The following is a 57,671-nucleotide window of genomic DNA, read 5'->3' on the forward strand; positions in this document are numbered from 1 at the left end:
CTTTAAAATATGGTTCTACGATTGTTGATATTAATACAGAAGATAATAATTTTACGGAATTGATTAAAAATAAAAAGAATAAATTGATCATCAGAGAAAAGTCAACGGAAGTTTTAAAGGTAATTAAAGAGATTATTGAAAATTTAAGTAAATAATATGTTTGCATTTTCATTAGATACAGACGAAAACGAAACTCAAATCATCACCTATATTGATGAGGTTAAAAATCTTGAAAATAACAGAACAAGTCTAGGTTATCGTGAATTACGGTTAATTAATGTTTACGATGTTGAAAATTTGAAAGATAAATCATCAGAGAAGTAGATAACTTTTAAAATCAAATTTTTAAAGAATTCAATATTAATATCATTTTAAAATAAATAAAAACCCGATGAAATTTTTCACCGGGTTTTCTATATTTTTAATGCATATCATCATAAATCCTTACAAGATCCACTACGTTTTTCACCTGCAGTTTTTCAAAAATCTTCTTTTTATAAGTACTTATGGTAGACATTTTTAAGTTCAGACTGTTTGAAATTTCAATATTTCCGTTTCCTTCTGCCAATAATTTAAAAATCTGAAATTCTCTTTTGGAAAGTCTCTCTACAGAATGACTGTCAGTAGAATGGGTTACTAACTTTTTCATCATATTCATTGTGTAATAATATCCTTCTTCAAAAATAGAAGTTACACTTGTAAGAATTTCAGCCTCCGAAGCACCTTTGTTAAGATATCCAGCTGCTCCTTCTTCAATATATTGTATCCCTACGTTTTCGTCATAGGTTGAAAAAATCAAAATTTTAAGTAGTTTCTGCTTCTTTTTAAGCTCTTTTACCATTGCTTTAAAGATACTTTCCGGTATATCGATATCGATAATTAAAAGGTCATATAACTTTTTAGAAACTTTTTCCTTTGTTTCAAGATATGTTTCAGCAAAATCTATTTTACAAGGATACTGAAGTTTTGTTTCAAGCACAAGAGCCGCACCCGTTCTCACAACATAATGACCATCAGCAATAAGTATATTTTTCATAGTTTAGTTTTATTAGATAAATTTTCCATAAAATGACGTCCCCACTTACTATTTACGGAAAAAATCTTTCTTTGGATTTCTACATTTACAAAAATCAATACAACTTACAGACCAATACTACATTTCATGTAATATTTTTTGCTTATTTAAAGGGATTTTTCGGCATTTTGCCATACAATTTTTCTAACCCTGAAATTTCAGGACCAAAAATTTTTAATACTTTTCAGACGAATCAAACAAAAAATATTAAAACATTAAAGTGCGAGAATAAAAAGTATGTTACAAGCACACATCCCCATATAGCTTTGTAAATAATTTTTTACAAAAATAATACATATAATATTCACAAACTAGTAGAATTATTACTATAAAAAATTTCATAATTTTCATAGCTTTTTCTTAAAAAGCCATAAAAAAGACAGACCTAAAAGATCTGCCTTAAAAAATATATTTTTAATTTTCTACTCTACATTTATTACTTTTTCGATTTCCGGAGCATGTTGTTTAATGGTATTTTCAACACCTAATTTTAAGGTTGAAAAGTTCAGTGAACAGCCGGAACAGTTTCCTAAAAGTTTTACATAAACCAAGTTATCCTTCACATCGATAAGCTCAATATCACCGCCATCTTTATTCAAAAACGGACGAATGCTTTCCAGAGCCTCCATTACTCTTGTTACTGTATCTTCGTGTGCTATATTTGTTTCCATATTTTTTTCTTCAGTTCAATTCGGTTTTTTCAAAATTGAAAATAATTATTTTGCTTTCGGCGAGCATCCAGCCATTGTTGTGATCTTCACAGCTTCAGTCGGAGGAAGAAATTTGTTTCTTTCTACCAGGCTTTCTACCATTTTACGGGCAGTTTCCGTATAGATTTGTTCAATTTTAGAACCTTCCTGCAAAGCTGCAGGTCTTCCGACATCTCCCGCTTCTCTAATACTTTGAATCAAAGGAATTTCTCCTAAAACAGGAATTCCAAGATCATCTGCTAAATATTGTGCTCCCTGTTGTCCAAAGATATAATATTTATTGTCCGGTAATTCTTCCGGCGTAAAATACGCCATATTTTCGATTAAACCAAGCACAGGAATATTAATACTTTCCATTTGGAACATTGCGATACCTTTTCTCACGTCTGCCAAAGCCACGTGTTGAGGAGTACTTACGATTACCGCTCCCGTCACAGGAACTTCCTGAATGATTGATAAATGTATATCTCCGGTTCCCGGTGGCAAATCTATTAATAAAAAGTCTAATTCTCCCCAAGCTGCATCTCTGATCATTTGGTTCAAAGCTTTTGAAGCCATTGGACCTCTCCAGACAACTGCCTGATTAGAACCTGAAAAATATCCTATTGAAAGCATTTTTACGCCATAATTTTCAACAGGTTTCATTAAACTTTTGCCGTTCACTTCCACAGAAATTGGCTTTTCACCTTCCGTATCAAACATTGTAGGAACTGAAGGACCGTAAATATCGGCATCCAACAATCCAACTTTGAAACCCATTTTAGCTAAAGTTACCGCCATATTCGCAGCAACAGTAGATTTACCAACTCCTCCTTTTCCGGAAGCAATTGCTATAATATTTTGAATTCCGGGAATCTGTTTTCCTTTGATCTGACTTTGCTGAATTTCGCTTGGCTCAGGAGAAACGATCTTTAATTTAAGATTGATCTCTTCACCGAATTCGCTTGCAAAAGCCTGCTTCATTGCTGCCTCCAGTTTTTTCTTTTCATGCATTGCAGGTGAATGTGCAGTCATATCAATATATACATCGTTGCCCATAACCTGAAAATTGCTTACCAAGTCATCAACTTCTATCTCTTTAAGGAAATTTTGTACCTTTTCTTTCGTCAACATATACTAAATAAATTGTTCACAAATTTACGCAATTTTTAGCTATTTAGAATAAGTAAAGACACTGATAGATATTTTCTTTTGCAAAACTGAATTTTATTGTAAATTAACACACTTAGACTATATTTTATCTGAAGAACGGCACTTTTATTTTCCATGTCGAGCTTGATTTTAAAAGCCATGAAGTGGAAAAGAAAAACAAAGAAGTTGTTTCAAAGATCAAAGTGGAATATGTTAAAAATACACTCGATTCAATCGTGTCTTTGTTAATCTTCAAAATAGCAATCATTCCGATGCACAAAACGCTTAATATAATTCCGAAGCCGCAAATTCTGTAGTAAATATCTCTTCTTTTTTTCTTTAATATTTCTTCAGGAGTTTCCGGTATCTCACTAGTTTTCGGGAAAAATGCAAAACAATAGACGGCAAAAAGAGCAAAAAGCAATCCTGCACTGGCGTAATGTACGTAAGAAAACCATCCTTTGTAATTTTCCAGACAGAAATAGATACTTCCGCTATATCCGTCAAATTTTGTCGGAAATACAGCCACTAAAACCGCTAAAATTCCACAAAGATTTGAAACAAGGTTTTCATATTTATTTTTGCCTCTGTATGTTCCGAATAATCCTCCCATAACACAAAGTGTTCCTACAAAAATAATATGTCCGAAACTGTAATAATAGTGACTGATGCTTAATTTAAACGGAGATTCATCCTTCAGTAAAAACGTTGTGAGAAAAAGCATTAATGAAAGACAAAGTCCTAACAAACCGATGAACATTCTAAGCTGCTGATAAGAGATCAGGGCTTCATCCGGACCTCCATTTTGATTATTTGAATTTGTACTCATGACGTTATAGTTTTATGGTTATTTTATCGATGATTCTTACATTATTATCAGGATCGGGTTTAAAATTATCTCGTATAAATCTTTTTGGATCTTTTGAACTCATTTCTCTTTGTACACTGGATGCTTTTTTGTTTTTCAGTAAATCCATCCATTTATAGGCTTTTTTAATGACAACTACATAAATGACAATTTCCTTATCAGTCACTTTAAATTTCAAAAAATTCTTCTTTCCTGTGTTTATTTTTCCTGACGAAACTTCCGTAACATACAATTTGAAAAAATGATATCCGAAAAGTATGTACCAACCAAAAAGAACAGACTGTAAAATCCCTGATGCGATCCACTGGAAAAGGAAATATTTATTTTCTAAAGGAATTTTCAGAAAATCTTTTATATTCTCTGTTTTTAAAAATGGAAGATTAGAATCGGCTAGAAAACCTATTTTACTTGCATCATAATGTGGAAACTCATCAAGTATAAATAACTGAATAGCAAAAGACAATGCAAACAAACCAAAACGTAAAATCCCGGTGATCCATCTTTCTTTATTCGAACATTCGTGATTGGTAACTTTACTGATAATCAGACTTAATATTGCGGGAAGTAAAAATAAAACCAAGTATGTGAGAATAGAATCTGTACAGCAAAAAATGTATGTTATTACAAAAGAAAGCATCAACATCAAAGCGGTAAATTCATAATTAACAGCAGAAAAAAGAAGATTCCACCAAGTTTTTTTTGACGATTTTTCTTTTGAAGGATAAATTTCTCCCAAGTTGTAATCCAAAGATGTTGTAGTAGCATTTTGCAATACAGGAATCTTAATATTTTCTCTTAAAAAATCTGTAATGTGTCCAAAAGCTCCACCTCCGCCTGAAGTTATAAAATGTTTAATTTGTTGATCATAACCTTCAGTATTTTTATCCAGTTTATAATTCGAATAATGATGAATATCTCCCGTCACCACAACATCAAAAATAAGCTCTGATTTCACATTAAAAACTTCCATTTTTTTCACCGCTTCCTGCATCGTCCGAATAATATACTCCAGACTGTCCATTCTCTGCCTTCTCTGATAACGGTCGCTGATTTCATAATTGTACCAATAAGGTTCTGCAATCAAAAGTATAACATGATTTTTTCTGTTTTTCGCTGAAATTTTCTTTACATATTCTGTAAAAAAAGTCATCTGAGGAATATCAATATCTCCCAAAAGCTGATTATCAATACCAAAAAGATGTACATTTTTTTGTAAAGCATACGCAAAATAACTTCTGTTCTGCACCGTTTTGTAATTACCGATCTTACTTTGCTGACACATTAACCTGAAAAAAGCACTTAATCCGTCGTACCAATCGTGATTTCCTGGCGTAGCAACAAGTATCGGTCCCGATCCTCCTCTATCCGGAGCGACAAATCTCAATGGTCCTTTGAAACGATCCCTATAATGTTCTTCCGAACCGAGAGGATACACCAAATCTCCTCCCACAACCAAAGCTGAACCTTTTTTCAGGGTGATTTCGTGCTCATCTTGTTTATCCCTATCTTTTTCATTTTTAAAAGTATATGTATATTTATCTCTCGTTAAATGATAAAAAACAGTTGTTGTAGAATCAAAACCGTCTCCTGTATCTGCGATAAAATCAAACCAGAATTCCTCTTTATTTTTATTAAAATCATTGTCGATCAGTTCACTTCCCAAATCCTTTCCCATCGCAGTCTGAACTTCCCTTTTATCAATAATCGAAAGAATATCCGCAGAAAGAGAAACCATTCTGAATGTATTGATAAGCCCCGTAAAATCGAACCATTTTACAGGTTTTTGAGGCTTAAAATAATATAAGAACTTGTCGCTATATTGTTGTCTGAAAATTGTCACTTTTTTTGCAGGCAAAAAATCTTTAAAGTAAAATATAAAACAAGCCAACGCAGCAAGCAATAAAATATAGAAAAGTATTTCCATGATAATAATATGGTATTGATGGTGATGGTTTTTAGAAATAAATCAATCAAACTTCAGACAGAAAAATATCTGTAGTGCTCACAATTCCTGATAATCAAGAAAGATTTTTAACAAAAAATATTTTTCATGGATTGGATAGGAAAACAGACTTCCAAGTTATCCTTTTTGGTGGAATATTCATGGTACAATTTTTTATTAGTTTATATCAAATTTAATCATTTTTTGCATTGATTTTCATAGCACTTTTGGGTGATTCCCAATAAATCTTTCATGCAAATTCGTTTATCATAATATTTAATGAAATTTTGTTAGATTTGTCACCATCTATATCAAGTAAAAATTACATCAAACAAACTAATGAACTCTAAAAAATTCATCTTACTTTTTTTTCTGACTTCCTTTTGTTTACAAGCCCAAAATTATTCGCAATATGTAAATCCTTTCATAGGAACGGGTGGTCATGGGCATACGTTTCCGGGAGCAATTGTTCCGTTCGGAATGGTTCAGCTTTCTCCTGATACGAGAGTAGACGGAAGTTGGGACGGTTGCAGCGGTTATCATTATTCTGACTCTGTGATCTACGGTTTTTCACATACCCACTTAAACGGAACGGGAGTTTCGGATTACGGTGACATTATGCTGATGCCGACAATGGGGAAACCAAGTTTGAATAATAAAGATTATTCATCAAAATTTTCACACAAAAATGAAAAAGCAACGGCAGGATTTTATTCCGTTAAATTAGACAAAAACAACATCGACGTTCGTTTAACAACGACAAAAAGGGTTGGTTATCATGAATATACTTTCAATAATGCAGGAAATGCAAACATTATCTTAGATCTAAATCACAGAGATAAATTAATGGAAGGTGAAGTAAAAATCATCGACGATAAAACTATTGAGGTTTTCCGTAGAAGTGAAGCTTGGGCAACCAATCAATACATTTACGCAAGAATTGAGTTTTCAAAACCAATGAAAATTTCAAAAAAACAGGTTAATGGAAAAGATGAAAATAATCTTTTCACAGGAACAAAATTGGCTTTGGCATTTTCAACAACAGTTAAAAAAGGAGAAAAGATCAATGTAAAAGTGGCGGTTTCTACGACGGGTTATGAAGGTGCAGGAAAAAATATGTTAGCTGAAGGAAAGTCAATTGATTTTGCATCTATTCAAAAACAAGCAGTTGCAGACTGGGACAAAGAATTATCAAAAATTGAAGTTAAATCTTCCGATAAAGATAAGCTGACGGTTTTCTATACGGCAATGTATCACGTTTTCACGCAACCGAATATCAACATGGACGTTGACGGAAAATACAGAGGCCGTGACAACAAATTTTATATGGCAAACGGATTCGATTACTACTCTGTTTTCTCACTTTGGGATACTTTCAGAGGAGCGCATCCTTTGATGTCTTTAATTGACAGAAAAAGAACGGCAGACTTCGTTAACACTTTCATTAAACAATACGAACAAGGCGGAAAACTTCCGGTTTGGGAGCTGGCTTCCAATGAAACGGAATGTATGATCGGTTATCATGCAGTTTCTGTAATTGCAGATGCGATGGCAAAAGGAATCACAGGTTTTGATTACGAAAAAGCATTCCAGGCTTCGAAAAATTCTGCGATGCTTGATATTTTTGGTTTAAATGCTTACAAACAAAATAATTTCATCAGCATTGATGATGAGCATGAAAGTGTTTCTAAAACCGTAGAATATGCTTATGACGATTGGTGTATTGCTCAGATGGCTAAAATTTTAGGCAAAAAAGAAGATTATCAGTATTTCATGAAACGTTCTCAGAATTGGAAAAACCTTTACAATCCCAAGAATGGATTTATGCAGCCAAGAAAGAACGGAAACTGGTACGAACCGTTTGAGCCAAGAGAGGTTAACAACAACTATACAGAAGGAAATTCATGGCATTATTCTTATTCTGTTCAGCAAGATATTCCTGGGTTGATCGCTGCTCACGGAGGAAAAGAAAAATTTGAGCAATTTATTGATGCTATTTTCTCAGCTCCTGACAAAACTACAGGAAGAGAGCAGGTTGATATCACAGGTTTGATCGGTCAATATGCACAAGGAAACGAGCCGAGTCATCACATTGCTTATCTTTATAATTATGTAGGGAAACCTGAAAAAACGGATGCAAAAATCAAATTTATCCTTGATAATTATTACAAAAATGCTCCGGATGGTTTGATCGGAAACGAAGACTGCGGACAAATGAGCGCTTGGTATATTTTAAGTTCAATGGGAATTTATGCTGTAACTCCAGGATTACCGGAATGGCAGACGACAAAACCTTATTTTGATGAGGTTAAAATCCATCTGGAAGACGGAACAACAAGAACAATCACAAAAAATACAGGCAGAGAAGAGCTTAAAAAACTTGGCTTTGAAAATGCAAAATCATTCAAAGATTTTAAATATGATGAATTAACGGCAACTCCTGTTATTTCTGCAGCAAGAATTTTTGATTTAAATACAAAAGTCGAAATCACTGCATTGAATCCTGATGACAAAATTTATTTCATGACTCTGGATGAAGGTGATGCGAATGTGAGAAAAATGTTTACAGCTTATAAAGGTCCGTTCACCATTACAAGAACAACCCAAGTTGCAGCATATGCAGAAAGAAATGGCGAAAAAAGTTCGATTGTAAGAGCAAATTTCAACAGAAGACCGAATAATTGGGACATTACAGTAAATTCAACACCTACTCCACAATATACAGCAAGCGGAAAACTGTCTTTGATTGATGGAATAAACGGCGATGCCAACTGGAGAAAAGGAGAATGGTTGGGTTATCAGGGACAGACTTTTGAAGCAATTATCGACATGAAGTCACCTCAACAGATCACGCAGTTGTCTTCAACATATCTTCAGGACAGCAGAGCATGGATTTTAATACCTAAAAAAGTCGAATATTATGTTTCGAACAATGGCAAAGATTTCATCTTACTAAAAACTGTTGACAATACACTTGATCCAAAAGATGAAACAGCTCAGGTAAAAGAATTTTCAGCTGAAGTTTTACCTACACAGGCTCGTTATGTGAAAGTAAAAGCTTATCATTTCGGGAAACTTCCGGAGTGGCATCAAGGTGCGGGTGGAGACGCTTATATCTTTATTGATGAGATTTCTGTGAAATAAAACAATCAATATAATAAAATCAAATACCCTCCGAAAATTTCGAAGGGTATTTTTTTAATCAATTTTAATATAAAACTTTATTTTTGCACTAAGATTTCCTGAATACTTTACGCTTAGGCTGAAACTATTATATTTAATCAAGATAATGCTTCTTAAACCAAGTATTCAGAACATTCATACTGATATTCAGCATGTGATAATTTTCTTTAATGGCAGCATTTTTCTGCAGACCATGAATTCCGTATCCGTAACCGACATTGAGAACTACATTATTTAAAGGAATTCCCAATCCCACTGTTGCTTCCAGTTTATCGATTTCAGCTTTGTTTATTTTATAATATCCTGTGTCATAATTTAAACCGAAACGATAAGTAAATGCCTCTGAAAGTTTCTCAAAACGTTTTTTTTCAGGAAGAATTTCAAAACCTAAACCATATGTATTTTGTCTGTAATATTGTTCCGAAGTTTCTGTATTTTTTACCTTATCCCAATTGCTTTGGGTAAAATCGAATGTCATTCTGTATCTTTCTTTTGCTAAAATGCTGAATCCTGCCCCCATCTCAAAAGGAAGTGAAGAATCTTTTGACGAAAGTTTTGAGGTAAGCGTGTTTGTATAATCCTGATTTTCGGTATAGGAAACTTCTCTTTTGGATACAAGTTTACTTCCAAAATTCACAATTCCGCCCAAAGTCAGCTGGAAATTATCTGTAAAATCTTTTTTGTACTGCGTTCCCAGATTATAGCTAAATCCTGTATATCTTACACTTCGACTAATCTCTACTTCAGAAGTTGTGGTAATCGTCTCTTTACGGACAATCGTACCAAAATTATTCTTTACTTTTCCTCCGAAACTCCAATTATCATTAATTTTATACGCCAAACTGATTCCCCAGTTCGAAAGTCCGCCACTTCCTTCGTAGGTAATGGGATATTCGCTAGTAGTTCCTTCGATTGGTATGGTAGATGAAATTTTATAATCCGAAGAAGTTGTTGGCTGCATACTGATCCCGACAAAAGCTTTTTTTGAAATTCTCAAAGCTGCACTGAAGTTCGTAAAATTGGAATTCAGCCTTTTATCCGTTCCCTGATTGCTGGAAATTGTATTATATTTTAAAATTCCGCTTACATTGAAAACGACATTTCGTGTAGTAAGACCTGTCATTGACGCAGCATTTTTAGAATTAATATAATCCGGCGCATCCAAAGCGATTCCTGTATTTCCCAATGCAATATTTCTGGCGTCGTCTACATCATTAAAACCTCCTATTCCAAAATACGAATAAGGCGACGAATTCTGAGCATACAATCCGGATGCAAAAGCACATGAGAATAATAAGCCTATTGCTGTTTTATTTTTTCTGTTCATAAAATTTTTCTGCATTAATATCCTAACATATAAATCTTCAGTTTCGCCGGATTTGTTTTATTTTTCTGATCTCCGAATACCGTTTTCCCGCACAGAACATCCGCGTATGAAGAAGGATAAATCAACGTATTGTAATTTGAGTTTACCGTTTCTGTCAATATGGTGTTTACATAACTTTTCATGGAAAAATTATAAGTATGCTCATTCTGAAACTCGCTGCTGTTCGATAAAGTTGTAGTAATTTCCGTGGTTCCGTCGGAAGTATAATTGCTGACCAAATGGTTTAATTTATCACCAACGTAATAATAAAGCGGACTTGGATTATAAAAATTATTGGAATAATATCCCGCAACCGGACTTGCCGAAAGTGTGGCGTCAATAATTTTATAATTTTCATATAAATTTTTCAGTGATTTTAAATAAGGAATTTCCACTTTGGTATACACTCCGATTCCCGCCATGAGATAAGTTTTGTTTCCTAAATTGGCAGAAGGAATTGGATTTTTAGGTGTAAGGTTTGCCAGTTCGGATCCTGTAAAATCATTCTGAATTTTATTGTACTGATAACTTGTACTCGGACTAAGATCCAATGTATATTTTACCAGTTCGGTTCCGTTTTGTGAAGTGGTGTGATAATACATTCTCACTACATTTGAAACTTTTTCTTTTGTACTTTTATTAACCTGAACCTGATAAGAAGAATTGATCCCAAAACGCAGCATTGCATTATTATCAGAAGAAGGAACAAGCGCCAAACCTTTATAAAAATTAAGGAAATATTCCTGATTGGTAACCGAACTGTTCTTTAATGTATTAAAAAGTGTCTGTCCGTAAGACTGATCCAGTTTGATTTTCACATAACTGCTGTCTGTATTTGGTCTCGGATAAAATTCCGCACTTCCGATGGAATTAGATGAATAATTAAAATTACTCTTATTATAAAGATATCCGTTATTTAGTTTAATTCTGTCCGTTAAAGGATGAACATTAAGTTTATATGTTTTAAGTGTATCTCCGTAATAAAAATCTGTATTTGTAAGATACATAACGACTGAATCAAAAACTGCGCTTGTCGGAGATGTTAATGTATAACTTGAAGGATTAAGTTCAAAAAGAGAAGATGAGGTTACTTTCCCAAAAGTCTGGTCTTTTATATTTCCGATCATCATGACGCTTTTTCCGGAAGTTATTGTAGAATCCATCATAATTGTCGACATCTTCATGGTCAATGTATCAATCATCACGATTTTCGACTGAGCATCAATCCAGGAACTTCCCACATCATAAGTATTGGTTTCATCTTCACATGAAAATAAAAACATCATTGAAATACATAATAAAAAGTATTTATACATCTTTTTTTCGCAAACATATAATGAAGATGTAATAAAGTAAAATTTATTCTCCCTTTCATCATTAGTTGTAGACAACGACGAGATTCGCTTAGATATTTATTGATTTTTAAAGACATACGTCATCCGTCATAAAAATCATGGTATTTGACTATAAAAAAGGCTCATTCGTCTAATAAATTTTCAGAATACTTCGGAATGGAATTCATTTGCACAAAAAAGAATGAATAATGAATGGTAAACTTTCAATCTTAGCTCTTACTCTTGTAGGAACATTTTTAGTAACAAGCTGTAGAAATGATGATGACGATGATGAACTTATAGGAAACTGGGTAAGAGTTTCGGATCTGGACGGTAAACCTCGTTCCAATGCTTCTGCATTTGTCGTAAACGGAAAAGGATACATCACCGGAGGGTATGACGGAGAATATTATTACAATGATCTTTGGAGCTATGATCCTAATGTAAATGCATGGACTCAGAAAGCGGATTTTCCGGGATCAAAAAGAAGTTCTGCCGTAGGTTTTGCCACCAATTCTAATGGATATGTAGGAACAGGATATGATGGATTAAACAAATTAAAAGATTTTTACAAATATGATCCTTCATCAAACTCTTGGAGCCAGATCGCCGATCTTCCAGGAACTGAAAGATATGCAGCTTTAGCTTTCGGAATAGAAAATTACGGCTATGTAGGAACAGGATACGATGGAAGCGAACTTAAAGATTTTTATAAATACAATGAATCAACCTCAACATGGAGTTCCATTAACAGTTTAGGAGGTTCAAAAAGAAGAGACGGAGCGGCTTTCGTAATTAATAATATCGCTTATGTCGGATTTGGAAGTAACAACGGAAGTTTGGTTTCAGATTTCTGGGCATTTGATCCATCTTCTGAAACTTGGACAAGAAAAGTTGATACAAGCAACGATGATGATTCACAAAACAGAACTTCAACCGCAGCTTTTGCAGCCAATGGTTTGGGATATGTAGCAACAGGTTCTTCAGGCGGAGTGGGAACTACAACGTGGGAATATGATCCTTCTACCAACGACTGGACGCAGAGAACGGCATTTGAAGGTTCTGCCAGAGAAAGTGCATGTGCATTTTCAATAGGAAATTATGGTTATGTACTTACCGGAAACAGCGGTTCGTCTTATTTTGATGACATCTGGGTTTTCCATCCAAACGAAAGTGAAAATGATGATGATTAATAAATTTTGGATATCATTGTTCTGCACAGGAATTTTGCTGATAAGTTGTGGAAAAAAACATGGCAATCTGGAAATTAAAATCACAAGACAAAATTCCGGATATGGTTATCAGATCTTAAAAAAACAGAAGATCATGATCAATCAGCCTTTTATTCCTGCAATACAGGGAGAGAAAAGTTTTAAAAACGAAACAGACGCACAAAAGACAGCAGATCTTGTTGTGAATAAAATAGAAAAATATTCATTCCCAAAAATTTCTATACATGAACTGGATTCTATGAAGATAGAATATTAGATGCTTTAATTACAATGAAAATTCCTTCAATATTTTATTGAGGGAATTTGTGCACAAAACAATCAGATACAATTTTATGACAGCATTTTTCCGACAAATACAAACCACTTACATTTACCATTGGATCATCTGGATCATTCTTATTTTCTTTAAACTGATCATGGATTATTCCGTTTTCGGGAATTTTCTTCTTCCGATGAACATTAAATTATTTTTAATTTCCATCATATTATTTTATATCAGTTATTACATATTTCTGCCTTTTATCATTCGGCAGAGTCCGAAGAGAATTCTTGTCATTACGATTTCATTTGTTGTTATTTATGTGGCTTTAATGATTGTTTTTATGCCGCCATTACCTCAACATCCGCCATTTTCGCCGAAAGATTTTCCAAAAAACGAAAGAATGAAACCTTTTCATAATGGAATAAGTTTTTATGACATATGTTTTCGGATCGGGCTTTTCTCAATGATTTTCAGCACGTTGCTTTTCTTTGTCGATAAATGGATGGAAAACGGAAAAAAAATCAAAGCCTTAGAATTTGAAAGACAGTCGAGTGAACTGAAAATCTTGCGCGAACAGATTAATCCGCATTTCTTTTTTAATGCACTGAACAGTATTTATTCATTATCAATTATTCAGTCAAAAGATACACCAAGAGTTATTTTAATTTTGTCTGATATCATGCGTTATGTTCTTAACAATAAAAGTCTGCATAAAAATAATCTGAATGACGAAATTACCAACATCAAGAAATACATTGAGATCCAGTCGATTCGTTTTAATAAATTCAGTAATCTGAATTATGAATTTCAAGGCAATTTTGAATCTTACGAAATTGAGCCTTTATTACTTTTAACTTTTGTTGAAAATGCTTTTAAATATGCAGATTTAAGAAAAGGTTCGTTAGATATTAAAGTAAATTTAAACAATGGATTGCTGGATTTTGACATCCGAAATTTCTACGAAAATAAAAACTACGAAAAATCCGATGACAGCAAACTGGGAATAGAAAATACCAAAATGAAGCTGAATCTTTTGTATCCCGATAAATATCAACTAGATATAAATGACAATGGCTCTGAATATAAAGTTAATTTAAAACTTCAACTGAATTAAAGATGAATTGCATAATTGTAGACGATGAAGAACTGGCTCATCACGTTATTGAGGAATACATTTCAAGAATTCCGTTCCTAAATCTGGTGAAAAACTGTTATGACATTCAGGAAACGATCCAGACTTTGCAAAGTGAGAATATCGACCTTATTTTTCTTGATATCAATCTGCCCAATATTACCGGAATAGAGTTTTTAAAAAGCTTCAATAAGCTTCCCGACGTTATCATCACCACAGCTTATGATGACTGTGCAGTACAGGGTTTTGAGATGGATGTCACAGATTATTTATTGAAACCATTTTCGTTTGAACGTTTTTTAAAAGCGATCTATAAAAGTTATAATCTGCACAATAATTCTAAAATTTTACACGAAAAAACTACACAGAATTTCTTTAAAGAATCTTTCATTTTTGTACGTTCCAATAATGAAGATGTAAAATTGAATTTAAGCGAAATTACCCGAATCAATGCCTTAAAAGATTACATTATTATTTACACGGAAACTAGAAAATTAATCGTTCATCAAACCATGAAATCCATTATGGAAAAAATTGAATCTGAGAATTTTATCCGGGTTCATAATTCGCATATTATTTCGCTTCAACATCTCCAAAGTATCGGAAAAAATACGCTCACGATTGGAAATGAAAGAATTCCGATCAGTGAAAAATACAAAGCCTATTTAGGTAAAGTGGTAGAAAAATATAAATAATTAATTCATTTTTTCGAAAACACCTCTTTCCGACCAGTTTAGTTCTTCCGGCAGTTCCATATCAGAAAATTCGATGTGGATGACTCTTCTTTTCTTTCCGTTGGTTGTTCTGTTGGAACCATGAAGAATTAAAGGTTTCATGATCATTATTCCACCTTTTTCTACATTGCAGATTGATTCAGTTTCTACAGTCCAGTCGATGGTTTCCGGTCTGTAAATTCCTTTTGAATGGGATTTCAGAACGACTTTCAAAGCTCCATTATTTTCATCAGTATCATCCAGATGAATTCTTATGGTGAAAACATTTTCAAGAATATTCAAAGGTGGCTGAACTGCGAATTGATTCTGTTTTGTCGTCCAAGGTCCAAAGTCGGGCAATTCAATCTTTTTATCAACAGAAATTGTTAAATCCTGATGATAAGCAACGTACCAGTTAGATTTCTCAGGCTTATCAAAGTAAATGCTTTTCACTACAAAATATTTTTCTCCAAAAATTTCTTTGATAATCATTTTAATATTTTCATTAAAAATCAATTCATTAATCTCGGGAATTTCCTTTAAAAACTGTCTGATCGCAAATAAATCTTCCGACTTTCTAAATGTTTCTTTGGAAGTATCTATATTTTGAATGACTTCACTCATTTTTTCTATTTCTTCATTAGAAAAAATATTATTGATGACGGTAAAGCCATTTTCTTGAATTGAGTTTTTGTGATTTTGTAAATTCATTTGATTATTTTGAATCTATTTTTAAACGCAAAGATCGCAAAGATTTTCTTTAAAATGATTAAGAATATTTTTTGGTCGCAAAGGCGTTTCACTCATTAATTTTGGTGTCATTGCGAGGAGCAAAGCGACGAAGCAATCTTTTTAATTATTAAATTTCTATGAGATTGCTTCACCTTCGGTTCGCAATGACAAATTTTTAAAGAAGGGCAACAACTCTAGCCCCGATTGGAATGACATCCTTTTTGGTTGCGGGTGGAGCGAAGCGGAACCCGTAACCAAAAAGATATAATGGAAAGCGGGATCAAGCTTCAAATAAAAAATAAATGGTCAATAATGAAGATAAAAAATTCACCATTGACCATTCATTAGCTTAAGCTAAATTTATATTTTACATATTTCCTCCATGATTCTCCAGCTGTCCTTCCCATTTTGAAACGGCAGAAGTTGCCAAAGCATTTCCAAGAACGTTGGTCATACTTCTTCCCATATCGCAGAAATGGTCGATCGGTAAAATTAGGGCAATGCCTTCCGGCGGAATTCCAAACATAGAACACGTTGCAACGATGATTACCAAAGAAGCTCTCGGAACTCCCGCAATTCCTTTTGATGTCAACATTAATACCAAAAGCATAGTAATCTGTTGACCGACTGTCATTTCAATTCCATAAATCTGAGCAATGAAAATTGATGCAAAAGTCATGTACATCATACTTCCGTCCAGATTGAAAGAATATCCTAAAGGTAAAATAAAAGACACTACTCTATTGTTGCAGCCAAATCTTTCCAGCTCTTCAACCAATTTAGGAAAAACAGCTTCTGAACTTGTCGTAGAAAACGCGATCAATAAAGGTGCTTTGATTCTTTTTAATAATTCGAAAAGACGGTTTCCAAGAATTAAGTATCCAACTAATAAAAGCACCAGCCAAAGAATCGCCAATGCAAAGAAGAAATCTCTTAAATAAATGGCATATACTTTAAAAATTTCGAAACCGTTGGTCGCGACAACCGCTGCAATTGCTCCTAAAACTCCAAGAGGTGCAAACCACATAATGTAACCTACCATTTTCAAAATTCCATGAGCTACAATATCGAATAATTTAATAACAGGTTGAGAATATTCTTCGCCCAAATTTGCCAAAGCAATTCCAAACATGATAGAAAATACCACAATCTGCAGAACTTCATTGGTTGCAAAAGCTTCAAAAATACTTTTAGGAATAATATGTTTTACAAAATCTTCCATCGAAAATCCTTTACTGCTTTTCAACAATTCTTCTGCGGAAGCCGCATCCTGAATCGGAAGTTTTGTTATATGTCCCGGTTCCAGCCAGTTGACCAATATTAAACCAATGAAAAGGGAAACCAACGAAGCGGAAATAAACCAAAGCATTGCTTTTGTTCCTACTCTTCCGATCATTTTAATATCACTCATTTTTGCAATTCCGACAACCAAGGTTGTGAAAACCAAAGGAGCAATGATCATCTGAACCAAACGGATGAAAACCGTTCCCAGAAGTTTTATATTTTTAGAAAAAGGTTCTGCACTTTCCGGATACTGAGTATGCACAAATCCGCCAATTCCGACACCGATCACAAGTGCGATAATAATTGCTATAAATAGTTTATTCTGTCCTTTCATATATATGTTTCAAGATTCGCAAATATAATATTTTTACAATTGGTGTAAGATTTCATTTTTAAAGACAATTAATATTATGTTAAATCAACTATCCTTTAAAATTAATTATCTGATTAATAAAATATTGCAAGAAATTTCATGAAAATTTATTTTAATTTTATTCTTTTGGTATGAATTTTATTATTACATTTACTCGTATTAACATATTAAAAAATATACAACTATGAAAAAAACTATCGCAATGGCTGCATTGGCTGTAGCTGTGTCTTTCGGGGCTGTTTCTTGTAAGAAGAAAGTTTCTGATGCTGATCTTCAAACTCAGGCTACTACTGTAGTAGTATCTAACCCGAACGCTTCTGTGGAAGTAAAAGAGGGAGTTGCTCATTTGAGCGGAACTTTCGAAACTCAGGAAGCTAAAGATGCAATGATCAAACAATTGAAGGCTATTACCGGTGTAAAAGAAGTAATGGATATGGCTACTGTAGCTCCTGCTGCTGCAACTGTAGCGCCAGTTCAGACTACAACTGCTGTAGATCCTGCTGTACAACAGAAAGTTCAGGATGCAGTGAAAGATATTCCAGGTGTAAAAGTAGAAGTTGTAAACGGAGAATTAACTCTTACAGGAACTGTATCTTCTGCTAATGCAAGAAAAGTAAAAGAATCTGTAGATGCTTTGAAAGTTGGAAAAGTAAATTATAACTATACAGTAAAATAATTAGAAATGAGCACATTACAAGATAAATATTCAAGCGTAGTTTCTGCTGCTCAATCTGCAGGAATCTCTAATCTACAAGTTCAGGAGCAAGATGGAATTCTTTACGTTTCCGGAGCTGCTTCAAACACTGCAGCAAAAGATGCAGTTTGGAATGCTTTAGGCGCAATCGATTCTACTTATTCTGCTTCAGATATCAACATCGATGTACAGGTTTCAGGACTTGCTGCAGGTGCTGCTCTTACAGTTGCAACTGACGAATCAAACCTAAACATCAGACAAGAGCCCTCTACAGAAGCTGCAGTTGTAGGTAAAGCTGCAAAAGGAGCTTCGGTAACTTTAATTGAGCAAACTTCTGACGACTGGTGGAAAGTGAAAACTGACGACGGGCAGGAAGGTTACGCTTACTCAAGATATTTGAAAGCTTAATTCGCAAGATTTAACAATATTTAAAATATAGGCATCCCTTTTTAGGGATGTTTTTTTATATTTTAGCGCCTTCAAAAACATATAATGAAGAAAATTTTATGGCTGCTGCTCTTTTCATTTAATTTTTTAATAGTAAGCGGACAAAAGCTGAGCATCAATGGAAAAGTCACGGATTTCGAAAAGAAACCTGTGGAAAATGCAACCGTTTATTTATTAAAACAAAAAGATTCATCGGTCATTAATTATACTTCTACCAACAAAGAAGGAAAATTTTCACTAAAAACAAATGAACTTACCGAATCGTCAATCTTAAAAATCGATGCAGAGAAATTAATTTCTTATTCTAAAAAATTTGATAAAATAAATCAATCCATAGATCTTGAAAATATTGAACTTGATAAAAGTAAAATCACAGATATTGAAGAAGTAAAAATTACTGTTTCTCCCGTAAAAATTAAAAAAGACACGATTGAATTCAATGCCAATGCGATAAAAGTTCGTCCCAATAGCAATATCGAGGAATTATTAAAGAATATCAACGGTGTTGAAATTGATAATGACGGAAAAATTACTGTCAATGGAAAAGATGTAGATCAAATTATGATCAACGGAAAACCTTTTTTCGATAAAGACGGAAAAATTGCTTTGAAAAATATTCCTGCAGATATTATTAAAAACATACAGTTTACCACCACAAAAACCAAAGAGGAAGAACTTACCGGAAAAATTCCGAAATCTGAAAATACGACGATCAATTTTAATATTGACGAAAAGAAAAATAAAGGTTTCCTTTCCCGACTTACTGCAGGTTATGGTTCTGACAAAAGATATGAAGGAAACGGATTTTTAAGCTATTTTAAAGATAAGACCAAGGTCAGTTTGGTACTTTCTTCCAATAATATCAATTCGCAAGGTGATTCCGGCGATAATACGGGGAAAAATTCTAGAAATTCCCAAGCCGGAAATACCATGAAAGGTATTCAGAAATCGACAACGATCGGTGTGAATTACAGTGATAAATTAAGCAAAGAAATTGAACTTGATGCATTGGGAATTACACGAACAAACACCAATCTGGAAACTGCCTCAAAAGTTGCAAAAACAACTTTTCTTACTAACTATAATTTAAAAACGAACTCAGAAAATCAGGCTGAAAACGAATCTGAACAGTATAATTTTAATTCATCCCTGAAAATAAAACCGGATACTTTAAGCACTATTTACTTTTCACCTGCTTTTTCAAATTCAAAAACCACGAGTTTCAGAACAGGAAAATCGATCACTTTTAAAGATGACGAATTGCTTAATGAAAGTCAGTCTTCAACTAATTCCAACTCGGAAAGTAATAATTTTAGTCCTAATATTCATTATTCAAGAAAATTTGGAAAGAAGGGAAGAATTTTTTATTCAAGTTTAAATACTTCGATTTCACAAAACAAAAATAAAAGTCTCGTTAATTCTCAAACATTATTTTACGTGAATGGAGCTGAAGATGTTACAAAAAGAGACATCAGAGATCAATTGACTCAAACCAAAGCACAAAACAATAATTATTCTTTTAATGCAAAATATACAGAGCCAATCACAGATTCTTTAAATATAAGTTTTGGATTAAATTATGACTCAAAAAATTCGATAAATGACAGAACTGTTAATGATTTTGATAAAATTACAGGACAGTATTCCAACTACAATCTAGTTTTATCCAACAATTCGGACGAAAAAAGCAATCAACTTTCACCACAAATCGGTATTGAACTGAATAAGCAGAAATTCAATGTATGGGCTTCTTTAAATGTAAATTTCACAGATTTGAAATACAATTCCATCTTTAACGGAAAATATTATGAATTACGAAGAAACTTTACACTTCCCGATTATAATGCAGGATTGCAATATCGACTTTCGCAAAACTCAAGATTAAACATTTACAATTCAGCAAGTTTCACGATTCCGTCTTCAGAAAGGCTGATTCCGTATCTTGATGAATCGAATCCATTGGTAACTTATAGAGGAAATCCCGATCTTAAAAATGTATGGAGCAACAGAACAACAGTTTATTTCAGTAATTTCAATGTTCCGAAAAACCTCAATTATCATTTTAATCTGACTTTTATTTACAGTAATAATGACACAGCCAATTTTTCTTATTATGACGACTCAGGGAAACAATCTGTGACATACGCCAACATCAGCGGAAATAAAAGTGTGAATTTCGGAAGCGGTTTGAGTAAAACCTTCAAATGGGGTGAGAATAAATTCACAGTCAGCCCAAGAGTAAACCTGAATTACAGATACAACCAAGGATTTATCGACGGACAAATGTTTACCGGAAATTCTTACACTTTTAATCCCGGAATTAATCTAACATACGACAGAAAGGATAAAATTTATATAAAACCTTCTTATAACGTTAATTATTCGTTTTCCGATTATAAAAATTACAACACTGAAAGTGTAAAAAACACATATCAGACTTTTCGACTGGAACTTACCAATTATTTTCTAAAAACAAACTTAGTTTTTGAAAATGACTTTGAATACAATACAAGTTCGAATATTGCTCCGGGTTTCAAGAAAGATTTTTATTTTCTGAATACGAGTTTAGGATATTCTTTTTACAAAAAACAATTCACTGCAAAAGTGAAGGTTTATGACATTTTGAACCAAAACCAAAGTGTGAGAAGAACAATTACAGCTTCTTATGTGGAAGACCGTGAAGACTTAATTTTAAAACGTTATGTGATGTTTTCTCTGACGATGAAACTAAATAAATTTGCAGGAAAGAAAATGTAGGTTAAACACGAATTGTTCTAATTTTTTTATCGATAACACGAAATTTTTAAATTTTTCCTTTCATGCTTGTTATTCTGAACGAAATAAAATGGAGTGAAAAATCTATCAAAATAATGTTTGAAGACTCTTCTTTCGTCAGAATGACAGCTAACTGCGAGGATCTTTTTATATTAATCTTAAACATACATTTAATTAAAAGCTTTTTATTTTTAAATTAGCATCAAATTTTATGTAATGAAGATTCATTTTTCAATTTTATTCATTTTATGTTTCATTTTTGGAAATTCGCAGAACAAACCGCAACCTGCAGACACTTTTGTGAAGGATAATTTTACCAAAAAGGAATTTTATATCACTATGCGTGACGGGGTGAAACTTTTCACGGCGGTTTATATTCCAAAAGATATTTCCAACAAAACAAAATATCCGTTTTTGATGCAGAGAACTTGCTACAGCATCGCTCCTTACGGTGAAAACGAATACAGAACGAAGCTTGGTCCGAACCAATATTTAATGAAAGACAAATATATTTTTGTATTTCAGGACGTTCGCGGAAGATACATGAGTGAAGGAACTTTTACCAACATGACACCTCAAGTTGACCATAAAACCAAGAAAGATGTCGATGAAAGTACAGATACTTACGACACAATCGATTGGTTGGTTAAAAATATCAAAGACAACAATGGAAAAGTAGGTCAATACGGAACTTCTTATCCGGGATTCTACACTGCAGTAGGAGTTTTGGCGCAACATCCAGCTTTAGTCGCATCTTCTCCGCAAGCTCCGATTTCAGATTTCTGGAATGACGATTTTCTTCACAACGGAAGATTCATGTTAGGATATTTCAGAACTTTCCCGGTTTTCGGAGTTCAGAAGACAAAGCCTGAAAACAAAACGTGGTATTCCGATTCTATGATTAAAACCACTTCAGAAGACGGTTTGAAATTCTACAGAGACATGGGTACTTTGAAAGATGGTTATGACAAATATTACAAAGACAATTTCTTCATGACAGAAATTATGAATCATACTAATTACGATGATTTCTGGCAAAAAAGAAGCCTTCTTCCTCATCTTAAAAACGTAAATCATGCAGTAATGTCTGTCGGAGGCTGGTTTGATGCAGAAGATCTTTCAGGACCTTTAAATATTTATAAAACTATTGAAAAAACAAGCCCGAAAGCTAAAAATACGATTGTGATGGGGCCTTTTTCTCACGGAGCTTGGGCGTATGAACAAGGGAAACATTTACATAATGAAATTTATTTCGGAGACAGTATTGCAACATACTATCAGAAAAATATTGAGACGAAATTTTTCAACCATTATTTAAAAGGCGATACAAAAAAAGACGCAGGCTTACCTGAAGCATTGATGTATGATACAGGAGCAAAACAATGGAGAGAATTTACGACTTATCCTCCAAAAGAAGGACAAAAAGTGAATTTCTACCTATCAAACGGAACATTGAAAAATTCTGCAGGACAAGGTTCATCAGAATATTATAGTGATCCGAATAATCCTGTTTTAAGTTCTGATAATCTGAAAGATTTTAATGGATTTACGCCAAGAAATTATATGTCGGAAGATCAGAGATTTGCGGAAGGGAGACCCGATGTTTTAACTTTCACAACTGATGTTTTGACAGACGATATGACTTTCGCAGGAGAAATTATGGCTAAATTAAATATTGCTTCCACTTCTACAGATGCGGATTTTGCAGTGAAATTAATTGATGTTTATCCTGAAGATTTTAAACCTGCTGAAAAGAAAGATGGTGTAATTTATGGAAATTATCATCAAATGGTAAGAAGTGAAATTATGCCTGCAAGATTCAGAAATTCTAGAGAAAAAGCGGAAGCTTTGGTACCGAATCAGAAAACTGCTGTGAATTTTAGATTGCAGGATGTTGTGCATACTTTTAAGAAAGGACATAAAATTCAGATACAGATTTCTTCGACATGGTTTCCATTATTCGCCATTAATCCTCAGAAATTCTTAGATAATCCGAATTTTGCAACGAAGGAAGATTATACGAAAGCGTTTATCAAGATTTTTGAAGATAGCGCGATTGAAGTTGAGGTTTTAAATAAATAAGTTTTAAAAAAGCCGTTCGAATTTGAACGGCTTTTTTTGTTTTTATGAATTTGGCAACACAGTTTTGTCATTCCGTATGATTAAAATTTTCGTATAAATATTACTCATCAATCGTCCTGAAAGTCAAATTTACTCTCGGTGTCTTCACTTTTGTAGTCGGTGGAAGTCTATGCAACCAATGATCCTGAGTTATTCCTTTCATTACCAATAAACTTCCGTTTTCTAAAAATATTTCTACTTTTTCTTTGGTTGTTTTATGTTTAAATAAAAATTTTCTTTCCGCTCCGAAAGTCAGAGAAGCAATTGCTCCATGCTTTTTCAAATCTTTTTCTGCATCGCTGTGATAAGCCATTCCTTCACTTCCGTCGTGGTATAAATTCAGCAAACAGGAATTGTAAGTTTCACCCGTGACTTCTTCACATTTTTGTTTTAATTCTAATAATTCGGGAGTCCAGAACTTTGCATATTTCGTTCGTTTTGAATACGTGTATTCAAATGGCTTTTCTCCAAACCAAGCTACTTTTCTTTTGGTTAAAATTAATTTTCCGAAAATCACGGCTTCATCATTTTCCCACGGAATCTGATTGAATAAATAATCATAATAAAAATCTGATTTTTCTTTTGAAAAAACTTTACCGTAATAATGAACGGTTCCATCTTTGGGAAGAATGTTTATAGGATAATCGGATATGTCTTCGAATAGGCTCAACATTGATATTATTAACGTTTATGATTAAAATAAACCATTAAGATTGATTAAGTTGATGAGAATAATTAAGCTTGCTTTTGCTTAAGAAATGATACTTAAAAATCAGAATGATCTATCTTAATTAAACTTCGCTGCTTAAAATCAATCTTAATGGTTCAAATAAATTTAAAGTAAAATAGAGTTTTCAGAATATACATGAGAACTTTCCCAGCCGATAATCAATTGCTTTCTTTCGCTTCCCCACATGTAGCCTCCAATATTTCCCGAAGATTGAATCACACGGTGACAAGGAATTAAAAACGCAACAGGATTGCTTCCAATTGCAGTTCCGACCGCTCTTGAGGCATTTGGATTTCCAATTTTTTCGGCTAAATTTCCGTAAGTTGATAATTTTCCCATCGGAATTTTGAGAAGACTTTCCCAAACTTTAAGCTGGAAATCAGTTCCTTTTAGATGTAGTTTGATGGTGTTAAGTTTCGTCCAGTCATTATTAAAAATAGACAAAGCATTTTTCTGAAAATCATCCTGTTTTTCAAAAAAAGAAGCATTAGGAAATTTAAGTTGTAAATCTCCCAATGCTTTATTTTTATTGTTTTCAAAAGCCATATAACAAACTCCTTTTTCTGTAGAAGCTATGATCATGTTTCCAAAAGGGCTTTCGGAATAACTGTAATTGATGTTGAGGTTTTTCCCGCCGTTTTTATATTCTGCAGGAGACATTCCTTCGATGTTTACAAACAAATCGTGTAATCTGCTTGTGCTCGAAAATCCTGTCTCGAAAGCTGCATCAAACAAACTCATTTTTTCTTCCTTCAACAAATTTTTAGCATGTTCAAGACTTATGAACTGTAAAAATTTCTTTGGACTCGTTCCCGCCCAATCAGAAAACATCTTCTGGAAATGAGCCGGACTCAAATGAACTTTTTCCGCCACTTCATCCAAATTCGGCTGAAGCTTAAAATTGCTTCGGATATATTCTATCGCTTTAGCAATTCTTTCGTAATCTATCTGATTTTGTGTGGACATAACATTTATTTTACCTCACAAATATCCAAAGAATTATTCACAGAAAAAATCCGAATCTTGCGAAGTTTTAATCTTTATTTATATGATAATAAGCCAACATTTTGTAGTATAACTTTGCAGCCAAGAATGCACTTGGTTTTGAATAAGCCGAATCCATTAATTCAACAATATCAAAAGCTACAACATTACATTTTTCAAATACTTTTCTTAATAATTCTAATGTTGGATACCATTGTAAACCACCTGGTTCAGGAGTTCCCGTTGATGGAGCAATTGAAGGATCAAAAGCATCTAAATCGATCGTGATATAAACGTTTCCTGAAACTTTTTCCAATACATCATTTACCCAGTTTTCATTGTTTGCAATTTCATGAGCGAAAAATACTCTTCCTTCAGGTAAATATTCAGCCTCTTCAATATCCATAGAACGGATTCCCACCTGTACCAAATTATGCTTCTGATTCGCTTCAAAAACTGCACAAGCATGATTAGAAGTAGAACCGTGGAACTCAGGACGAAGATCTGTATGAGCATCCAATTGAAGAACCGTTAAGTTTTCATACTTTTCACCAACCGCACGAATCGAACCGATAGAAACGGAATGTTCACCACCAAAAAGCGTGAATAATTTTCCGTTGTTGCTCAAAAGCTCTTTTGTTTTTTGATAAACAGCTTCTGTCATTGCTTCAGGCGTAGAATTTTCAGAAACTTCTCCGGCTAAGTAAACACCTTCCAAATAAGGCTCAGTTCCTGTTTCGATGTCGTAAAGCTCCATGTTTTCTGAAGCATCAAGGAATAATTCAGGACCTTTATCCGCTCCTTTTCCCCAAGTTGAAGTTCCATCGTAAGGAACAGTTACCAAAACTACTTTCGAGTTCTCTAATGATGCATTTTCTTCAGGAATTCCTGCGTATGTTTTCATATATAATTTATTAATTAAAAAATTAAATGATTGAAATAGTATAAGATTTTGCAAAGATACAAAATAGTCGTTGAGTTGTAAATGATGAGTTATTAATGATAAGTTTTATATTGATTAAAATCCTTTAACTTTAAAACATTATTTTTGTTTAAAAATTTAATTTTATGCCTTTAAAAGCTGTTCTTTTCGATATGGATGGAGTAATTGTAGATACAGAACCATTGCATAGAAAAGCTTATTTCAAAACATTTGACGAACTGGGAATTGCGGTTCCCGAAGATTTATACACTTCTTTTACAGGAGCTTCCACAAAAAGAGTTGCTGAAACTTTAATTGATAAATTTAATTTAAAACAAACTCCCGAAGAGATTGCATCTACCAAAAGAGCATTTTTTAAAGATTATTTTTACAATGATGAGGAATTTGATTTAATTCCGGGAGTGAAAGATCTAATTCTGCATTATTATGAAAATGATATAAAATTAATACTGGCTTCTTCCGCAACAATGACTACTATCAATATGGTTTTTGAAAAATTTGAGCTGGAAAAATATTTCAAAGGAAAAATAAGCGGTGCAAATTTAAAGGAATCAAAACCTCATCCTGAAGTTTTCCTATTGGCTGCAGAAATGGCAAGTGAACCTGTTGAAAACTGTATGGTTATTGAAGATTCTACCAATGGAATTTTGGCGGCTCACCGAGCGAAAATTTTCTGTGCAGCGTATAGAAGTCCACATTCTAAAAACCAGGATTATACTTTGGCAGATACGGTGGTTTCTGATTATGAAGAATTAAGACTTGATAAGATTTCAAAATATTTTTAAATAAAAAAGTCTGTCTCAAAATTTTTAAGACAGACTTTTTTTATGTTTTTTCGAGATTGCTTCGTCGCTTCGCTCCTCGCAATGACAGTTTTATTAATATCCTAAAAGTTTCAAGACATCTTCCGGCTCCTGTCTTTCACGGAAAATCTCATATTGAAGTTCTCCATTTTCATCTTTTTGAATCAGAATATGTCTTGGTTGAGGCATTAAACAGTGATGAACTCCACCATAACCACCAATTGTTTCCTGATATGCTCCTGTGTGGAAAAACCCGATATATAATGGTTTTGTATCACTGAAAACGGGCAGATAAATTGCATTTGTATGCTGTTCAGAATTATAGTAATCATCTGAATCACAAGTCAATCCACCTAAGAAAACTCTTTCATATGTATCATCCCAACGATTTAACGGAAGCATGATAAAGTGTCTTGAAATCGCCCAAGTATCAGGAAGAGTCGTCATGAAAGATGAATCGATCATATTCCACTTTTCTCTGTCGTTCTGACGTTTTTGAGAAATGATTTTATAAATATTCGCACCGCTTTCTCCAACTGTGAAACTTCCAAATTCTGTATAAATATTAGGTTCTTCAACACCTTCTTCTTCACAGAATTTCTTGATCTGAGAAACGATTTCTTCAACCATATATTGATAATCATAATCAAACTGCAAAGACGTTTTAATTGGGAAACCACCACCGATATTCAAAGAATTTACTTCTGGAGCAATTTTTTTCAAACGCGCATAAACACGAAGACATTTATACAATTCATTCCAATAATACGCTGTGTCTTTGATTCCCGTATTAATAAAAAAATGAAGCATTTTCAATCTTGCATTCGGATGTTCAGCGATCTTTTGACTGTAGTAAGGAATAATATCTTTATATCCGATTCCTAATCTTGAGGTATAAAATTCGAATTTAGGCTCTTCTTCAGAAGCGATTCTGATTCCAATATCGAAAGTCGTGTCGATGCTTTCTGTAAGCTTATCCAACTCACGGTAATTATCCAAAATTGGCGTAATATTTTCAAAACCGCTATTGATCATATCCGAAATTTTCGCCAGATAATCATCAGTTTTAAACCCGTTACAGATCACTTCAATATCTTTTGTTACTTTCCCTTCCTTATAAAGAGATTTTACGATATCCATGTCGTATGCAGAAGAAGTTTCAATAGAAATATCATTTCTTAGTGCTTCTTCAATGACAAATTTAAAATGACTGGATTTTGTACAGTAACAATACCTGTAGTTTTTCTTATATTCGGTTTTCTCAAACGCTTCTTTGAACCAGCTTTTTGCTTTCTGAATATTTTGAGAAATCTTCGGGAGGTAACTAACCTTTAAAGGAGTTCCAAACTTTTCAACAACATCCATCAAAGGAATATCGTGAAACAACAAATTGTTCTCAGAAACATTGAATTCTTCCGTTGGAAAATACAATGTCTGATCAATAAGTTCCGAGTATTTTATTTTCATTTTCTAACAAGTGAATTAAGAATGCAAAATTGCTAAAAAAGTTTGATTTTTAAACGTTAAATTTATTATAAATTTCGATGTTTTTTTATTGAAAATAAAGCTTCATTATTAATATGTGAACTTCTGAATATATTCCTGTCTTTTATTTTCAGAAATTCCCAAAACTTGTTGAATATAAGTATCGATTGAGCCATATTTGTTGTTGATTTCATTAAAAGCTGCATCTAAATAATCAGTTTCAACCCAGCTTAATTTTTCCAATACTTTAATATCCATTTTGGGATAAAGAAAATGTAAATTATTTGCGAGATTAAGTCTTTTATCAACTAACTTTTTCCTGTAATTATTGGATAACAGATAATCATTGTAAATCGTTTCCTTATCAAATTTTAAAATTGTTAAAATCAGAGCAGTTGTAATTCCTGTTCTGTCTTTTCCTGCAGTACAGTGATATAAAATCGGCTGGTCTGATTCTAAAATTTCAGTGACAATTTTTTTGATAATTTCAGGATTTTCTGTGACATATTCTTTGTAGAAATCAAGCATTCTTTTATCAGCATCAGAACCGTTAACTTTTCCTTTTAGCACTAATTTTTTAGCCTGATCCAATTGATCACCTTTATCTTCAAATGCAGAATAATTTTTGTAAATAATTCCACTCGGAAGATTGTCTGGTTTTTGAGCAATTTCTTTTGAATTTCTAAGGTCAATAATTTCTTTTATTCCTAAGTTTTCAAATTCTTTGAATGATTTTGGTTTTAGCTTATAAAGATTTCCGCTTCTGTAAAATTTCCCTTCTTTTAAAGTTCTGCCGTCAATGTTTTTTATATTTCCAACTGTTCGTAAATTATTGACTTTTTTAATTTTAATATCTTTTTCTGTAATATTTTTTCCATATTCGGGCATGGAAAAATTCTGCGTTTTGCAGGAGAAAACACAAAATATTGAAATGGTTAGAAATGATATTTTGATTAGGTTTTTCAAGTAGATTATTTAAAATTAAGAGTATTTTATTAGGAATCTCATCAGAAAAAGAAAAGTTTAGATTCCTACGGAATGACAAAGAGGATGCTTATTTTTTCATATGTAATTTACAAATAATTTCTTCCGATAAAAACCAGCAAATCACCTTTTTCATATTCAATAGAAACCTCATCTTCCACTGCAAAATTTCGGGTTCCAATTCTTGAAGTAATGCTTAAACTTCCATTAATTAAAGGCCAATTCAAACCTTTTGTTGTAATATTTTCAACTGATGGAAAAGGATATAATGAAACCATTTTATCTTTTATTCCTTTTACACTAAAACTTTTCGGGACAAAATAATATTCAGAAAATTCATCATAAAACTTTATGTTTAACTGATCCTTAAATCCAAAAGCTACGGTAAGATTTCCCAAAAAATGATCCTGCTCTCCTCCACTTCCGCCTAAAACGTCAACATTTTTAAAGCCTTTTTCTAAAATAATTTCTAATGCTTTATGAAAATCTGTTTTGTCCTGATCCGGAGTATAAATGAATTTCTCATCATAAATATTTTCATCTTTTCCAGAATGCGAATCGAAATCTCCGGAAATAAAATCTAATTTATCTAATGGAAAATTTAGATTTTTAAGATAATGAAAAGCACCGTCTGTACAGGCAATCAACCTGTAATTTTTAGGATTCGGAAAAGATTTCGGAGCGTCTCCGTTGATGAAAAGCAATACTCTATCTTTCATTCGGATTCCAGTACTCTTCCGGTTCGTTGTTGATTTTTGAGATATATCTTGCCAACACAAAAAGATAATCTGAAAGTCTGTTTAAATATTTAATTAACTCAGGGCGAACTTCTTCCGATTCGTTTAAGAAAACTAAAGAACGTTCTGCTCTTCTGCAGATTGTTCTTGCTGCATGCAAAAACGTTGCTGATTTTCCACCTCCTGGAAGAATAAAATATTGAAGCGGTTCTAATTTTTCTTCAAAAGCATCCATCCAATTTTCCAATTCTTCGATTTCAGTTTCCGAAATAATTAGTGGTAAACGTGATTTTCCATTTGCCAACATTAATTTATCTACCGGAGTTGCCGCTTCCGAACCAACCGTAAACAAATCAAACTGAATTTTTTTTAATTGTTTTAAAACTTCTTCATCTTGAATATGACTTTTTGAAATTCCTATAAATGAATTGAGTTCGTCTATATTTCCGTAGCTGTCGACTCTTGCACTCGCTTTTGAAACTCTCGTTCCGCCGTACAACGCAGTCTGACCTTTATCGCCTGTTTTCGTATAAATTTTCATAGTACTAAATTACTTTTTTAAAATAAGGTTTACAAATTTTGATTCTGAAGAGCCTTAACTTTTCTAATTCCGACAACCGCCATAGCCCAGATTGAAACGGCATCCTTTTGGGTTGCGGTCGGAGCGAAGCGGAGACCGTAACCCAAAAGATATAGTGGAAAGCTGGAAATAGCTACTAATTGTTGAGAGTTTTAGATTGATAGATTTCTCCTTCGTCGAAATGACACTCTTTTTGCAATTGAATTTTTCTCTTAAATACAAAAATGACCGATCCCAAAAGACCGACCACTTTCAAATTATTTATTTACCTAACAATGTCGTAAGTATATTCCTTTAACGAAAAGGTTGTATGAATATTTTATGGTTATCTTAATTTATTTCACTTTAAATTTTTACCATCCTATTAAATCAAGTCGCCCATTTTCCTGACTTTTTCATATATCGGACAAAAAAATAATAACCAGAAAAAATCAAAACAAAAATTACAGCCAAAATATTTCTAAAATCGGCATTTCCTTGCGTAAGTTGAGGATATTTGAACAAAAGAATTAAAACTATTCCGCAAAGCCATATAAATTGTGTATTGTATTCTTTCACCAACCATCTTTTCCATTTAAATTCCATTGAGGTAAAAGTTTGGTCTAATCCTGAAATTTTCGGAATCCAACGATGAACTTTTTGTGTATAATTTTCAAAATCCTGTCCGAATTTATTTTTCAAAAAATTCTCTTCTGCCAAAACGATACACTGATAAATAAACAGAAAAACCGGCATGATGACAAATGTATAAATCAATGAATTGGCTAAAATTCCTACACCCAACAACATTAAAATATTTCCGACGTATAAAGGATTTCGGACATGATTGAAAATTCCTTCCGTCACCAAACCGTCGGCATAGACTTTCTTGTCTCTTCCACCTCTCACGATATAAGCAAGACCAATTGTCCCTCCTCTGATGAGTTGCCCCAAAACTGTTATAAATAAACCTAAAGTGATCGCAATCCAATAATAATCCGATCCAAAATTTTCGCCAAAAAGCCGTGGCGATGGAATAAATAGCAATAAATACAAAACAATGAATAAAAAATTCCTGTATTTGAAAAAAAAGTTTCCTATCTGTATCATGATTTCTTCGCAATAATGCCTGTAAAATTATACCATCTGAAAAACACCTCTACATCGTTGAATCCCGCTTCATGAAGCATATTAATATTTTCACTTGTCTTATAAGGAATTAAAACATTTTCCAAAGCTTCTCTTTTTTGCGAAATTTCCAGTTCACTGTAGCTGTTTCTTCGTTTGAAATCGTAATAATAATCGATGTATTCGCGATTAAATGACTTTTCTTCCGTCAATATCTTTTCTACAAGGATAAAAACTCCGTTTTTTACCATTCCGTCATGAATTTTTTTCACAATGCTCAATCGATTGATCGGGCGGATAAATTGTAAAACTAAAACCATTGCTACAACCGAAGCATTCTCCACAGGAACTGTTTTCGTAAAATCTGCAACCAAAAGTTCGATGTTTCTGTTTAATTTAAAATTATTCAGTTTTTCTTTGCATTTAATGATCATTTCTTCAGAATCATCAATTCCGATGAAATTAATTTCTTCTTCTACCGTTTTATCCATTAAAAGCATCGTAGTTCCTGTAGAACAGCCCAAATCATAAACATTCGTGTGTGGAAGAGCATAATTTCCTGCCAGTTCACTCGTCATTCTCTGCATTTCATCATAAAACGGTACAGATCTACTTACCATATCATCAAAAACACCTGCGACTTTTGTATTAAACTCAAAGTCCGAAGAAGTATCAAATTTTTCTTTGAAAACTTCATCCAAATTAATAGTATTCAACATAAGATTTAATGTTTAAAAATTTCATCCTATCTGAGTTGAGCATTAATTATACATGAAAACTCTTATCTATTTAACTAAAACTCAAGACTTATAGCATATTTCATAATCAATATAAATTAAACGAGAAAAAATCTACCTGCTGATAAAAAGTCTATGAAGTTTATCTTAAATAATTATTAACACAAGATTTTTTATTTTTTTTTAAACTTAAAAAAACCTACTGACAAACTGTTGTCATAGTCCCGTTTTATCTTTGTATCAACAAAAACAAACAATATTAAAATTATGACTACAACAGCAACAATCACAAAACAGTTTATGACCTCTGAGCAAATATTAGAACATTGGCAAGGACATAGAAATCTGACTAGAAGAGTAATCGAGGCTTTCCCTGAAAAGGATTTATTTGAGTTTTCAATCGGAGGAATGAGACCTTTTGCAAAGTTAGCCTGTGAATTGATCGGAATCGGAGGACCTGCATTGAAAGGAATCGTTGACAAAAATATGGAAGCCTACAATGAAGACGGTTTCAAACCGGAAACGAAAGAAGATCTTTTGAAAAAATGGGACGAAGAAACTGAAACGATCAACACTTATTTTGCTCAGATTTCGGAAGAACGTTTTCAGGAAACTTTCAATTTATTTGGTCAGTATGAATTCCCGGTTTATCAGAATATTTTATATTTTATTGATAATGAGATCCATCACCGTGGACAAGGATATGTTTATATAAGAGCTTTAGGAATTGAGCCGCCTTTTTTTTGGGAGAGATTTTAAGCTCTTTAATGCCTTTATGGAGATTAAAATCGCTGATAAAATTTAATATGAAAAATCAATCATGATATAAAGGGCGGAAATGTATTCTATAAATTAAATTTTGACAACCAATTTTAGGATTTCAAATTCGCCTTTTTCTTTTAAACCATTCTCTTATTAATTACTTTTGCTTACAACCCTGACAGAAATTGTTGGGGTTTATTGATGTTTACTGGCGATTTGGGATAATAAATCATTTAATTGTATTTTAAGACTTTCCGGCTCTAAAATTGTTGCAAAATCGGCAAAAGTGATCAGCCAACGCGGAAATCCGTCTTTAATCGACTCTGTTTCGAAAGTCAGTTCTACCATTCCATTTTCTGTATCAGCTTCTTTGGTTAAACCATAGTATTTTTTTGAATTTACAAGAAATCCCATGATTTTTTTCTCTACTAAAAGTCTTACAACGGTTTTATTTCCGTTCCCAGTTTTTCTATAATCATTAATTTGTCCGTATTCTCCCAAAAACGGATTCTGAGTTTTTGAAATTTTTAAAATTCTATCAATACGAAACTGTCGGAAATCATTTCTCAGCGTACAAAAAGCCATGATATACCAATAATTAAATTCAAAGAAAACCCCGACAGCCTCGATGGTTCTTGTTGAAATTTTCTCGTCAACAGTTTTATATTCTATGGTTAATTGTCGCTTCTCTCCAATACTTTCCAAAATAGTCGGAAGAACATCTTTTATCGTGTCTTCGGTTGCGGCATGATACTGAAAAATATCAATCTGTTTTTCAATATTCTGGATTAAATTTCTATCCGAATATTTCAGTACCGAACGTACTTTTTCCATCGCTGTCTGATAATGGTTCCCCAAGCTTTGATGCGAAAATTTCTGCATTAATTTTTCAGCTGTAATGAAACTCAATACTTCTTCTTTTGTAAACATTACAGGCGGAAGTTTGTAACCTTCCATCAGAGAATAACCGCTTCCGGCTTCTCCAACAATCGGAATTCCTGCGTTTTCCAATGTTTTTACATCACGGTAAATTGTACGAACACTTACATCAAATTTTTGAGCCAGATCTTGCGCTCTTACAATTGGTTTTGATTGTAATTGAGTGAGAATTGCGGTTACTCTATCAAGTTTTTTTAAATAATGATCGTTCATTTATTGTAAATCGCTAATCTGCAAATTTGTAAAATTGTTTTTAATTATCCTTAAAAGTATTTACCAATTTATCTAAGTTTAAACTTCTCGCCGAAGCATCGAAAATCTCTCTGTAAGTTCCGTTGAGATGAACTAATTCATCATGAGTTCCACTTTCCACCACTCTTCCTTTTTTCATGACATAAATTTTATCAGAATCTAAAATCTGGGACAGAGAATGGGAAATAATAATGACCGTTCTGCCTTCTTTTATGGCATCCAAAGAATTTTTAATTTGCTCTGTAGCAATTGCGTCAAGACTTGCCGTAGGTTCATCAAGGAAAATAATCGGTGGATTTTTCAAGAATAATCTCGCAATCGCAATTCTTTGCTGCTGCCCTCCGGAAAGTTGGGTCGCATCATGTTTATATTTTTCCGGCAGATCTAAAATTTGTTCGTGGAGATAGGCTTTTTTCGCGGCTTCTTCAATTTCTTCGAAAGTCGCATTCATATTTCCGTAGCGGATATTGTCTTCAATACTTCCTTGAAAAATATGATTTTTCTGAAGTACTAAACCAAGATCACCTCTTAAAAAAGTATTATCAAAATCATTTAAATTAACATTATCCAATAGAATATCTCCGGAATCAGGAAGGTAAAATTTACATAAAAGATTGATGATCGTTGATTTTCCGGCACCGCTTAATCCAACCAAAGCTGTTGTTTTACCATTTTCAATTTTCATGGAAACATCATGTAATGCTTGCGTTCCGTTTGGATAAGAAAAATTGACATTTTTTAATTCAAAATTTCCTTTGATATCTTTCTCTACAAAATTTCCGTTTGGCTCTTTTTCATTATCAGCATTTAAAATATCAAAATAACCTTCAGCATAGATCATCGCATCATTCATATCATCATAAATTCTGTGAAGTTGACGAATCGGAGCCGAAACATTATTAAAAAGCATGATGTGAAGCATGATAGCGCCGATTGTCATTTGCTGATCGAGAACCAAATAAACCGTTAAAAGTATAATTAAAACAACTCCGAACTGTTCGATAAAAGTTTTAAGACCATCATAAATAAAATTCGTTTTTCGAGTAAACATTTGACTTTCCATCAACTGCATCTGCAAATCGTATTGTTTTTTTCCTTCAAATTTTTCACGGACAAAACTTTTAATTACCATTATAGAATTAATTAAGTTCAACAATCCCGAAGTTTTCTGTTCTCGCTGATTTCTCAAAGTTCGTCTTACACCTCCTAGTTTTTTCGCCTGTAATGAACTGATATAAAAATAAATAGGAACAATAATCGTAGAAACAATTCCGACATAAATATTTTGCATATACATAATAATCAAAGCAATAAATGCATTTGAAAACAGAGGAAGCATATCGATAAAAAAGTTCTGAACCAGCCTTGTTAAACTTTCAATTCCTCGGTCGATTCTGATTTGTAGTTTCCCTGATTCGTGGTTTTCATCATTAAAATAAGCAACTCTGTATGTTAAAATTTTATCAATTGCTGACTGTGCCAAAACAGAACTTACATTAATTCTAATTTTTTCACCATAAAATTTCTGTCCGAAATTGATGAAAATATTTAATAATTCTTTCCCAAGCAAAATAATGGAAATCACCACCAAAATATGGATTCCTTCGGACATCGGATGCGGAAGATGAGTGAGTTTTGTAACCTCATCTACGGTATATTTTAAGACAATCGGGTTCACCTGAGCGGCAAGAGCGCCTAAAAATGTAAGAAATAACGTCCCGTAAATCATTAATCGATAAGGTCTGATAAATGGAACCAACTGTTTATAAATTCCGAATAAGGTGACGGTTCTGTTGAAAGGTTTTGCCATAGGAATGAGTTTAACTAAAAAACGTACCGTTTTACAGAGAAAAGGTACGTTTTATTCTATTTTTCAGCAAATATTTGCTTTGATTTAATTTTCAAAAACATAAGTTGTCAGATAATGCAACTCAGGTTTACTTGCATCTTTAGATTCAGCTTCTGCCTGTTCTAAAGTATAAATTGAATTAATTTCTTTTTTCTGGAAAATAAAGGAATTATTTGCATTTTTATCCACAACATCATTAAAAATATGCTGAATTTCCGAATTTCCTAATGAAGCAAAACTGATGTCCTCAAAACCGTGCATCAATCTCAAATCATCAAACTGAGCAAAATTTTCATCAACAAAGCTTTGGAATTGTGACTTGGATTCGAAATTTCCAGCCCAAATATTGTAACCGTAACTCTTCTTTTTAGGTTTGTCGAAAATACTTTGATAAACAAAGTTTTCGCCAAGATAGGCTTCTCTTACCTGCGGATCATTTGCCAATTCTTCGGGAAGTCCTTCTTTCAAAATCCTTCCTTCAAACATAATATAAGTTTTATTGGTAATCGCCAAAGTCTGCTGTACGTTGTGGTCAGTAATCAGAATTCCGATATTCTTGTCCGTAAGGCTTCTTACAATTTTCTGGATGTCTTCCACTGCAATAGGGTCAACTCCTGCAAAAGGTTCGTCCAAAAGAATGAAATTCGGGTCTGTTGCCAAACATCTTGCAATTTCGGTTCTACGTCTTTCACCTCCTGATAAAAGATCTCCACGGTTTTTGCGAACATGCTGCAGTGAAAACTCTTCAACCAACTCGTCGCATTTCATCTGTTGTTCACGCTTTGTAAGTTTTGTAAGCTGTAAAACTCCCATGATATTTTCTTCCACGGAAAGTTTTCTGAAAACAGATGCTTCCTGAGCCAGATAACCGATACCTTTTTGTGCTCTGCGGTACATTGCATCGGTTGTGATTTCCTGTTTGTCCAGAAAGATTTTACCTGAAGTAGGCTTCACCAACCCAACAATCATATAAAACGAAGTGGTTTTTCCTGCTCCGTTCGGACCAAGCAAACCAACAATTTCTCCCTGCTGAACCTGTACAGAAACGCCTTTTACAACTTTTTTAGGACCGTATTCTTTGATTAAGTTTTCTCCTCGTAAAATCATAACGGCAAAGATAAAGTTTTTTTGAATTCAATTTTTAGATTAAAAAACAGAGGGGAAAGTTTTATGATATTTTAATATCTTGTTTAATTAATCCTTTGACTGCTTCGCGCTCAGGATGACATTTCTAATACTAATCTTTTTAAATCCAAGAAATAATTAGGCAGTGTCATCCTGAGCGCGAAGCAGTCGAAGGATTTATCAAATATTATTGGAAGTTTAAAATCAAGTAACCAATTTTTAATTAATTTTATACATCAATAAACACTTAAAACTAATATGGAAAACAATCAACAACTTACCGAGCTTTTAGCTTTAGATCTTGGGCTTAATATTATCAACAGAAGACCTTACGCAAAAGAAGTTTTCAAATGGCAGGATATGGATCTTCTTCCCCATTCTTCCACTGATACTCTACTTTGCGAAATCTACGAATGGAATGGTAGAAACTGGCGAACAACCAATAATAATCTGATCGGATATTTATTTGAAGGAGATCAATTGAATACAGTTAAAAATCAACTGATGAATGTTCAAAAGTTTCCCGCTATGATTCCTGATTTTGAATTTACAAAAGACAGTATGATTGAATTTGGTCTTTCTTTACCTTCTCTTTTCAATATTGGCTTGAATGGCGATATTAAAAATGCGAAAGATTTTTCAATAAAAGTAAACGGTGTTACAAAATCCAGAATTACCAACATAGATTCACCTGGAATTGAGATTTTAAGAAGTTACTCGGAATTTACTCAGGATCAATCGAAATCGTATAGAAAAAATATTAAGTTTAACTTTTTAAGTGCTTCTCTTTTTTATGCGGAAAGTGTGGAAATTAATCTTGAAAAAGAATCAGGAGTTAATTTGGATGTAAGTTTCCAAACCCAGAATGTTGAGGTTGAAGCTAAGGTTGATACCGACACAAAGAAAAATTTCATCTTAAAATACACTGGAAATCAAGCTCCTTTTGCCGCAAAATTTACAAAAGGAAAAGATTTTAATATTTCATAAATTTCAATTTTAGCTCAATCTTAAAATAAAAAACACCTCAAGTTGAGGTGTTTTGGTTTAAATATACTTTTAAAATTATTTGTTTAAAAGAATTGCTGCTTCTTTTGCAAAATAAGTGAAAATCATATCTGCTCCTGCTCTTTTGAAGCACGTTAAACTTTCGATGATTGTCTTGTCATTATCCAGCCAGCCATTTTGTGCAGCTGCTTTTACCATTGCATATTCTCCGCTCACATTGTAAACTGCAATCGGAAGATCAATAGCTTCACGAACTCTGGAAACAATATCAAGATACGGAAGTCCCGGTTTGATCATAATAATATCTGCACCTTCATCAATATCTTTGAAAACTTCGTTTAATGCTTCACGAGAATTATGAAAATCCATCTGATACGTTTTTTTATCTTTCGGAATTTCCATATCATCTTTCGGAGCACTGTCTAAAGCACTTCTGAAAGGTCCGTAGAAAGAACTTGCATATTTTGCAGCGTAACTCAAAATACCAACATCCGTAAATCCACTTTCTTCCAAAGCTTCACGAATTACCTGAACTCTTCCGTCCATCATATCGCTTGGTGCCACAATGTCAGCTCCGGCTTCTGCCAAAGAAACAGACATTCTTGCCAATGCATCGTTTGTCGCATCATTTACGATTTTTCCATTTTCTATAATTCCGTCGTGACCGTAGATTGAATAAGGATCTAAAGCTACATCAGGCATTACAACCATTTCCGGAACTGCATCTTTGATCGCTCTGATCGTATTTTGCATCAATCCGTTTTTGTTCCATGCTTCTTTTCCTGCATTGTCTTTCAGATTTTCCGAAACTTTCATGTAAAGATTGACAGCCTTTACTCCCAAAGAAAATAATTCCTTACATTCTTTCACCGTCAAATCTATGCTCCTTCTGAAAATTCCCGACATAGACGGGATTGCTTCTTCCTTGTTTTCGCCCTCCATTACGAAGATCGGCATTACAAAATCATTGGTCGTAAGAGAACATTCTCTTACCAGACTTCTCACAGATTCGTTTACTCTCAGCCTTCTATTTCTTGAATGTATCATTTTGGAATACTTTTTGAATGAAATTTAATGCAAATTTACTACAACTTATATAAAAAACTATTGTGTAGAATTGCAGAATTATTTACTTTTGTTTAAATATCCCTTAGAAATTATAATTTGATGAGAAAACTTTTACTTTTATTTATCTTTTTAGGCGCTTTTGTTGGGTTTTCCAACAATATGAAAGCTCAAATAAAAGAGCCGGCATCATTCTCCCAGAAATCTGACGACGGAGTTCTTGTTGCCTATCCTAATCCTGCAAAGGATTTCCTTATCGTTAAGGCAAAGGATCCTAACCTAAAAATCAAAAGTGTGATCTTTTATTCAATTTTGGGTACACAGGTTGCAACTTATTCGGTAAATATGAATTCGGGTGAAATTAATATTGAAAAGTTAAAACCCGGAAAATATTTGATTCGCTATATTTTGAGCGATAACACAATGAAAGTTACCCAAATTGTAAAACAATAATTTAAATCCTGATAATCATCAGGATTTTTTCTTTTAGCTTAATTATTCCGTAACTTTCGGAACATTTTTATACTAATTATAAAAACAAATTAATGCTAAAAGCTGAACATATTAGAAAGACCTACAACGCCGGTAAAAAGGTGGCTTTGGATGATTTTAGCATCCATGTTCCGAAAGGAAGTATCTATGGTCTTTTGGGCCCGAACGGAGCCGGAAAAACATCTTTCATCCGTATCATCAATCAAATTACTCAGGCTGATTCCGGAGAGATCCAAATTAATGGAGAAAAGCTTAATCCTAATCATATCAAAGACATCGGTTATATGCCCGAAGAAAGAGGTTTGTATAAAAATATGACCGTCGGAGATCAGCTTCTTTATTTCGGGGAACTGAAAGGAATGAGCAAAAACGATGCTTTAAATGAAGCAAAAAAATGGTTTGATAAACTTCACATCGATCAGTGGTGGAAGAAAAAACTTTCGGAACTTTCAAAAGGGATGGCTCAGAAAATCCAGTTTGTAGTAACCGTTCTTCACAGACCTCATTTATTGATTCTTGATGAGCCGTTTTCAGGTTTTGATCCGGTGAATGCCAATTTAATTAAGGATCAAATCATTGAACTTAAAAATAACGGAACAACTATCATTCTTTCCACTCACAGAATGGAAAGTGTGGAAGAAATGTGTGATTATGTTGCTTTAATCGATCAGTCTAAAAAGATTATCGACGGAAGAGTTTTTGATGTGAGGGAGAAATTCAAGAAAAACATTTTCGGAATTACTCTTTCGGAAATAGATGATTCTCAATTAGATAATTTCAAAAATAAATATGAGATCTTTAATCTAAATCATGAAAATAATCTTCTGTCTTTTGAATTGAAAAACGAAAGCGATCAAAATCATATTCTTCTGGATTTGGTAAATGTAGGAAAAGTAAGATCTTTTGATGAAAGAATTCCAAGTATGAATGAAGTATTTATTAATGCAGTAAGCAACAATTCTTAATTATGAATAATATTTTTTTAATTACAAAAAGGGAATATCTTACTCAGGTTAAGAAAAAATCCTTCGTTATATTAACTTTATTAGCTCCGATCTTATTAATTGCCTTCGGATCGGTAATCGGTTTGATGTTCAAGGCAAATGAATCACACAGCGTAATTGAGGTTGTAGACAAAAGCGGTTTATTTAAAAATCAATTGAAATCCAATGACCGCTTGAATTATGTTTTTATTTCTGCAGCGGATGAACAGTCGAAGATCAATAATTTAAAAGGAAATGAATCTTTAGACGGAATTTTAATTTTACCGGAATTAAAAAGTCAGAATTTTGATATTTTAGAACAAAATACAAGGCTTGTTATCAACAGTAAGATTGGTTTTGACACGAAACAGAAAATTGTTTCTGATATCAGTGACGTTATTAAAAAGGAAAAGATCAAACAATTAGGTATTGAACAAACTCAATTAAATAATCTTGATAAAAGTTTTACATTAAAAACCATCAACGTTGCTGAAAATAATAAAGAAGATTCTGATCTTGCTTTCGGAGTAAAAAGCGTATTGAGTATGCTTTTGATGTATGTTACTTTCATGTTTATCATTATTTATGGCGTGAGAGTAATGAGAAGTGTTTTGGAAGAAAAAAACAACCGTGTTGTTGAGATTATCATTTCTTCTGTGAAACCTTTTGAGCTGATGATGGGGAAAATTTTGGGTGTGACTTTGGTTGCCTTAACTCAGTTTGTGGTTTGGATTACGATGTCTGTCGTTGGAGCTGTGGTTTTAAATACAGGATTTTCATCAATTCCGAAAAATATTCCCGGAGGTAATGAAGAAATGATGAGCAAATTTGATATTTTACAGATCGGAAGTCAGATTTCTCATAGTTTATTGGAATTAAACTTTCCTTTAATCATTTTTGTATTCATTGTGTTTTTCCTTTTGGGATATATATTTTACAGTTCGATTTACGCAGCCATTGGTTCTGCAGTAGATAATGAAACGGAAACTCAACAGTTTACTTTATTTGCCATTTTGCCATTGATGTTGGGAATGTATGGAAGTTTTACTTTGATGAATAATCCCGATGGTCCACTTGGATTTTGGTTATCAATAATTCCATTTACCTCGCCTGTCGCGATGATTGCAAGAATTCCTTATGGAGTTCCGGCTTGGCAGATTGCACTGTCGATAGGATTGCTTTTAGGAACAACCATTTTCATGATTTTCCTAGCCGGGAAAATTTACAGAGTTGGAATTTTGATGTACGGAAATAAAGCTACATTGAAAGAAATCTGGAAATGGATTAAAGGATAATGTAAATAAATATTCCATAAAATAAAAATCCCGAAACTAAGTTTCGGGATTTTTTATGTCTTAAAATGAAATAAATTCTTATTGGAAGATGTAGCTTAAGCTTAAACTAAGAACCTGTTCAGACTTTCCTTTGTCAGTTCCTTTCGGTTCGTGATCAAGACCTGGATATGTATTGCTAAGACCGAAATCGTATCTTGCAGCAAGTTCCAGTTGTCTTTTGTAGCTATAACCAACACCTATTCCTATACCAAAGTTAAATTTGCTTGCTTTTCCATTTACATTAGGTAAACTAGCATCAACCACATCCGGGTCATAATAAGGTCTAAGAACCGGAGCATTTTTCACATTCTGACTCAATAAAAAATTGAATCTAGGACCAATCAAACCAAAGAATTCTGATTCAGCCTCTGAAAAATATGCTTTGAAAGAAATAGGTACACTCAGATAATTATTTGCGTATACTGCATTATAACCATCGATACCTTTAGCATCTTTGTCTTTCCCTGTTTCTCCTGCACCAAAATATACAACTTCCGGCTGTAAGAAAAACTGATTTTCCTTACCAATTGGTATTAAAGCCAATACACCGCCCTGAACCGTAAATCTAGGTCCCGAAGGATTGTGCGCATTTTTTACTCTGGAATAGTTACCTCCTGCAGTGACACCAAATCTTGTGCTACTAAAATCAATCTGTGCGAAAGACATTGTAGAAAATGCCAAGGCAGAGGCTAATAAAAATTTTTTCATATCGTTATGTTTTATGTTATCCTAGAACTTTTGCAACAGTTGCACCGATGTCCGCCGGAGAGTCTACCACGTTGATTCCGTTTTCTCTCATGATTTCCATCTTAGCCTGAGCCGTATCTTCAGCACCACCTACGATAGCACCTGCGTGACCCATTGTTCTTCCTTTAGGTGCAGTCTGCCCAGCGATGAAACCAACAACAGGTTTTGTAGAACCGCTAGCTTTGTACCATCTTGCAGCTTCAGCCTCAAGACCTCCACCGATTTCTCCGATCATTACAACAGCTTCAGTTTCAGGATCGTTGATGAATAATTCTAAAGCTTCTCTTGTAGTAGTTCCGATAATTGGGTCACCACCGATACCGATTGCTGTAGAAATACCGTAACCAGCTCTTACAACCTGATCAGCAGCTTCATAAGTAAGTGTTCCAGATTTTGAAACGATACCTACTTTACCTTTCTTGAAAACGAAACCTGGCATAATACCAATTTTAGCTTCATCAGAAGTAATAATTCCAGGACAGTTTGGACCGATCAATCTGCAGTCTCTGTCTGCGATATAAGATTTTACTTTCACCATATCCGCTACAGGAATACCTTCAGTAATACATACAATAACTTTGATACCAGCTTCAGCAGCTTCCATAATAGCGTCAGCAGCAAATGCAGGCGGTACGAAAATGATACTCACGTTTGCTCCAGCTTTTGCAACAGCATCCGCTACAGTGTTGAATACAGGCTTTCCTAAGTGCTCGCTACCACCTTTTCCAGGAGTAACACCACCTACAACGTTTGTTCCGTATTCGATCATCTGACTTGCGTGGAAAGTACCTTCGTTCCCTGTAAATCCTTGTACAATTACTTTAGAATCTTTGTTTACTAAAATTGACATTTTATTATTTATTTAATTTATTTATTAATTTTTAATGCACACAAATTTAATTAAATTTCTTTGATTAAAGATAAATCTAAACAATTTGTTTATTTGAGATTTCTCAGTTTAACCTCTTTTTTAAGATAAGTTTTAAAATCTTCTGCGAACATCCCGATATATGTACCTTTTTCCAGATCTCTGTTGACTCCTGTTTTGCCTAAAATCACAGATCCGCTTTCGATTTTATTTCCTGAAGCAATACCAACCTGTCCCCATAATGTTACTTCGTCACCAATCACACAGCATCCTGCAATTCCGACTTGTGAAGCAATAAGACACTTTTTACCGATAACAGTATCATGACCAACCTGAATTTGATTATCCAAAACAGAACCTTCACCAATTACCGTAGAATCTGTAACGCCACGATCGATCGTACAACCGTTTCCAATCTCAACATTATTTTCAATAACAACGTTTCCAACTGAAATAAGACGGTCAAAATTTCCATTTAATTTTCTGTAATAAAAGGCATCGCCCCCTAAAACAGTGTTTGACTGAATCACAACATTATCACCGATAACCGTTCTGTCACCAATCACAACATTTGGAAAAATAAGAGTATTTTTTCCAATTACAACATTATTTCCGATAACAGCCGTACGATGTACTTTTGTTCCCTCTCCGATTTCTACATCGTGAAGTTCTTCTGTGAAATTATATATTCTCGTAAAGTGAGTATTAATTTTATTAAAATCTCTGAAAGGATCATCAGAAACCAAAAGCGCTTTTCCTTCAGGACAATCTACTTCTTTATCTATTAGAATGATCGTAGCAGCAGAATTTAGGGCTTTATCGTAATATTTCGGATGATTTACGAAAACTATGTCTCCAGGTTTTACCATGTGGATTTCATTAGTTCCCAATACCTCAAAGTCTTCAGAACCAACAAATTTCGATCCAATAAGATCTGCAATAGTTTTTAGTTTTTGTGGAGAATGAAATCTCATAATAATTGATTGTATTATAAAACAAAATTCGGAATGCAAGCGCAAACCGAATTTATGTAAATTTTATTTAAAATTATTCTTTTACTCTTTCCAAGTAAGAACCATCTTCTGTACTTACTTTGATTTTATCCCCTGCTTCAATAAATAGTGGAACCATTACTCTTGCTCCTGTTTCTACGATAGCGTTTTTAAGAGCGTTGGTAGCAGTATTTCCTTTTACACCCGGATCAGCTTCTACAACTTCTAAGTAAACCGATTGAGGAAGTTCTGCAGAAAGCGGAGTTTCGTCAACTTCTTTCAAAATAATGGTAACTTCTTCGCCTGCTTTCATCAGGTTTGAATTTTCAATCATATCTTTATTTAAATATAATTGAGAAAAATCGTCATTATTCATAAAGTGGAAACCATTCTCATCATCATAAAGATATTGGAATTTTCTTGTGATCACTTTTACCTCATCAATCTTGTGACCTGCAGAGAATGTATTATCAAGAACTTTTCCGTTTGTTACTGATTTCAATTTCGTTCTTACAAAAGCAGGACCTTTACCTGGTTTTACGTGCATAAATTCTACTACCTTGAAAATATCATTGCTGAATTCAATGCAAAGTCCTTTTCTTATATCGTTACTTGTTGCCATTAATTATTTTATATCTATTTATTTTCTTTTATTAAACTGTATCCCCTGACCTTGAGGCATTATTCTGTTGAATGTATTATTATTAAATGTATTCACATTATTGTTTAATCTGTTTACATTCATCTGAACTTCAGAATTATACTGATTGGTTGTTCCTAAAATTGAACTTCCGGTATTCTTTTGTTTCAGAATATCATTTAAATTATTCTTAGCAATACTATCATTAGACTTTACAGGAAGCTTCCTTTCCATAATGGAAATTCTTGTTGTCTTTTCGGTTTTTAATCCTTCCGTTTGCTGTCCAAACAAAAAAGATGTCGCAGAAAGCATTATAAGTAAGATTAAACTTTTCATGATAATATTAATTATTTAAATTATTCTCTATCTTTTCCTGTACCGTATCCTTTTACGATACCTCTTGGAGAATTTTGAATAAACTGAAGGATTTCATCTCTTTCAGCAGTTGGAAGCATTTCTTTCTCGATGTGAGTGATTGCCTGCGAAACGTTCATTTTCATCTGGAAAATCGCTCTGTAGATTTTTTGAATTTCAAAGATTTTCTCATTCGTAAATCCTCTTCTTCTTAATCCAACAGAATTGATTCCTGCATATGCCATCGGTTCTCTCGCCACTTTTACATAAGGCGGAATATCTTTTCTCACCAAAGTACCACCGGAAATCATTACATGTTTCCCGATTTTACCAAACTGATGAACAGCAGATAAACCTCCCATCACTGTATAATCGCCGATTTCTACGTGACCTGCAATACCACAACCGTTTACGATGATAACATGATCTCCGATAACACAATCGTGCGCAATGTGAGAAGTTGCCATAATAAGACAGTTTGAACCGATTTTAGTGTATCCTAAAGCTTTAGTTCCTCTGTTTACCGTTACACATTCTCTAATTGTAGTATCATCACCTATTATTGTCTGTGTATCTTCTCCATCAAATTTAAGATCCTGAGGAATGGCAGAAATTACAGTTCCAGGAAAAATTCTGCAATTTTTCCCTATTCTTGCACCATCCATAATGGTAACATTAGAACCGATCCATGTTCCTTCCCCAATTTCTACATCTCCTGCAATCGTAGTAAAAGGTTCTACAATTACATTTTTGCTGATTTTCGCACGTTTATCTACGGCTGCTAATTGATGAATCATTTAATCAACTTTATTTTTTGCAACTTGAGCCATTAATTCTGCTTCTACAGCCACCGTATCTCCTACGTAGCCATATCCTTGCATATGAACAATACCTCTTCTGATAGGCTCAATTAATTCAATTTTAAAGATAAGTGTATCTCCAGGAATAACTTTTCTTTTAAATTTTACTTTATCAATTTTAATAAAATAAGTAGAATAATTTTCAGGATCCGGAACACTTGCCAACACAAGAATTCCCCCTGTTTGTGCTAAAGCTTCTACTTGTAAAACTCCAGGCATTACAGGTTCTTTCGGAAAATGCCCAACAAAGAATGGTTCGTTCATTGTAACATTTTTCAATCCGACAACATGAGAATCTGAAAGCTCAAGAATTTTATCAATTAACAAAAAAGGAGGTCTGTGAGGCATCAACTTCATAATTCCGTTGATATCAAAAACAGGCTCTTTTGTCAAGTCAAAATCAGGAACGTTTTTCTTTTTCTGCAATTTCCACTGACGGTTCAGTTTTTTTGCAAATTGAGTATTTACAAAATGTCCTGGCTTGTTAGCGATTACTTTACCTTTTATTTTCACCCCTGCTAAAGCCAAATCACCAATCACATCAAGCAATTTGTGTCTTGCAGCTTCGTTAGGATAGTTTAAGTTCAAATTATCAAGAATTCCGTTTGGTCTTATTGACACATTGTCTTTACCAAAAGCTTTCTTCAATTTCTCTGTAGTTTCAGGTGTAAGATCTTTATCTACATAAACAATCGCATTGGAAATATCTCCACCTTTGATCAAACCGTGATCCAAAAGCATTTCCAACTCGTGTAAGAAACTGAAAGTTCTTGCAGATGAAATTTCTTCTTTAAACTCAGAAATATTTTTTAATGTAGCGTTTTGTGTTCCTAAAACTTTAGTCCCAAAATCTACCATTGTAGTAATTTCGTAGGTATCCGAAGGAATAATTGTGATTTCTGATCCCGTTGCAGGGTCGCTGTAGGTAAGAACTTCTTTTACAACAAGATACTCTCTTGCCGTATTTTGTTCAACTACACCGACGCTTTCAATCGCTTCAACAAAAAACTTTGAAGACCCATCCAAAATTGGTGGTTCAGAAGCATCCATTTCCAAAATCGCGTTATCAATATCACATCCTACCAAAGCCGCTAAAAGATGCTCACAAGTATTGATCTTAACTCCTAATTTTTCTAATGTCGTTCCTCTTTCCGTCGCTACAACATAATTAACATCAGCTTCGACTTGAGGGTGACCCTCCAAATCTGTTCTTACGAATACAAAACCTGTATTTTCTTTCGCAGGTTTCATGGTTAATTTTACTTCTTTACCAGTGTGAAGTCCGATTCCGGAAAGTGTCACTTCTTGCTGAAGTGTTTTTTGCATATCACTCATTAGTTTTATCTTTTGAGTTATTCTCAAGATTATTTATTCTTTTTACAACTTCAGGTAGATTTCTGAAATGTACATAACTTCTAAGGTAGTCATTATAGCTTATCGCAGGTGAGCCATAGATAGTTTCCCTATCGCTTACACTGGAATTCACGCCACTCTGAGCCTGAATTTTCACCTGATTTCCTATTTTAATGTGACCAACAACTCCAACCTGCCCTCCAATCTGGTTCCAGTCGCCAATAGTAGTAGAACCTGCAATTCCGGCTTGTGCTGCAATTACGTTGTTCTGACCGATTTTTACGTTGTGGGCAATTTGAATTAAATTATCGATTTTAGTTCCTTTTCCAATGATTGTAGAACCAATAGTTGCTCTGTCAATACTACAGTTCGAACCGATTTCAACATCATCTTCAATGATAACATTTCCTAATTGAGGAATTTTTTTGAAACCCTCGGCTGTCGGCTGAAAACCAAATCCGTCACCACCGATAACCGTATTGGAATGAATGACACAATTGTCTCCAATAATGCAATAATCATAGATTCTCGCCCCACTGTCAATTTTGCAGTTTTTACCGATCTTTACACCTTTTCCGATGTAAACCTGAGGATAAATTTGCGTTCCTTCTCCGATTTTAGCTTTTTCAGAAACATAGGTAAAAGCTCCTACATAAACATTGTCACTAATTATTGCTGTTTCGTGAATCGAAGAACCATCCTCAATTCCCTGTTTTCTGCCTTGCATTTCCTGATACAGATTCATTAAAACCTGAAAAGAAAGATAGGCATCCTTTACTGCAATAAGAGTAGGATTATAAGTATCTTTTGCTACAAGATTTTCCGAAACGATGATAACAGAACATTTTGAAGTATCCAAATAATGCGAAAACCGATCTTGTGCTATAAAAGAAAGATGCCCTGATTCTCCATTCTCAATTGGTGAAACTCCTGTAATAAGTGCAGTCTCGTCACCTATTATTTTTCCGTCAATAAAACTTGCAATTTGCGAAGCTGTAAATTCCATATTCTGCAAAGATAAGAAATTCTATAATTCGCAAACATTTTTTAATTTTAGGATTGTAAATTTTAATATTATTTAAGAAAATAATTAGAAATATCTCTCGGAAAAGTCAATATATACCGTTTGGTTTTATTTATCATCAACCCTGATAAAAGCTGATCTTCCGATTCATCCAATCTGATTTTTTTACCATTTTTCTGCAACAGATAAATTGGCTGCTTTTTGGTGTCATAAGGAAGTAATTTTCGTTTAATTTCATGAACCAATTCGTTACCATTATCGATTCCGAAAAATTCGTTTGTGTTTTTTATTTTTTCCTCAATAAATTCTTTTTTAAATGGACGTGATGAGATAATGGTTTTTGGAAGGTTTCTCTGAATCACGCATTTACACCAATAAGACAAAATCATATCATCTGCATTTTGCCACGTTTTCATTGCCTGTATTATATCATTATCATCTAATTGCGTGAATCTTTCAACATCTTCATCCGTTGCCGAACTTTTCCCTCGATATAAAAAATATTTCAGATTTTCAGTTGCTGGCAAATCAACACCTTGAGAAACCAAATATTTTGCTCTTTCTAAGATTTTAACCAAAAGAAATTCCGCCAACGCCGAAGTTTTATGATAATAAACCTGCCAATACATGAACATTCTCGCCGTCAGAAAGTTTTCGATAGAATACACTCCTTTTGCATCAATCACCAATTCTCCTTCTTCACAAACATTCATCATAGAAATGATTCGCTGTGTATTGATACTTCCTTCGGAAACTCCAGTAAAAAAGCTGTCACGCTTCAAATAATCTAATCTGTCAACGTCTAATTGCGAAGAAATCAGCTGATTGAAAAATTTCCTGTGGTATTTTCCCTGAAACATTTCAATGGCGCAGGAAAGCTCTCCTTTAAATTCAACATTTAGTCGATTCATTAATAATAAAGAAAGTTTCTCATGATGCCAATCGTCCATCAACATATTTTCCAAGGCGTGAGAAAATGGTCCGTGACCAATATCGTGCATCAAAATCGCCAACATCGCACCTTTTTCCTCTTCAGACGAAATGTCAACACCTTTTTGTTTCAATGTTTCCAAAGCCGTAAACATCAAATGCATCGCTCCCAAAGCATGATGAAATCTCGTATGTGTTGCGCCCGGAAAAATCAAATTCAAAAGTCCGGTCTGTCCTATTCTTCTCAATCTTTGAAAGTAAGGATGCTCTATTATGTCGAATAAAATTTCGTGAGGAATTTTGATAAATCCGTGGACCGGATCGTTGATTATTTTAAGCTTATTCTGCATTGAAACGTCAATATTAGTAAACAAATTTAGGGATTTTAAATTTTAGGATTGATTAAATTTTATTAAGCTGTTCTATATTGAATTTATTTTTAATTTAAATTTCACACAGTTTTTTTTAAATTAGTCTGCATAATTTCTGTTCGTAAAGGTGTTTCAATCAGCAAAGACTTGATACAAATCTTCATTAAGCAAACATTTGTAATTTATATGTTTAAAAATTATCTTTGAATCAAATTCGAATAACCTTTAATGAGAAAAATCTCACTTTTTATTTTACTTTTTTTAAGTTTACATTTTTCAGCACAGATTTTATCAGAAACTCAAAAACTGGAATCACTTTGTCGAGTTTGGGGATTTTTGAAATATTATCATCCGAATGTTGCTAAAGGAAAATTTAATTGGGATGAACAGCTTTTTCAGAAAATTGATGAACTTGAAAATATTAATGATAAAAACCAATTGAACGAATTTTATTCTAACTGGATCGAAAGTTTAGGAAAAATTGAAGAATGTAAAGAATGCTTAAAACAGGAAAATAAAATCTATTTTTTAAAGAATTTTGATTTAAACTGGATCAATGATCAAAATATTTTCTCTGAAAACGTTATTCAAAAATTGAAATTTATTCAAGATAATAGGAATATTAGAGAAAATTATTATTTCGGAATCAATGGAAGAAAAGTTTATTTCAGAAATGAAAATTCTTATGGTTCAAAATTTATTTCAAAACAGATAAATCTATTCGAATTATTCAGATATTGGAATTACGCTGAGTATTTTTTCGCTTACAAATACAAAACAGATCAAAATTGGAATGATGTTTTAAAGGAAATGATTCCTAAATTTCTTACCATTACTACTGATGAAAATTATCATTTGACTTTGGCAGAATTAGTCACTAAAACGGATGATTCACATGCTTTTTTATTTTCAAGACTGATTAGTTTAAATCAATACGGAAGAAAAAATGTTCCTGTAGAATATTCTTATGCGGAAGGAAAATTGATCGTAACAAAACTCAATTCAAATATTTTTAATGAAGAAAACCCTTTAAAAAAAGGTGATGTTATTTATGACATTAATGGTTTTACTATTCCGCAAAAGGTAAATTCATTTGGAAAATATCTTCCCGCTTCAAATTCGTGGGGAAAAATTAACAAATCAAGGTATCTCTTTCTTTACACAAACAAAGATTCAACAGATCTTAAAATCGAAAGAGACGGACAAAATTTAGCATTAAGAGTAAAAACATATTCACAAAAGGAAATTATTTCCCAAAAACCTACTGTTCCTGAAAAATGGAAGTTTCTTGATGACGAAAAGAAGATTGGCTATGTTAATATGGGAATTATAAAAAGGACGGATCTTGATGAAATGTTTGAAAATTTGAGAAACGCAGAATCCATCATTTTTGATTCGAGAAATTATCCGAACATGACCATTTTACCTTTAAGCAAACTATTACTTCCTGAAAATAAAATTTATTATCAATTTAATTTTCCTGAAACAAATTATTTGAGTAAATTCTATATCCGAAAAAACAGCATCGGAAGCAGTAATTCTGATTATTATAAAGGTAATGTAATTATTTTAGTCAATGAGATCACGCAAAGCCAAGCCGAAACAACCGTGATGATGCTGAAGCAACATCCGAAAGCAAAAGTTATTGGAGGTTATACTTCAGGAGCAAATGGCGATGTCATAGAATTCAATATTGCAGATCTGAAAACATGTTTTACAGGATTGGGAGCGTACTATCCGAACGGAACGGAAACCCAAAGAATCGGAATTATTCCGGACATTATTATAAAGCCCACCATTAAAGGAATTCAAGAAGAAAAAGATGAAATTCTGGAAAGAGCTTTAAAATATATAAAAGACGGTTATTGAATGAAACAAAAACAGAAATATTCCGTTATGTTTTCATTTAACTTATATTTAACTTAATACCTGCTTATTTTGGCAGTTTTTAGAATGAATTGGTCAGCAATTTGATACTATAACCATGTAAAAAATAAATTATGTCGGAAAAGATATTATGGATCGATGATGAAATAGATTTACTAAAGCCTCATATCGTATTTTTAGAAAAGAAAGGTTATCAGGTAACACCTGTTAATAACGTAAATGAGGCATTGGAACTAATGGACTCTGAAAAGTTCGCATTGACATTAATTGATGAAAATATGCCCGGAATTTCGGGACTGGAAGCTATTCCTATGATCAAGGATAAAGATAATGCCCTGAAAATAGTAATGGTAACAAAAAGTGAAGAAGAACACATTATGGAAGAAGCGATCGGTTCGCAGATCGCCGATTATATATTGAAGCCTGTAAATCCGAATCAGATTCTTTTATCATTAAAGAAAAATCTTCAACAGGATAATCTGGTCGAACAGAAAACTATTCTGCAGTATCAACAGGAATTCAGAAACCTTTCCATGGAACTTTCTTATTTGAGAACGTATCAGGATTGGGCTGAATACTATAAAAAAATCGTGAATTGGGAACTTAAGTTTGACAAAGTAGCGGACAACGAATTTGCAGATCTTCTGCAATCGCAAAAAGAAGAAGCAAATATTCAGTTCGCAAAATTTATTGAAAACAATTATGAAGATTGGCTTATTGGAAACGATAAACCCAATATGAGCCATACTCTTTTCAAAGAAAAAGTAAAAGCTGAGGTTGAAAAGGATAAGGTTTTGTTGCTTATGGTGGATAATCTTCGTTATGATCAATGGAAAGTGATCGAACCGTTATTTACGAAATATTACAATAAAACTTCAGAAGATTATTATTACAGTATTCTTCCGACAGCAACTCAATATGCAAGAAACTCTTTCTTCGCAGGTTTAATGCCTTCGGAAATTGAGAAACGTTTTCCTGATAAATGGTTTAATGATAATGAAGAAGGAAATAAAAACGAATATGAGCGTGATTTTCTGGAAGATCAGATGAAAAGAATTGGTTTAGGCTCTAAATCAATGAAATATCTAAAAGTTTTAAATGCAGATTTTGAAAGAAAAATCTACGACGATTTCAATCAGCATAAAAACAACGATCTTCTAGTAATTGTTTACAACTTTATTGATATTCTTTCTCACGCAAAGACAGACAATCACATTGTAGATCAATTGATTCGAGATGATAAAACTTTCAGATCATTAACTTTAAACTGGTTTGAAAATTCATCATTATTAAAAATCATTAAAACAGCTGCAGAAAATGGCTTTAAATTAGTCATTACAACCGATCATGGAACTGTGTATGTGAAAAAGCCAAGTAAAGTTGTAGGAGACAGAGAAACATCTACGAATATCCGTTACAAAACAGGAAAAAGCTTAACATACGATGACAGCGATGTTTGGGCAATTACAAATCCTGAAAAGTTATTCTTGCCAAAAGGAAATTTAAGCTCAAAATATATTTTTGCAAAGAATAATATTTTCCTGGCTTATCCTAAAAATTATAATCACTTTGTGAATTATTATAAAGAAACTTACCAACACGGAGGAATTTCATTGGAAGAATGTATAATTCCTATCAGTATTCTAGAACCCAAGTAGTTTTTCATAGTTTAACTTTGGGTTATAAGGGTGGCGGAAAAAATCTTTGATTTTTTCCGCTTCTTTTTTATTAATATTTTTGAATCATGAAATTAATCACATACAACGTAAACGGAATCAGGGCAGCTTTTACCAAAGACTTTTTAGGATGGCTGAAATCTGCTGATCCGGATATTATCTGCATTCAGGAAAGTAAAGCCGGAAACGATCAAATAGATATCGAAAGCCTTGAAAAACTGGGTTATCATAGTTATTGGCACTCTGCCGTTAAAAAAGGCTACAGCGGGGTTGGAATTGCCTCAAAAATAAAACCAAATTATGTAGAATATGGTTGCGGTATAGAAAGCTATGATAATGAAGGTAGAATTATCCGTGCAGATTTTGACGGATTTTCCGCGATTTCGGTTTATGTACCTTCTGCATCTAATATTGAAAGACTCGACTTCAAAATGCAGTTCTGCCACGATTTCCTAGAATATATTAAAAACTTAAAGAAAGAGATTCCTAATTTGATTATTTCCGGAGATTTCAATATCTGCCATGAAGCGATAGATATTCATAATCCGATCGGTTTAAAAAATGTTTCAGGCTTCCTGCCAATGGAAAGAGAATGGATGACCAACTTTATCAATGAATGTGAATTGATCGATAGTTTCAGATTTTTTAATAATGAACCAGACAATTATACTTGGTGGAGTTACAGACAAAATTCAAGGGAAAGAAACAAAGGCTGGAGATTGGATTATAATTTTACTTCCTACGAATTAAAGGATAAGCTTACAAGAGCTGTTATTTTAAAGGAAGCTGTACATTCTGATCATTGCCCGGCTTTAGTAGAATTAAGCCTTTAATATATAAAAACCAAAAGCCAACTTTTCAGTTGGCTTTTTTAATTTAAATCATAAATTTTAGTCGACAATTTCATATTCCACCGGAATCGTACCATGATTGGTATCTCCGATTTCATCGAACGCTGCTTTAGACATATCTAAAGCTCTTGACGAATGGTAAGGTCCTCTATCATTTACTTTCACAATTACCTCTTTACCGTTATTAAGGTTTGTTACCTTAATATTCGTTCCAAATGGAAGCGTTCTGTTTGCTGCGGTAAACTTTGCGTTATCAAAGATTTCTCCGCTTGCAGTTTTTCTACCGTTAAATTTATCGTGGTAGTACGATGCATAACTTGTTTTTTTCGCATCTATGGCATTCATTTTGAAAGAATAAATACCAAAGGTTGAAATCATCATTATGATTACGAGAATGAATCTTTTCATCATTTTGAATTTTATTGGTTTGACAGGGGCAAATCTATAAGTATTCTTTCAACGAGCCTATTTTATTTGTTAACGAATGTTAATTAAAACTAAATTTTATCTTAATATTCATTATAACTCCCTATTAATAGGGTATTTAAGAGGTATTGTTAAAAAGTGTTAAAAAACAAGTTAAAAAGTTAACGTTTTTAACTAAATATTGTAAATTATGATTACTTTAACACTTAAATGAATTTGATAATCAATAAGTTAAATAATTTTAAGAGTCAATACTCAGACTGATAATTTTCTTTAAAACCATTAAAATTAAAATCCATCATTAGTGTATAAATAAAAAACCAATGAGAAATTCTCATTGGTTTTTTTTATTATAAAAATAGAATATTTTTTATTTGAAATATTCGATAATATAGTCATAAGTATCAGCAGGATAAACCACAGACATACTAGGAGAACCTGTAATTGCAGCACCATTTGATGAATCAAAAGAATATAATTCTTTAGAAAAAACAACTTTATTTCCTGTTGCAGCCTTTTTAAAGATTGTAATTCCGTACATTGAAGTAAGTCCTGTAGGAACAGTTAAAGTAACCGCCGTTGAACTTCCTGTTGTAGTAAACTGTCCTTTATAAGCATAAACTGGATTACCATCAACCTGTGTATTTGTAGCAACACCAGCGGCAGCACCATTTACAACGTTAAACTTAGGATTTCCTCCAACCGGTAACCATTGACCAGTTGTCGTAGCTGTTGGGCTTCCTGGGTTAGAAAAATAATAATATCCAGGAACTACTGCTTGACCACCAATTCCAGAATTAGCAGCAGGCGTATTACCAGTCCCGGTGTTATATACTATTAATCCATCAAATCTGTTTGGATTATTAGCTGTAAGATAACTTCCGTTATTAGTTAAAGTTAATTGGGTTAGATCCGCTCTAGGAAACAAAATCCCTTTTCCTAAAGTAGCACTTGCATTCCATATTGTTGAACTTGAAGCATCTAAAAATGCTGTACTACTATTAATTGAAGCGTTTGCAAGAGTTTGATTAGCTTTTAATTGAGCTTGAGTATTATTAAAAGCTAAAGCAACTACAAGTGCTAAACCAGCCTTTAAAAAATTATATTTTTTCATATCTGTAGAGATTATTAGTTAAAATTATTGAAGACTGTCACTAAACCAAGAAATACCATCTGTAATTAAGCTAATACCTGTTGAGTTAACAATTATACCAGCACCTGTCGATTTATAATCTGTACTACTAATAGTAGGACTAACACCACCGCTAGTTTCAAAAATTTTAATTGTTTTTCCACTCATCGCTGGTGTAGGTGTAGGTAAAGTTACAGTAGATAACGTAGTAGCATTAAGGATAACACAGTTTCCTACATCGGTTGCTAAAATAGCAGCTGTACTACCTGACGCAATCGTTCTGAAAGTAGGGCCTGTAACTGGAGTACCACCACCACCAACTGCAATCCAAGTATTAGTAGTTGCTCCATCATAATAATAGAAACCAACTGCTGTTACATTTATTGCTTTTCCTGTAGCTGCTCCATCAGCAATTGAAGAAACAAATGCAAGTGCTCCGTTCTGTACAGAAGTATACACTGCATCTTTTGCCTGTAATTGACCTCTTGTCAAACGAGGGACTAACAATGCGTCCGGTTTTGTTGCATCCGCAGGAGTACCGACAACATCTAAAGTAGCAGCCGGAGTAGTTGTATTAATACCTACTCTACCTTGCTGAGCTTGAGCAATCGCTACAAATCCGACTAACATAGTCGCTGTTAATAAAAATTTTTTCATAAGTTTTTAAAGATTTTAAATTAAATTTTCATCAATGATTTTTATTCAAATCAGGTTACCATCCCCGATTAAACTGTGTTTTCCATTAATAAAAAATAAAATATTTTATTATATATATAATTTCAAAAACATTCGAGATTTCCGTTCTATAAACATCTAATTTTTAGTTCAATAGAATCTAAAAAATCTCTTTATTGTGCAAAGTTAATATTTTATAATTAATTTACACAATATAAGATAAAAAAGTTTTAACATTTTAATTTTGAAAGAATAAAACAAACTGAAAATCAAAACATTAAAACATAAGCTGGTGTTAATTAATTTTTATTAATCTATTAATAACATTATATTAATCAAAACGATAGCTTAAAATATTTGGATAAATATCAACTATTTGGGAATAATTTTAAATTAATTCGCCATAAAGATCAAACTCCTCTGCAGAAATGATTTTCACATCAGCAAAATCACCAATTGAGATATATGTATTTTCTGCAGAAACCAAGACAGTATTGTCTACATCCGGCGAATCATACTCTGTTCTTCCGACGAAATAATTACCTTCTTTTCTATCAAATATACATCTATATGTATTCCCTATTTTTTCCTGATTCTTTTCCCAAGAAATCTGAG

At 33.2% G+C, this 57,671-nt stretch carries 54 protein-coding genes and 1 pseudogene (2 of these 55 running past the window's edge); 20 read left to right on the forward strand and 35 right to left on the reverse strand.

Translation table 11 applies throughout. The annotated features are described in order from the left end of the window. Nucleotides 1-155, forward strand: the final stretch of a protein-coding gene (locus ABD940_RS03790; protein WP_345200411.1) for an SIR2 family NAD-dependent protein deacylase. The gene continues 673 nt to the left of window position 1, outside the view; 155 of the gene's 828 nt are visible here — the last part of the coding sequence; its start codon lies off the left edge, out of view; the stop codon is at nucleotides 153-155. Between the two features lies 1 nt (nucleotide 156). Next, a complete protein-coding gene (locus tag ABD940_RS03795) occupies nucleotides 157-324 on the forward strand; it encodes a hypothetical protein (protein WP_345200413.1) in 168 nt (55 codons plus the stop codon). Nucleotides 325-421: 97 nt separating this feature from the next. Here the strand turns inward: ABD940_RS03795 and ABD940_RS03800 are convergent, their stop codons facing one another. The 5 genes from ABD940_RS03800 to ABD940_RS03820 form a co-directional block, all read right to left on the reverse strand. After that, nucleotides 422-1,036: a response regulator transcription factor gene (locus ABD940_RS03800; RefSeq protein ID WP_345200414.1), complete on the reverse strand. Its 615-nt coding sequence runs from the start codon at nucleotides 1,034-1,036 to the stop codon at nucleotides 422-424. Nucleotides 1,037-1,497: 461 nt separating this feature from the next. Next, nucleotides 1,498-1,746, reverse strand: coding sequence for a NifU family protein (locus ABD940_RS03805; protein ID WP_345200415.1), 249 nt, complete (start codon nucleotides 1,744-1,746; stop codon nucleotides 1,498-1,500). A gap of 45 nt (nucleotides 1,747-1,791) precedes the next feature. Then, entirely contained in the window at nucleotides 1,792-2,898 is a 1,107-nt protein-coding gene (locus ABD940_RS03810) for an Mrp/NBP35 family ATP-binding protein (RefSeq protein WP_345200416.1), read from the reverse strand. A gap of 124 nt (nucleotides 2,899-3,022) precedes the next feature. Beyond that, nucleotides 3,023-3,745, reverse strand: a complete 723-nt coding sequence (locus ABD940_RS03815) for a hypothetical protein (RefSeq protein ID WP_345200417.1) — start codon at nucleotides 3,743-3,745, stop codon at nucleotides 3,023-3,025. Nucleotides 3,746-3,749: 4 nt separating this feature from the next. Continuing rightward, on the reverse strand, nucleotides 3,750-5,708 hold the full coding sequence (locus tag ABD940_RS03820) for a hypothetical protein (protein ID WP_345200418.1): 1,959 nt from the start codon (nucleotides 5,706-5,708) through the stop codon (nucleotides 3,750-3,752). Nucleotides 5,709-6,065: 357 nt separating this feature from the next. Between ABD940_RS03820 and ABD940_RS03825 the strand changes: the two genes are divergently transcribed. Beyond that, nucleotides 6,066-8,870: a GH92 family glycosyl hydrolase gene (locus ABD940_RS03825; RefSeq protein WP_345200420.1), complete on the forward strand. Its 2,805-nt coding sequence runs from the start codon at nucleotides 6,066-6,068 to the stop codon at nucleotides 8,868-8,870. Nucleotides 8,871-9,003: 133 nt separating this feature from the next. On the opposite strand, the gene bamG is transcribed toward ABD940_RS03825, so the two are convergent. Further along, nucleotides 9,004-10,236, reverse strand: coding sequence for a BamG family beta-barrel-assembly machinery protein (gene bamG / locus ABD940_RS03830; RefSeq protein WP_345200421.1), 1,233 nt, complete (start codon nucleotides 10,234-10,236; stop codon nucleotides 9,004-9,006). A 14-nt stretch (nucleotides 10,237-10,250) separates the two neighbouring features. Then, nucleotides 10,251-11,591, reverse strand: coding sequence for a DUF4270 family protein (locus ABD940_RS03835; protein WP_345200422.1), 1,341 nt, complete (start codon nucleotides 11,589-11,591; stop codon nucleotides 10,251-10,253). Between the two features lie 227 nt (nucleotides 11,592-11,818). On the opposite strand from ABD940_RS03835, the gene ABD940_RS03840 reads away from it, so the two are divergent. The 4 genes from ABD940_RS03840 (at nucleotide 11,819) to ABD940_RS03855 (ending at nucleotide 14,930) form a co-directional block, all read left to right on the forward strand. Beyond that, nucleotides 11,819-12,802 (forward strand): Kelch repeat-containing protein, encoded by a 984-nt coding sequence (locus ABD940_RS03840; RefSeq protein WP_345200423.1) that lies wholly within the window; start codon nucleotides 11,819-11,821, stop codon nucleotides 12,800-12,802. Continuing rightward, nucleotides 12,789-13,097, forward strand: a complete 309-nt coding sequence (locus ABD940_RS03845; protein ID WP_345200424.1) for a DUF4907 domain-containing protein — start codon at nucleotides 12,789-12,791, stop codon at nucleotides 13,095-13,097. Before ABD940_RS03840 ends, ABD940_RS03845 begins: the two co-directional genes overlap by 14 nt. A gap of 76 nt (nucleotides 13,098-13,173) precedes the next feature. After that, nucleotides 13,174-14,217 (forward strand): sensor histidine kinase, encoded by a 1,044-nt coding sequence (locus ABD940_RS03850; protein WP_345200425.1) that lies wholly within the window; start codon nucleotides 13,174-13,176, stop codon nucleotides 14,215-14,217. Between the two features lie 2 nt (nucleotides 14,218-14,219). Continuing rightward, nucleotides 14,220-14,930 (forward strand): LytR/AlgR family response regulator transcription factor, encoded by a 711-nt coding sequence (locus ABD940_RS03855; RefSeq protein WP_345200427.1) that lies wholly within the window; start codon nucleotides 14,220-14,222, stop codon nucleotides 14,928-14,930. Here ABD940_RS03855 and ABD940_RS03860 read toward each other — a convergent pair whose 3' ends face one another. Next, nucleotides 14,931-15,659 (reverse strand): phytanoyl-CoA dioxygenase family protein, encoded by a 729-nt coding sequence (locus ABD940_RS03860; protein WP_345200428.1) that lies wholly within the window; start codon nucleotides 15,657-15,659, stop codon nucleotides 14,931-14,933. A gap of 388 nt (nucleotides 15,660-16,047) precedes the next feature. After that, nucleotides 16,048-17,298 (reverse strand): dicarboxylate/amino acid:cation symporter, encoded by a 1,251-nt coding sequence (locus tag ABD940_RS03865; RefSeq protein WP_345200429.1) that lies wholly within the window; start codon nucleotides 17,296-17,298, stop codon nucleotides 16,048-16,050. Between the two features lie 223 nt (nucleotides 17,299-17,521). Between ABD940_RS03865 and ABD940_RS03870 the strand changes: the two genes are divergently transcribed. The 4 genes from ABD940_RS03870 to ABD940_RS03885 all read left to right on the forward strand — a co-directional run bounded on the left by ABD940_RS03870 (nucleotide 17,522) and on the right by ABD940_RS03885 (nucleotide 23,335). Beyond that, nucleotides 17,522-18,013, forward strand: coding sequence for a BON domain-containing protein (locus ABD940_RS03870; protein ID WP_345200430.1), 492 nt, complete (start codon nucleotides 17,522-17,524; stop codon nucleotides 18,011-18,013). A gap of 6 nt (nucleotides 18,014-18,019) precedes the next feature. Continuing rightward, entirely contained in the window at nucleotides 18,020-18,439 is a 420-nt protein-coding gene (locus ABD940_RS03875) for an SH3 domain-containing protein (RefSeq protein WP_345200431.1), read from the forward strand. A gap of 84 nt (nucleotides 18,440-18,523) precedes the next feature. Then, nucleotides 18,524-21,235 (forward strand): outer membrane beta-barrel protein, encoded by a 2,712-nt coding sequence (locus ABD940_RS03880; protein ID WP_345200432.1) that lies wholly within the window; start codon nucleotides 18,524-18,526, stop codon nucleotides 21,233-21,235. A 234-nt stretch (nucleotides 21,236-21,469) separates the two neighbouring features. Next, complete coding sequence (locus ABD940_RS03885) at nucleotides 21,470-23,335, forward strand: CocE/NonD family hydrolase (RefSeq protein ID WP_345200433.1); 1,866 nt, start codon at nucleotides 21,470-21,472, stop codon at nucleotides 23,333-23,335. Nucleotides 23,336-23,435: 100 nt separating this feature from the next. On the opposite strand, the gene ABD940_RS03890 is transcribed toward ABD940_RS03885, so the two are convergent. The 3 genes from ABD940_RS03890 to speB form a co-directional block, all read right to left on the reverse strand. Next, nucleotides 23,436-24,047, reverse strand: coding sequence for an alpha-ketoglutarate-dependent dioxygenase AlkB family protein (locus tag ABD940_RS03890; RefSeq protein ID WP_345200434.1), 612 nt, complete (start codon nucleotides 24,045-24,047; stop codon nucleotides 23,436-23,438). Nucleotides 24,048-24,209: 162 nt separating this feature from the next. Further along, nucleotides 24,210-25,070 (reverse strand): bifunctional helix-turn-helix domain-containing protein/methylated-DNA--[protein]-cysteine S-methyltransferase, encoded by an 861-nt coding sequence (locus ABD940_RS03895; RefSeq protein WP_345200436.1) that lies wholly within the window; start codon nucleotides 25,068-25,070, stop codon nucleotides 24,210-24,212. Between the two features lie 67 nt (nucleotides 25,071-25,137). Further along, a complete protein-coding gene (gene speB, locus ABD940_RS03900; RefSeq protein ID WP_345200437.1) occupies nucleotides 25,138-25,992 on the reverse strand; it encodes an agmatinase in 855 nt (284 codons plus the stop codon). Nucleotides 25,993-26,156: 164 nt separating this feature from the next. Here speB and ABD940_RS03905 point away from each other — a divergent pair, with 164 nt between their 5' ends. Continuing rightward, complete coding sequence (locus ABD940_RS03905) at nucleotides 26,157-26,816, forward strand: HAD family hydrolase (protein ID WP_345200439.1); 660 nt, start codon at nucleotides 26,157-26,159, stop codon at nucleotides 26,814-26,816. Between the two features lie 93 nt (nucleotides 26,817-26,909). Here the strand turns inward: ABD940_RS03905 and ABD940_RS03910 are convergent, their stop codons facing one another. The 6 genes from ABD940_RS03910 to cmoA form a co-directional block, all read right to left on the reverse strand. Beyond that, entirely contained in the window at nucleotides 26,910-28,301 is a 1,392-nt protein-coding gene (locus ABD940_RS03910; protein WP_345200441.1) for a type III PLP-dependent enzyme domain-containing protein, read from the reverse strand. A gap of 108 nt (nucleotides 28,302-28,409) precedes the next feature. Continuing rightward, complete coding sequence (locus ABD940_RS03915; protein ID WP_345200442.1) at nucleotides 28,410-29,207, reverse strand: tyrosine-protein phosphatase; 798 nt, start codon at nucleotides 29,205-29,207, stop codon at nucleotides 28,410-28,412. A 185-nt stretch (nucleotides 29,208-29,392) separates the two neighbouring features. After that, entirely contained in the window at nucleotides 29,393-30,022 is a 630-nt protein-coding gene (locus ABD940_RS03920; protein ID WP_345200444.1) for a thiamine diphosphokinase, read from the reverse strand. After that, nucleotides 30,012-30,581, reverse strand: a complete 570-nt coding sequence (locus tag ABD940_RS03925) for a cob(I)yrinic acid a,c-diamide adenosyltransferase (RefSeq protein WP_345200446.1) — start codon at nucleotides 30,579-30,581, stop codon at nucleotides 30,012-30,014. Before ABD940_RS03925 ends, ABD940_RS03920 begins: the two co-directional genes overlap by 11 nt. Before the next feature lie 408 nt (nucleotides 30,582-30,989). Beyond that, complete coding sequence (locus ABD940_RS03930) at nucleotides 30,990-31,709, reverse strand: methyltransferase family protein (protein WP_345200447.1); 720 nt, start codon at nucleotides 31,707-31,709, stop codon at nucleotides 30,990-30,992. Further along, a complete protein-coding gene (cmoA, locus tag ABD940_RS03935) occupies nucleotides 31,706-32,446 on the reverse strand; it encodes a carboxy-S-adenosyl-L-methionine synthase CmoA (protein WP_345200448.1) in 741 nt (246 codons plus the stop codon). The genes ABD940_RS03930 and cmoA overlap by 4 nt, the downstream gene beginning before the upstream one ends. A gap of 285 nt (nucleotides 32,447-32,731) precedes the next feature. Between cmoA and ABD940_RS03940 the strand changes: the two genes are divergently transcribed. Further along, nucleotides 32,732-33,223: a DinB family protein gene (locus tag ABD940_RS03940; protein ID WP_345200450.1), complete on the forward strand. Its 492-nt coding sequence runs from the start codon at nucleotides 32,732-32,734 to the stop codon at nucleotides 33,221-33,223. A 198-nt stretch (nucleotides 33,224-33,421) separates the two neighbouring features. Here ABD940_RS03940 and ABD940_RS03945 read toward each other — a convergent pair whose 3' ends face one another. From ABD940_RS03945 to lptB, 3 genes and pseudogenes are all read right to left on the reverse strand, one after another. After that, nucleotides 33,422-34,378, reverse strand: coding sequence for a helix-turn-helix transcriptional regulator (locus ABD940_RS03945; protein WP_345200452.1), 957 nt, complete (start codon nucleotides 34,376-34,378; stop codon nucleotides 33,422-33,424). Between the two features lie 40 nt (nucleotides 34,379-34,418). Then, nucleotides 34,419-36,146 (reverse strand): ABC transporter ATP-binding protein, encoded by a 1,728-nt coding sequence (locus ABD940_RS03950; RefSeq protein WP_425550353.1) that lies wholly within the window; start codon nucleotides 36,144-36,146, stop codon nucleotides 34,419-34,421. 501 nt (nucleotides 36,147-36,647) lie between these two features. Then, nucleotides 36,648-37,373, reverse strand: a pseudogene (gene lptB / locus ABD940_RS03955) (LPS export ABC transporter ATP-binding protein); the annotation flags it as partial. Nucleotides 37,374-37,649: 276 nt separating this feature from the next. Here lptB and ABD940_RS03960 point away from each other — a divergent pair. Further along, the gene (locus tag ABD940_RS03960; RefSeq protein ID WP_345200454.1) at nucleotides 37,650-38,378 is read left to right on the forward strand and encodes a hypothetical protein; all 729 of its coding nucleotides are present in this window, start codon (nucleotides 37,650-37,652) and stop codon (nucleotides 38,376-38,378) included. Between the two features lie 75 nt (nucleotides 38,379-38,453). Here the strand turns inward: ABD940_RS03960 and hemB are convergent, their stop codons facing one another. After that, nucleotides 38,454-39,443 carry a porphobilinogen synthase gene (hemB, locus tag ABD940_RS03965; protein ID WP_345200455.1) on the reverse strand — a complete coding sequence of 330 codons (990 nt, stop codon included), beginning with the start codon at nucleotides 39,441-39,443 and terminating at the stop codon, nucleotides 38,454-38,456. A gap of 120 nt (nucleotides 39,444-39,563) precedes the next feature. On the opposite strand from hemB, the gene ABD940_RS03970 reads away from it, so the two are divergent. From ABD940_RS03970 to ABD940_RS03980, 3 genes are all read left to right on the forward strand, one after another. Then, complete coding sequence (locus ABD940_RS03970) at nucleotides 39,564-39,914, forward strand: T9SS type A sorting domain-containing protein (protein ID WP_345200456.1); 351 nt, start codon at nucleotides 39,564-39,566, stop codon at nucleotides 39,912-39,914. 92 nt (nucleotides 39,915-40,006) lie between these two features. After that, the gene (locus tag ABD940_RS03975; RefSeq protein ID WP_345200457.1) at nucleotides 40,007-40,918 is read left to right on the forward strand and encodes an ABC transporter ATP-binding protein; all 912 of its coding nucleotides are present in this window, start codon (nucleotides 40,007-40,009) and stop codon (nucleotides 40,916-40,918) included. Nucleotides 40,919-40,920: 2 nt separating this feature from the next. Then, nucleotides 40,921-42,231, forward strand: a complete 1,311-nt coding sequence (locus ABD940_RS03980; protein ID WP_345200458.1) for an ABC transporter permease — start codon at nucleotides 40,921-40,923, stop codon at nucleotides 42,229-42,231. Between the two features lie 78 nt (nucleotides 42,232-42,309). Here ABD940_RS03980 and ABD940_RS03985 read toward each other — a convergent pair whose 3' ends face one another. The 9 genes from ABD940_RS03985 to ABD940_RS04025 all read right to left on the reverse strand — a co-directional run bounded on the left by ABD940_RS03985 (nucleotide 42,310) and on the right by ABD940_RS04025 (nucleotide 50,388). Further along, the gene (locus ABD940_RS03985) at nucleotides 42,310-42,978 is read right to left on the reverse strand and encodes a porin family protein (RefSeq protein WP_345200459.1); all 669 of its coding nucleotides are present in this window, start codon (nucleotides 42,976-42,978) and stop codon (nucleotides 42,310-42,312) included. 16 nt (nucleotides 42,979-42,994) lie between these two features. Next, nucleotides 42,995-43,867: a succinate--CoA ligase subunit alpha gene (sucD, locus tag ABD940_RS03990; protein WP_345200460.1), complete on the reverse strand. Its 873-nt coding sequence runs from the start codon at nucleotides 43,865-43,867 to the stop codon at nucleotides 42,995-42,997. An 89-nt stretch (nucleotides 43,868-43,956) separates the two neighbouring features. After that, nucleotides 43,957-44,859, reverse strand: a complete 903-nt coding sequence (locus tag ABD940_RS03995) for a UDP-3-O-(3-hydroxymyristoyl)glucosamine N-acyltransferase (protein WP_345200461.1) — start codon at nucleotides 44,857-44,859, stop codon at nucleotides 43,957-43,959. A gap of 73 nt (nucleotides 44,860-44,932) precedes the next feature. Further along, nucleotides 44,933-45,499: an elongation factor P gene (gene efp / locus ABD940_RS04000; protein ID WP_345200462.1), complete on the reverse strand. Its 567-nt coding sequence runs from the start codon at nucleotides 45,497-45,499 to the stop codon at nucleotides 44,933-44,935. 18 nt (nucleotides 45,500-45,517) lie between these two features. Next, nucleotides 45,518-45,853: a hypothetical protein gene (locus tag ABD940_RS04005; protein WP_345200463.1), complete on the reverse strand. Its 336-nt coding sequence runs from the start codon at nucleotides 45,851-45,853 to the stop codon at nucleotides 45,518-45,520. A gap of 20 nt (nucleotides 45,854-45,873) precedes the next feature. Next, nucleotides 45,874-46,668 (reverse strand): acyl-ACP--UDP-N-acetylglucosamine O-acyltransferase, encoded by a 795-nt coding sequence (gene lpxA, locus ABD940_RS04010; RefSeq protein WP_345200464.1) that lies wholly within the window; start codon nucleotides 46,666-46,668, stop codon nucleotides 45,874-45,876. Continuing rightward, nucleotides 46,669-48,066, reverse strand: a complete 1,398-nt coding sequence (locus ABD940_RS04015) for a bifunctional UDP-3-O-[3-hydroxymyristoyl] N-acetylglucosamine deacetylase/3-hydroxyacyl-ACP dehydratase (protein WP_345200465.1) — start codon at nucleotides 48,064-48,066, stop codon at nucleotides 46,669-46,671. Further along, nucleotides 48,059-49,090: a UDP-3-O-(3-hydroxymyristoyl)glucosamine N-acyltransferase gene (gene lpxD / locus ABD940_RS04020; RefSeq protein ID WP_345200466.1), complete on the reverse strand. Its 1,032-nt coding sequence runs from the start codon at nucleotides 49,088-49,090 to the stop codon at nucleotides 48,059-48,061. Before lpxD ends, ABD940_RS04015 begins: the two co-directional genes overlap by 8 nt. Nucleotides 49,091-49,158: 68 nt before the next feature. Further along, nucleotides 49,159-50,388, reverse strand: a complete 1,230-nt coding sequence (locus ABD940_RS04025; RefSeq protein WP_345200714.1) for an HD domain-containing protein — start codon at nucleotides 50,386-50,388, stop codon at nucleotides 49,159-49,161. Between the two features lie 249 nt (nucleotides 50,389-50,637). On the opposite strand from ABD940_RS04025, the gene ABD940_RS04030 reads away from it, so the two are divergent. The 3 genes from ABD940_RS04030 to ABD940_RS04040 all read left to right on the forward strand — a co-directional run bounded on the left by ABD940_RS04030 (nucleotide 50,638) and on the right by ABD940_RS04040 (nucleotide 54,805). After that, nucleotides 50,638-52,278 (forward strand): S41 family peptidase, encoded by a 1,641-nt coding sequence (locus tag ABD940_RS04030; protein ID WP_345200467.1) that lies wholly within the window; start codon nucleotides 50,638-50,640, stop codon nucleotides 52,276-52,278. A gap of 131 nt (nucleotides 52,279-52,409) precedes the next feature. After that, on the forward strand, nucleotides 52,410-53,954 hold the full coding sequence (gene porX, locus ABD940_RS04035) for a T9SS response regulator signal transducer PorX (RefSeq protein WP_345200468.1): 1,545 nt from the start codon (nucleotides 52,410-52,412) through the stop codon (nucleotides 53,952-53,954). Nucleotides 53,955-54,040: 86 nt separating this feature from the next. Beyond that, nucleotides 54,041-54,805 (forward strand): exodeoxyribonuclease III, encoded by a 765-nt coding sequence (locus ABD940_RS04040; protein ID WP_345200469.1) that lies wholly within the window; start codon nucleotides 54,041-54,043, stop codon nucleotides 54,803-54,805. A 57-nt stretch (nucleotides 54,806-54,862) separates the two neighbouring features. On the opposite strand, the gene ABD940_RS04045 is transcribed toward ABD940_RS04040, so the two are convergent. The 4 genes from ABD940_RS04045 to rimO form a co-directional block, all read right to left on the reverse strand. Continuing rightward, nucleotides 54,863-55,234, reverse strand: a complete 372-nt coding sequence (locus tag ABD940_RS04045) for a septal ring lytic transglycosylase RlpA family protein (protein WP_345200471.1) — start codon at nucleotides 55,232-55,234, stop codon at nucleotides 54,863-54,865. 385 nt (nucleotides 55,235-55,619) lie between these two features. Continuing rightward, nucleotides 55,620-56,363: a hypothetical protein gene (locus ABD940_RS04050; RefSeq protein WP_345200472.1), complete on the reverse strand. Its 744-nt coding sequence runs from the start codon at nucleotides 56,361-56,363 to the stop codon at nucleotides 55,620-55,622. 24 nt (nucleotides 56,364-56,387) lie between these two features. Continuing rightward, nucleotides 56,388-57,038, reverse strand: a complete 651-nt coding sequence (locus tag ABD940_RS04055) for a hypothetical protein (protein ID WP_345200474.1) — start codon at nucleotides 57,036-57,038, stop codon at nucleotides 56,388-56,390. A 406-nt stretch (nucleotides 57,039-57,444) separates the two neighbouring features. Continuing rightward, nucleotides 57,445-57,671 carry the 3' portion of a 30S ribosomal protein S12 methylthiotransferase RimO gene (gene rimO, locus ABD940_RS04060; RefSeq protein ID WP_345200476.1) on the reverse strand. 1,075 nt of this gene lie beyond the right edge of the window, so only the last 227 of its 1,302 coding nucleotides appear in the window; the start codon falls outside the window, past its right edge — the gene reads right to left on this strand; its stop codon occupies nucleotides 57,445-57,447.

The organism is Chryseobacterium ginsengisoli (genome assembly GCF_039542325.1).
GTDB classification, from domain to species: Bacteria; Bacteroidota; Bacteroidia; order Flavobacteriales; family Weeksellaceae; genus Chryseobacterium; species Chryseobacterium ginsengisoli.

Coding starts and splice junctions, on each gene's coding strand:
- ABD940_RS03795 (WP_345200413.1), top strand. CDS start 157: ATGTTTGCATTTTCATTAGATACAGACGAAAACGAAACTCAAATCATC.
- ABD940_RS03800 (WP_345200414.1), bottom strand. CDS start 1,036: ATGAAAAATATACTTATTGCTGATGGTCATTATGTTGTGAGAACGGGT.
- ABD940_RS03805 (WP_345200415.1), bottom strand. CDS start 1,746: ATGGAAACAAATATAGCACACGAAGATACAGTAACAAGAGTAATGGAG.
- ABD940_RS03810 (WP_345200416.1), bottom strand. CDS start 2,898: ATGTTGACGAAAGAAAAGGTACAAAATTTCCTTAAAGAGATAGAAGTT.
- ABD940_RS03815 (WP_345200417.1), bottom strand. CDS start 3,745: ATGAGTACAAATTCAAATAATCAAAATGGAGGTCCGGATGAAGCCCTG.
- ABD940_RS03820 (WP_345200418.1), bottom strand. CDS start 5,708: ATGGAAATACTTTTCTATATTTTATTGCTTGCTGCGTTGGCTTGTTTT.
- ABD940_RS03825 (WP_345200420.1), top strand. CDS start 6,066: ATGAACTCTAAAAAATTCATCTTACTTTTTTTTCTGACTTCCTTTTGT.
- bamG (WP_345200421.1), bottom strand. CDS start 10,236: ATGAACAGAAAAAATAAAACAGCAATAGGCTTATTATTCTCATGTGCT.
- ABD940_RS03835 (WP_345200422.1), bottom strand. CDS start 11,591: ATGTATAAATACTTTTTATTATGTATTTCAATGATGTTTTTATTTTCA.
- ABD940_RS03840 (WP_345200423.1), top strand. CDS start 11,819: ATGAATGGTAAACTTTCAATCTTAGCTCTTACTCTTGTAGGAACATTT.
- ABD940_RS03845 (WP_345200424.1), top strand. CDS start 12,789: ATGATGATGATTAATAAATTTTGGATATCATTGTTCTGCACAGGAATT.
- ABD940_RS03850 (WP_345200425.1), top strand. CDS start 13,174: ATGACAGCATTTTTCCGACAAATACAAACCACTTACATTTACCATTGG.
- ABD940_RS03855 (WP_345200427.1), top strand. CDS start 14,220: ATGAATTGCATAATTGTAGACGATGAAGAACTGGCTCATCACGTTATT.
- ABD940_RS03860 (WP_345200428.1), bottom strand. CDS start 15,659: ATGAATTTACAAAATCACAAAAACTCAATTCAAGAAAATGGCTTTACC.
- ABD940_RS03865 (WP_345200429.1), bottom strand. CDS start 17,298: ATGAAAGGACAGAATAAACTATTTATAGCAATTATTATCGCACTTGTG.
- ABD940_RS03870 (WP_345200430.1), top strand. CDS start 17,522: ATGAAAAAAACTATCGCAATGGCTGCATTGGCTGTAGCTGTGTCTTTC.
- ABD940_RS03875 (WP_345200431.1), top strand. CDS start 18,020: ATGAGCACATTACAAGATAAATATTCAAGCGTAGTTTCTGCTGCTCAA.
- ABD940_RS03880 (WP_345200432.1), top strand. CDS start 18,524: ATGAAGAAAATTTTATGGCTGCTGCTCTTTTCATTTAATTTTTTAATA.
- ABD940_RS03885 (WP_345200433.1), top strand. CDS start 21,470: ATGAAGATTCATTTTTCAATTTTATTCATTTTATGTTTCATTTTTGGA.
- ABD940_RS03890 (WP_345200434.1), bottom strand. CDS start 24,047: ATGTTGAGCCTATTCGAAGACATATCCGATTATCCTATAAACATTCTT.
- ABD940_RS03895 (WP_345200436.1), bottom strand. CDS start 25,070: ATGTCCACACAAAATCAGATAGATTACGAAAGAATTGCTAAAGCGATA.
- speB (WP_345200437.1), bottom strand. CDS start 25,992: ATGAAAACATACGCAGGAATTCCTGAAGAAAATGCATCATTAGAGAAC.
- ABD940_RS03905 (WP_345200439.1), top strand. CDS start 26,157: ATGCCTTTAAAAGCTGTTCTTTTCGATATGGATGGAGTAATTGTAGAT.
- ABD940_RS03910 (WP_345200441.1), bottom strand. CDS start 28,301: ATGAAAATAAAATACTCGGAACTTATTGATCAGACATTGTATTTTCCA.
- ABD940_RS03915 (WP_345200442.1), bottom strand. CDS start 29,207: ATGCCCGAATATGGAAAAAATATTACAGAAAAAGATATTAAAATTAAA.
- ABD940_RS03920 (WP_345200444.1), bottom strand. CDS start 30,022: ATGAAAGATAGAGTATTGCTTTTCATCAACGGAGACGCTCCGAAATCT.
- ABD940_RS03925 (WP_345200446.1), bottom strand. CDS start 30,581: ATGAAAATTTATACGAAAACAGGCGATAAAGGTCAGACTGCGTTGTAC.
- ABD940_RS03930 (WP_345200447.1), bottom strand. CDS start 31,709: ATGATACAGATAGGAAACTTTTTTTTCAAATACAGGAATTTTTTATTC.
- cmoA (WP_345200448.1), bottom strand. CDS start 32,446: ATGTTGAATACTATTAATTTGGATGAAGTTTTCAAAGAAAAATTTGAT.
- ABD940_RS03940 (WP_345200450.1), top strand. CDS start 32,732: ATGACTACAACAGCAACAATCACAAAACAGTTTATGACCTCTGAGCAA.
- ABD940_RS03945 (WP_345200452.1), bottom strand. CDS start 34,378: ATGAACGATCATTATTTAAAAAAACTTGATAGAGTAACCGCAATTCTC.
- ABD940_RS03950 (WP_425550353.1), bottom strand. CDS start 36,146: ATGATTTACGGGACGTTATTTCTTACATTTTTAGGCGCTCTTGCCGCT.
- ABD940_RS03960 (WP_345200454.1), top strand. CDS start 37,650: ATGGAAAACAATCAACAACTTACCGAGCTTTTAGCTTTAGATCTTGGG.
- hemB (WP_345200455.1), bottom strand. CDS start 39,443: ATGATACATTCAAGAAATAGAAGGCTGAGAGTAAACGAATCTGTGAGA.
- ABD940_RS03970 (WP_345200456.1), top strand. CDS start 39,564: ATGAGAAAACTTTTACTTTTATTTATCTTTTTAGGCGCTTTTGTTGGG.
- ABD940_RS03975 (WP_345200457.1), top strand. CDS start 40,007: ATGCTAAAAGCTGAACATATTAGAAAGACCTACAACGCCGGTAAAAAG.
- ABD940_RS03980 (WP_345200458.1), top strand. CDS start 40,921: ATGAATAATATTTTTTTAATTACAAAAAGGGAATATCTTACTCAGGTT.
- ABD940_RS03985 (WP_345200459.1), bottom strand. CDS start 42,978: ATGAAAAAATTTTTATTAGCCTCTGCCTTGGCATTTTCTACAATGTCT.
- sucD (WP_345200460.1), bottom strand. CDS start 43,867: ATGTCAATTTTAGTAAACAAAGATTCTAAAGTAATTGTACAAGGATTT.
- ABD940_RS03995 (WP_345200461.1), bottom strand. CDS start 44,859: ATGAGATTTCATTCTCCACAAAAACTAAAAACTATTGCAGATCTTATT.
- efp (WP_345200462.1), bottom strand. CDS start 45,499: ATGGCAACAAGTAACGATATAAGAAAAGGACTTTGCATTGAATTCAGC.
- ABD940_RS04005 (WP_345200463.1), bottom strand. CDS start 45,853: ATGAAAAGTTTAATCTTACTTATAATGCTTTCTGCGACATCTTTTTTG.
- lpxA (WP_345200464.1), bottom strand. CDS start 46,668: ATGATTCATCAATTAGCAGCCGTAGATAAACGTGCGAAAATCAGCAAA.
- ABD940_RS04015 (WP_345200465.1), bottom strand. CDS start 48,066: ATGAGTGATATGCAAAAAACACTTCAGCAAGAAGTGACACTTTCCGGA.
- lpxD (WP_345200466.1), bottom strand. CDS start 49,090: ATGGAATTTACAGCTTCGCAAATTGCAAGTTTTATTGACGGAAAAATA.
- ABD940_RS04025 (WP_345200714.1), bottom strand. CDS start 50,388: ATGCAGAATAAGCTTAAAATAATCAACGATCCGGTCCACGGATTTATC.
- ABD940_RS04030 (WP_345200467.1), top strand. CDS start 50,638: ATGAGAAAAATCTCACTTTTTATTTTACTTTTTTTAAGTTTACATTTT.
- porX (WP_345200468.1), top strand. CDS start 52,410: ATGTCGGAAAAGATATTATGGATCGATGATGAAATAGATTTACTAAAG.
- ABD940_RS04040 (WP_345200469.1), top strand. CDS start 54,041: ATGAAATTAATCACATACAACGTAAACGGAATCAGGGCAGCTTTTACC.
- ABD940_RS04045 (WP_345200471.1), bottom strand. CDS start 55,234: ATGATGAAAAGATTCATTCTCGTAATCATAATGATGATTTCAACCTTT.
- ABD940_RS04050 (WP_345200472.1), bottom strand. CDS start 56,363: ATGAAAAAATATAATTTTTTAAAGGCTGGTTTAGCACTTGTAGTTGCT.
- ABD940_RS04055 (WP_345200474.1), bottom strand. CDS start 57,038: ATGAAAAAATTTTTATTAACAGCGACTATGTTAGTCGGATTTGTAGCG.